Here is a 53,584-nt window from a genome sequence, read left to right on the forward strand (position 1 = left end):
TGGTCCAGGCGCCCATGGTGACCGCTGCCGCGATCCAGACCAGCAGGTCGACGGCGAACTGGGTGGTGTGTAGCACGAGAAGGCCTCCGGGAAGTCCCCGGCCGGCTGTCGGTGGGGATGTGGCCAACGATATGGCCTGTGCGGCGAGGGCCCAAGGAAGTGCCGTCGTGCACACCCCCACGGTGGACAACTGTGGACAAGTGGGCTCCTGGGGATGTGATGTGAATCACGTCGATTACCATCACCGCTTGTCAGATGGCGATTGGCGGGGTTGGGGCGGAGTTGTCCACAGCTTTGTCCACCGCTGGGGATAATTACACGGGCGAAATTCCAGCCGCGAAAGCCCGCTTGGACCGCCTGCAGTCCTAGTCAGTGGCCGGTCGGGAATCTGGTCGTCGGTCCATTTCCGGGGCCGTGGACAGCCCTGCGCCGGTCCGCGTCCCCAAGCTGCCCCCAATTGTCCACAGCATCCACAGGGGGTTGTGGGAAAGCCTGTGGGGGGCGCTCGTGGCGGGCCGTGCATGGACGTCGTGGCCCGACCCCGAAAGGAGTGGGCCTTCCCGGAAGCCAGTGGCCCGACCCGGCAGTTGGTACGTCCGGGAGCACCCACTGACTTCAGGGTCGGGTGCCTGCCTTCAGGGTCGTTCGATGGCCCCTCCCGCCGCACCCACAGGAGTGTTGTCCGAGTGTTGCCCGTGCGCACCCACCCCCTTCCGTTCCCCGGCGCGATGCTCCGACGATGGGCATGTGCGAACACGGATCATGGGCGACATCAGGAGCACCAGCAGTCTTCGGGCCGACGGCGTAGACGCCAAGGTCCTGCGCAAGGCGGTGTCTGCGGGAGAAGTGGACAGGCTTCGACGCGGCGTCTACCGAGCGCCCGGCGAACTCTCGCACACCGAGCAGCACCGCCTCATGGTGCTGGGCACGATGCCCGGGCTCTGTGACGAAGCCGTGGTGAGTCATGCGTCGGCCGGGGTGCTCCACGGCTTGCTGGTGAGGACGGCCAGCCTGGGGCGGGTTCACGTCACCCGTCAGGCGAAGGGGTGGCGCACGGCGCTGGTCCACGTCCACACCGCGGCCCTGCCCGACGACGAGGTCTGCCTCGTGCAAGGACTCCGCACCACCACGATCCGCCGGACCCTGTCGGACCTCGGCCGTTGCGAGGACCTGGGCTGGGCGGTGGTCGCGCTGGACGACGCGCTGCGGCGCAATCTCGTGGAATGCAAGGATCTGGACGCGCTCACGCTCGCGGCCAAGGGGCTTCCCGGCGCGCCGGGTCTTCGGGCCGCCGTGCAGCTGGCCGACGGCGAATCGCAGAGTGCGGGTGAGTCCCTGTGCCGGGTGGCCTTCCACCAGGCGGGCCTTCCGATCCCGGTGCTGCAGTACGAGGTGCGGGATGCCAAGGGACTGGTGGGCCGGGTGGACCTGTGCTGGCCGGAACAGAAGGTGATCGTCGAGTTCGACGGAAAGGTGAAGTATGGCGCCCTGCTCCGTCCCGGGGAGCGCCCGTCCGATGCACTCTGGCGCGAGAAGCAACGCGAGGATCGCCTGCGCGCGTGTGGCTACCGCGTCATCCGGGTGACCTGGGACGAGATCCTGCGGGAGCCTGAAGAGGTCTGCCGGCGGGTGGCGTCGGCGCTCTGGAAGTGAACGACCCAGAAGCGGTTGGAGCGGGTGTGGCCCTGGGGACGTTGTGGCTCCTGACCCAGATTGGGTGTGGTTTGAGCCGGACGAGTGTATTAGGGCGTGTCGGTGTGGTCAGAAGGCCAGCAGGTGCCCCGGTGCCGTTCTTCCGGACTCGTGCCGTCAGGCACCCCGTCGTCCCGATGGACACACCGTGTGGCTGGTTTGCCTGTGGTCAAAGGATCCTGCCTATGGACTGGGCGCGGGGCGACGAGTCTGCGCGTTCCCCGGAGGGCCAGGTCGGCGCTGGCTTTGGCGACTGGAAGTGGGGCGGACCCTGAAGGTGGTGGCATGGCCCTGAAGCAAGGGGTGCGGCCCGGGAGTTCCTACGTCGGGGTCGGGCTGCTCGGTTCAGGGTGGCGGGCCCCGGTTCAGGGTGGGGGTATTCGGTTCAGGGTGCGCTGCCCCACGCCGAGCCCCGTCTGGTCCGGCCCCTACACCTCAAGGGAGAGCTCCTACGGACTGGTGCCGCCCAGGTCGGGCAGTCTCAGCGGCCGGCCGTCGAAGTCGGACAGGCCCCCGACGACCACGGTGGTCGCGCCGCTGCCGCGTCCAGCCCGGACGCCGGCAGGGGAGTCCTCCAGCACGATGCACTCGACGATGTCGACACCCAGCCGCTCGGCGGCCAACAGGTAGGGCTGCGGGTCGGGCTTGCCGCGGGTGATGTCCTCGCTGAAGACGCAGGTGCTGGGCATCGGCACCCCGGCCAACTACATCCGTCGGGTGGCCAGGGCCCGGTCGGCCGAGGTGACCAGGGCCCAGTCATCGCCCAGGGCCGCGACAAGGTCCGCTGCGCCCGGCACCATGCCGACTCCCTCGCTGACCTCCAGCTCGCCGGCCTGGATGCGCAGCGCCTCCTGCCCGGCCAGTGCCCGATCGTCGAGGAAGTGGCTGGTGGTGGCCAGCGTCGGGCGGCGATGGGCGAAGGCCAGCACCTGCGCCAGGTCGAGGCGGTGCAGCCCACAGAAGGCACGCCAGGCATTCTCGACGGCCACCGTGGAGTCCACCAGGGTGCCGTCCATGTCGATGAGGAAGGGGCGGGGCGCTCGGGTCATGGCCCCATCCTCGCCGATGGGCCGCTCAGGACGTGGTGCTTCCGAGTGCGAAGCGCAGGAAGTCCTGGATCTTGGCGTCCCAGTAGCCCCACTCGTGATCGCCCGGCGCCCAGTCCACCACCACCGGCACACCGGCATGTCCGGCGGCCTCCGCGAAGGTGTGGTTGTGCGGTGCCAGCCGGTCCTCGGTGCCGCAGGTCAGCCACAACCGGGGAAGACCCGCTGGATCGGCCTGGCCCACCAGGTGCACCAGGTCGTCGCCGGTGCCGCGGATCGGCTGCTCACCCCAGATTGGCGAGGGTTCGGTCGTGAACTCCGGCGAGCGCGGCGAGCTGGCCATGTCGAGGCAGCCACTGAGCGAACCGGCCGCCGCGAAACGACCCGGCTGGCGCAGGGCCAGCTTGAAGGCGCCGAAACCACCCATCGACAGCCCGGCGACGAAGGTGTCCTCGCGCGCCGTCGAGACCTGGAAGGTCTCGGCCACCAGGCGCGGCAGCTCCTGGCTGACCCAGTCCCAGTAACGCTCGCCGTGCACCTCATTGCAGTAGAAGGAGCGCCCCGCATCGGGCATCACGACGGCCAGGCCGTACTCGGAGGCGTGCCGCTCGATCGAGGTGCGACGCAGCCAGATGGTGTCGTCGTCGGACAGCCCGTGCAGCAGGTAGAGCACCGGCGTGGCCGTACGCACCATCCCCGACAGACCGATCTGGCCACCAGTGGCCTGCGGCAGCAGGACGGTCACCGAGGTGCAGTGCCCCAGCGACTCGGAGAAGACATTGGCGCGGAACTGGATCATGCCCACACGCTAGACCCGGCGGTCCCAGTCCGCGTGTGCTCAGACCCCGCCCAGCCGGGTCATCGTCGACGGCAGCGCATCGGCCACCTCGGTGGCCAGGTAGCCCACCCGGCCGTGCGTCGAGTAGAGCGACTCGCCGGCCTCGGCATGAAGGTGGATTCCCCACAGCAGCGACTGCACGGGCGTGGCGCCGCGGGTCAGCAGGCCCGTGACCGCCCCAGCCGAGACGTCACCGCTGCCGGAGGTGCCCAACCCCGAGTCACCGCTGGTCATCCGCCACAGCGCCCCCTGCCAGGCCACCCAGCCGGAACAGGCGACGGCGGCGCGGTAGCGAGCAGCACACTCCAGGGTGGAGGCGGGCAGCTGGTCGTCGTCCAGCGCCTCCACGTCGAGCAGCCGCGCCAGTTCCCCCGTGTTGGGGGTGAGTACCAGGCGCCCGGCCAGCCGCGCCACCAGCGTGCGGTCCAGGTCGGGCAGCACCGTCGCACCAAAGGCGTCCAGCAGCACCGGAACGTCCTCGGGAGCCTGCTCGACGACGGCCCGCACCAGGCGCTGCGCCCCCTCGGGATGGTCCAGGCCCGGGCCGACCAGCACCGCCTGGCAGCGGCCCAGCTCACGCTCCAACGCCTGCGCGGCGCCCTGACCGGTGATCGAGCCCCGCTCGTCACAGTCCAGTGAGATGACTCCGCTCTCGGGCAGGGCGACGGCCACGTGCGGCGCCACCTGCGCCGAGACGGCCAGGCTCAACCGGCCCGCCCCGACGCGCAGCGCCGCCCGCCCGGCCAGCATCGCGGCGCCCGGTGTCGCCGCAGCACCGCCCACCACCAGCACCTGACCGCGGGAGTACTTCGACCCCTGCGGGGTGGGCAGCGGCCACCGCCGCAGCAGTTCGGTGGTCACCAGCCGCGGGTCGTCCACCCGACCCCCGGCCACCTCTTGGGGAACGCTGCCGTCCAGCTGCTCACTCATCGCCGTCGGCCTCGCGCTCCCCGTGCAGACGGTCGGTGCCGTCGGTGCCCGCGGCGGCGGGGGCGCCCACCTCGTCCGAGGCGCCCGGCTGGTCGGTGACGGTGATGCCGGCCTCGCGCAGGTGGCTGTCGATGTTGTAGTCGGTCACGGTCCAGCCGGTGCGGGAGTCCTCTTCGCGCACCAGGCGGCAGATCGCGGCATTGCGCAACCCATTGGTCTGGCTGCGTTCCAGCACCTGGTGCTCGTCCATGCCCTCGGCCACATAGCAGAAGAGCAGGTTGACCACGTCATGGGCGCTGACCAGGACGCACTCGCCCTCGTTCTGGGCGGCAATGTCACCCATCACGGCACGCACCCGGCCGGCGACGTCGGCCCACGACTCACCGCCCGGCGGACGGTAGTAGAACTTGCCCAGCCAGGCCCGCCGCTCGGCCTCCTCCGGGTACTTCTTGCGGATCCCGTCGGCGGTGAGCATGTCGGTGATGCCCATGTCGCGGTCGCGCAGCCGCTCGTCGATGCGCGGATCCAGCAGGTCGGCGTCGGCAGAGTCCTTCAGCCCAGACCCCTCGACGGCGATGCGGGCGGTCTGGCGGGCACGACGGAAGGGGCTGGTCCACACCCTGGTGGGGCGCTCGGACTCGTCGAGCTCGTGCAGCCACTGCCCCACGGCAGCGGCCTGACGCCGGCCCAGCTCGGACAGCTCCACGTCGGCATCGCGGGCGGGGGCGTCGATGCGCTCCAGGTGCTGGCTGGCGGCAAGTTCGGCAGCCACATTGCCCTCGGACTGCCCGTGGCGGACCAAAATGATCTGCGTTGTCGTCATTGCTCCACGGTAGGCGCCGGCAGGCAGCCTGCGGGCGCCGATCGGCTCCAGGCGAACGGTTTCGCGGCGGTGACGGCCCGCCGTCACTCAGCCCTGCCTGCGGCGTGCTGCCCGCAACCGGGTGGCATAGGCCTTGGAGGCCTCGGCGCAGACACTGCGCAGGGCGACGGCCTGGGTGCGGGGGTCGTAGCTGGTGGTGGGCCCCGAGACGCTCAGCGCTGCAACCGGGTTGCCGGTGGGCGACAGGATCGGGGAGGCGACGCAGTTGAGCCCGAGCCGGATCTCCTCGCAGTCGAAGGCGACGCCGTGGGTACGGATGCGCTCCAGCTGCGAGCGCAGCCGGGCGGGGTCGGTGATGGTGTGCGAGGTCCAGGCGGTGAGCGTGTGGGAGAAGACCTGCTCGGCGGCCACCGGGTCATAGGCGAGCATCGCCTTGCCGACGGCAGTGCAGTAGGCCGGCACGCGCCCGCCGATCCGCGACGGAGCCGGCAGGTGCTGCAGGCCGTGCAGCTTGTTCAGGTAGACCACGGTGGGTCCGTCGAGCACGGCCAGGTGGACTGTGCGGCGGGTGCGCTCGTACAGGTGGGCCAGGAAGGGGGTGAAGGTGTCGCGGATCAGCTCGGTCTCGGGGACCCGCACCGGGGTGGTCAGCTCCTGCAGCATCGAGCCGAGGCGGTAGTTGGTGCCGGCACGCTCGACGGCACCATTGCGCTCCAGGGTTCCCAGCAGGCGGAAGGCCGTGGACTTGCTCAGCTCGGCCCGGCGCGCCAGTTCACTGACACCCACCCCGGTGGAGGCATCGGCACCGAAGGCACGCAACAGGGACATGGCCTTGTCCACGGCAGTCCTGGTCGGTGTCGTCTCGCTGGTCATCGCCAATTCCTTCCCGGACGGCCTCGTCCTTCGTGGCGCAGTCCCCGCCCGGCATCGGAACCCACCGCCCGGCGGTGTCTGCGCCGTCGGGATCCGTCCCAGTCTATCCGCGCAGGAAAGGGGCCGATCCTTCCTGCCACGGTCGTGGACAGCAAGGATCGGCCCTGTGGGGTGGGTCAGCGGACGACCAGGTCGTCGACGTAGAAGCGCGTCGGCAGCAGGAAGTCCTCGTTGGAGCTGATCTTCAGCGTCACGGTGCGTCCGGCGAAGGCGCTGATGTCGCCCGACTGCTGCAGCCAACGGTCCTTGGCAGTGACATTCGAGGCACTGGCGACCTCCCGACCGTCGATCGAGATGCTCAGGCGGTCGACAGCATTGCGGATGACCTCATTGCTCCTGACCTGCAGGGCCAAGTCGAGCCGGGTGGCATTGCGCGACAGGGTGAACGTCTGGCTGATGGCACGCTCGCCGCGGCGGCCGACGCCACCAAGGCTTGCCACGCCGGAGCCACTGCGGGCAGGGCCCTGGGTGGTGATGAGGCCGTACGGATCATTCCAGCCGACGCGCGACTCGAAGTCACCGTTGACCAACGGACTGGCGACGCCATCGTCGGGGGTGGGTTGAGGAGTCGGCTTCGGGGTGGGGTCGCCGGAGGCGTTGGCGTGGGAGCATTGCCGGCGACGGCTCGCACCGCCGCGGTGGCATCCACCAGGCCGGCGCCACAACCCTTGAAGCAGCCCTCGGGCAGCGGACGTGCCGAGTCCTTGAGGGTCTGCTCGATCTGGGCCGGGGTCAGCGAGGGCTTGGCTGCCCTTCATCAGTGCCACGACTCCTGCGACGTGCGGGGTGGCCATGCTGGTGCCCTGCATCGGCATACATCTTGCGGTCCACCTCGACCCGGGCGACGCCGTCGGCCTCGCCGAGCCGGGTCAGGAAATCGCCCACCTCGGAGCTGGGCAGCGGCTCGTCGAGGCGCACGACGGTGTTGCCGTCGCTCATGGTGCGCAGCCCGCTCACGGTGCGCGAGTGGGACACGAGCACGCCGTCGACGGTCTCGGTGCGGGTCTCGGTGCTGGCGGGGCTCAGCGAGGACTCGAAGGTGACGATGAACTGCGTCGGTGCGGTGTCCGGGACGTTGGTTCCGCCCAGGTATTCCGCTCCTGCAGGTGTTGCGGTGGCGAGGCTGCCGAACAGCAGGGCCCCGCCTGCGGCCAGGGCCGCTGTGGTGCGCGTACGGGACGCGTAGGTGCCTTTCGATCCACGGGGGAGTGGAGCCAAGGATGGGGCCTTGCCACCCTAGCTGAAGATCAGCTGGGAACGGCCCGCCGATCGGCCCCTGTCTGGCCGCGCAATTTCAACAGCCGATCACCTTCGCTGCCGCCTCTTCCTTCCCTGCTTGCCAGGGCGGGGATTGCGACAGACCGTGGAATGTCAAGTCACGCGACTCGGTCACTCACCCGAGGGCTCCTCGTCCAAGGACTGGTCCATGTCGAGCGCCGGCAGCGCCGAGCGCGGGTAGCTCACCGGCTTGGCCGGCACCCCCGCCACCGTGGTGTGCGGCGGCACGTCGTGCAGCACCACCGAACCGGAGCCGACCTTGGCACCCTCGCCCACGCGGATGTTGCCCAGCACCTTCGCGCCGGCACCGATCATCACGCCCCGGCCGATCTTGGGATGGCGGTCGCCGCCCTCCTTGCCGGTGCCGCCCAGCGTCACCTCGTGCAGCATCGAGAAGTCGTCCTCCACCACGGCCGTCTCACCGATCACGACGCTGGTGGCGTGGTCGAACATCAGGCCTTTGCCCAGGCGCGCGCCGGGGTGGATGTCGACGGCCAGCACCTCGGAGATGCGGCTCTGCAGGAACAGCGCCAAGGCGAAGCGCTCGCGCTCCCAGTAGAAGTGCGCCACCCGGTGGGCCTGGATGGCGTGGAAGCCCTTGAAGTGCAGCAGCGGGGTGGAGTAGCCGCGGCAGGCCGGGTCGCGCTGCATGATGGCCTGCAGGTCGGCCAGCACCGCCCCCGGGATGGACTCGTCCTCGGTGAAGGCGTGCTGGATCAGGTCGCGCAGGGTCAGCGCCGTCATCACCGGGCTCTCCAGCTTGCTGGCCAGCAGGTAGCTCAGCGAGTCGCACAGCGTCTCGTGGCCCAGCACCACCGTGTTCAGGAAGCCCGCCAGTGCCGGCTCCTCGACGGCGTCGACGGCCGCCTCCTCGCGGATGCGCTCCCAGATCTGGTCATTGGCCACCGCGGTGCGGTAGTGGGGCGCCGTGTCGGCCGGACTCGGGGATGCGGTGCGGATCATGGCTGCCTCTCGCCGGGGTGGCACCGGCACGTCGGATGGGCCGGTGGTCCTTGCTGGTGGACGGGTTCACGCTACGAGGTCAACCACTGCCTGGCCGCAGGAATTCCATCCCTCGGGCGAATGGCATGCTGGCGGCCATGAGCGACGAACTCGCCAACCTCTACGACGACCAGGGCCGGGTCTGCGGCACCGCCCTGCGATCGCGGATCCGTCGGGAAAACCTGCGCCACGGCGGCACCGGCATCCTGGTGACCAATTCGCGCGGCGAGGTCTACGTGCACCGGCGCACCGACACCAAGGACGTCTACCCCGGCTGGTACGACCTGGCGGCCGGTGGCATGGTCGCCGCTGGCGAGGAGCCCGAGGAGGCGGCGCGCCGCGAACTGGCCGAGGAACTCGGCATCGAGGCGCCACTGGTCTTCGTCAAGCAGGCCGACTACCGCGACGAGCAGCTGAACCTGCACGCCTGGCTCTACCGGGTGGTCTGGGACGGCCCGGTCCACCGCCAGGCCAGCGAGGTGGCCTGGGGTGGGTGGATGACCCCTGCCCAGGTGCAGGAGCTCGTCGACGACCCCGACCGCCCGGTGATGCCCGATGCCGTCGAGCTGTGGCGCGACGTGCTGGGCGCGCCGGGGGCCTGAACCGGCCGGCTCAGCTCAGCGGACCCTGGAAGCGCCCGTCGCTGGCCCCGGTCTCGGGCGAGGCCAGCGCCAGGGCCAGCCGCATCATCGCCTGGGAGAGCAGGGGATCGGCGTCCTGGCCGGATCCCTCGGGCAGCAGCAGGCGCACCACCAGCTCGGTGTCCAGCGCGCTGGAGCCGTGGCGGGCCATCGACCGCTGCCCGGCCACCTGCCAGCTGCTGCCCGCCGTCAGCTCGTCGGTGGGCTCGTCGACGACGAAGGCCAGCAGCTCGTCGACGGTGAAGTCGGCGCTGGCCAGGCGCGGGTCCTCGGTGGCCGGCACCGGCCGCGACAGGGTGGTGCGGCCGGTGCCGTCGAGGGTGCGGGCGGTGAAGACGATCGTCATGGGTCCAGTCTCACAGACGCACGGCGGGCCGGCGGGGCAGCACCCCACCGGTCGCAAGGCCTGCTGATGATCGCCGACTGGGCACCCATCCCCCGGCCGGCCGGGGGTTGAATGGGGACCATGGGTTCACATCTGGTGGCAGTCATGGGGCAGGGCGTCGTCGGGCCGGACCAGCCCGTCATCCATCCCGACGACCTCGGTTTCGCCCGGGGCGACGGATGCTTCGACTCGGCGCGCGTGGTCTGTGACGACACGGGTGCCCGCGTGGTCAACCTCGACGAGCACCTGGACCGGCTGGAGCGCTCCGCCGGCCAGCTGGACATCGACGGCCCCGCCCGCTCGCAGTGGCAGGAACTCGTCGACGAGGCCCTGCAGGCCTGGACCACCCCCGGCGAGGCGACCATCAAGTTCGTCCTCACCCGCGGTCGAGAGTGGGACCGCGAGGCCGGTCCGCTGGCCCTGCTCACCATCAGCGAGAAGCCCGCCGCCACCGTGCGCACCAGCAGCACCGGCGGCCAGATCACCCGCGGCCTGCACGCCATCACCCTGTCCACCGGGCGGCCCTCCGACGCCTTCCGCGACGCCCCCTGGCTGCTCGGCGGCGTCAAGACCCTCAGCTATGTCATCAATGTCGCCGCCGCCCGCGAGGCCAGGAAGCGCGCAGCCGACGACGCCGTCTTCGTCACCACCGACGGCTACGCCCTCGACGGACCCACCTCCGGCCTGGTGGTGGTGACCAATGGCGTGCTGCGCACGGCCCCCGCCGGCGACACCGGAATCCTCGCCAGCGTGACCGTCGACGAGGTGATGGCCGCCGCCGAGTGCGACCAGATGCCCACCCGCGTCGAACTGGTGCCCGTCGAGGACCTGTTCACCGCCGACGGGGTCTGGCTGGTCAGCTCCAGCCGTGGCCCGTCCCCGATCGTCGAGCTCGACGGCCGTCCCCTGTCGGTCGACCCGGAACTGACCGCCCAGATCGCCCGCTACGCCGGATTCTGAGGCGCCCTCCGGCCCGGGCTCAGCGGTAGCCGGGCCAGGGCGAGTCGGGGTCGGCCACCAGCGGCAGCACGTCGACCACCCGCACCGTCGTCTCGTCGATGGTGAAGCGCACGTCCATCCCCGCGAAGGGAAGCCCGAAGACCCGCTCGGGATCGTGCAGGTGACGGGGGCGCGGGTCCTGCGTCAGCACCCCGAGCAGCGCCTCACGGCGCCCTTCGGGCACCCGCGCCAGCAGCTCGTCGGAGACCTCCACCCGGTAGCCGTCCTCGGGATGGGCGCCGACGAAACCCGCGCGCGCCCCCGGATGGGAGTCCAGCGGGATGTAGGGCTTCACGTCCAGGATCGGGGTGCCGTCCACCAGGTCCGCACCGCCCACCACCAGCACCGGGGCCTCGGGGCCATCCAGCTCCACCGCCTCCAGGCTCACCGAGCTCAGACCGATCGGGTTGGGGCGGAAGGGTGAGCGCGTCGCAAAGACCCCCAGTCGCTGGGTGCCGCCCAGCCGGGGCGGGCGCACCGTGGGCGACCAGGCCCGTCCCGAGACCGACTTGTCGAACTCCCACACCAGCCACAGGTGGCTGAAGCCCTCGATGCCACGCACCGCGTCGAGGCTGCGGAAGGCCGGTTCGAAGACCACCCTGGCCAGCAGTTGCGGCACCATCCCCGACTGGCGGGGAACCCCGAACTTCGACGGGAAGTCGGTGCGGATGCGCGCGATGGTGCGGTAGGGATCGCGCTCCCAGGCCTTGGGCTCGGTGTTCACCCAAGGCAGGCTAGGGCACCTGGCCGTCGGGCTGCCGGCGGTGCTCGCATCGGTGGCATGTCGGCCACCGTGCCGATCCGTGACCAAGTGTCGTGCAGGACGCTCGCGCCTTCCTTGCCCGCAAGGATTCCTCACTCTGTTCAATGTCATGGCTGACCTGCTGGTGACGCTGATCAACCCTGACCGTGAGGAGGCCTTCGTGCCGGCCCGGCACTGGGACGTCGCCCTGCTGAAGGCGGCCTTCATGCTGTCCGCGGGAGCGTGCATCAGTGCCGCCACCGGGGGACGGGTGCTGGGCGGCGGAGTGGTCGTCGGAATCACCATCGGTGACGTCCTGGCTTCCTCCTGGCGCGAGACAGTCATGCGCAACTGGTCGCGCGAGTGACCACGTCGGGCCCCGATCGGCAGACCTAGTTCCGCGGGTCGTCACAGGGCAGGCGTCCCGCCTTGACGGCCCTGGTCAGCACCTCGTGGTCCTGTTCCGTCTGGTCGGCATAGGCCCTGGCCCAGGTGGCGAAGGCCTCCTCGACCGGCCGCTTCTTGCCCAGATAGCCCGAGATCACCGAGGCGCCCGAGGTGCGGGCATGGCCCTTGGCCAACAGGTGGCCGGTGATGCCGGCATAGTCCACCAGCGCCCCCGGAGTCATCGTCTCCAGCGGCACCCCGCCCTTCATGTTGCGGTACTGGCGCACGTAGTACTGGTGTTCGCCGGCACTCGCCCAGCCCAGCAGCGGATCGCTGACCGTCTGCAACTGCTGCTGGTACTCCACGACGCGCTGGCCCTGGTGGCGGTGCCAGGCGGTCTCGCCGTGCACATAGGGGGCCAGCACCGAACGCTGCGCCTGCTTCAGCTGCAGGAAGAGCACGTCGTCGTCACGGGAACCCACCAGCAGCGCCACCCAGGAACGCATGCCCACCGAGCCGACACCCACCACCTTGTGTGCGATGTCGACCAGCGAATAGCCGCCGACGATGCGTCGCCACTGCGGGGTGAGGGTCTGAAGGTAGTCGTCGAGTGCCTGCTCCAGCTCGTGGCGGGTCTGGCCGTCGGGGTGGGTGGTCACCGGCGGGTCCTCGAGGATCTTGGAGGCGCTGCGGGCCCCGCCGGCGAGCTTGGGCAGCATCCGGTCGTCGGTGCGCTTGCGGGCCGCCGCGGCGGCGCGCTTGATCTCTCCCCGCAGCTCCTCGTCGGTGGAACTCTCGTGCAGGGCATCCAGGTCCAGGTGGTTGAAGGCGCGCCACAGCAACGGCTGCTTGGACAGGAAGCTGACCTCATCGCGGTAGGAGCGCACACAGTTCTGGATGGCTTCGGCGCACTGCTCCTCGGTGGCGCTGCGGTCGCGCCCCAGCACCCAGATCGAGGCGGTGAGACGTCGCAGGTCCCACTCCCACGCGCCGGTGTGCGCCTCGTCGAAGTCGTTGAGGTCGATCACCTGGTTGCCCTCGGGGGAACGGTAGAAGCCGATGTTGCCGATGTGGGCATCCCCGCAGGCCGTGGTGTGGATGCCGGTGGAGGGCAGGTTCGCCACGTCGTGGGCCATCATCGGGGCACTGCCACGCAGCAGGCCGAAGGGCGAGGCGGCCATCCTGCCCACGCGCAGGCCGAAGAGCCACGGCAGGCGCCCCTCGTGGGTCTGCTCGATCAGCTCGACGACGCCCGGACGGTCACTGGTGGGGCACCAGAAACCGAGGCTGTGGTGCGGGGTGTGCAGGCGCAGGCGCTTGCCCTGGGCCACCCGGTCGGCGCGGTTGGTGGCGGGAATGCGGAAGGAGCTGAAGGCGTCGCCCGCCTTGTCGCGTCCGTCGACGATGGGGGCCATGCAGTTCTCCTTCGAGGGGCGGTCGGCTCGATGCTAGCCGTCTTGCGGGCAGAGCTCGGGTGGGACGGTGCAGTTGGGTCTCGCGGTGGGCAGGTCCGGGCCCGACAGGCGTGCAGTCCACGGGCGTGGAGCCCTGTCCGGACGGCCCGGGACGGCACTAGGGTCGGAACATGGCACAGCTCCTGTTGACCCTGATCGGTGAAGATCGCGAAGGCCTCGTCTCCGCCCTGAGTTCCGTGGTGGCCGAGCACGACGGCAACTGGCTCGAGAGCCAGATGGCACGCCTGGGCGGCATGTTCGCCGGCGTCGCCCTAGTGGATGTTCCCGACGAGGAGGTGGAGCCGCTCGCCGCAGCCGTCGGGCAGCTCGGCGAGCTGCGGGTGGAGGTGACCGAGGCCGGCGCAGCCCCCGAGGTGGTGGGCACCCCCATCGTGCTGCACGTGGTGGGCAATGACCGTCCGGGCATCGTCAGCGAGGTTTCGCGGGCCCTGGCCGCCAAGGGCGTGGGCATCGACGAGATGCACAGCTCCACTCGTCCAGCCCCGATGGCTGACACCACCTTGTTCGAGGCCACCGCCCAGGTGCGCCTGCCCGAGGGCGTCGAGACGGCCGAGGTGCGCGAGGCGCTGGAGGCGATCGCCACCGAGCTGATGGTGGACCTGGACTTCGACGAGAGCCTGGAGGACTGAATGAACGTCTTCGTCATCGACTACGCCTACACCACCCCCGTCGAGAAGGCCGACGAGCTGGTGGAGGCGCACCGCGACTGGCTCGACGGCGGCTATGCGGCGGGCGTCTTCCTGGCCTCGGGGCCCGAGCGCCCCCGCACCGGCGGTGTGATGCTGGCCGTGGGCAATTCCCGCAGCGAGGTGGAGAAGGTGCTGCGCAGCGACCCCTTCGCCAAGTCCGGCATCGCCGAGTACAAGGTGGTCGAGTTCGAGGCCACCAAGACCTCGACCGAGCTGGAGAAGGTCCGCAAGCAGGACTGAGTCGCCGTAGCCGAGCCCGGCCGGGATGGGCTGTCGGGGCGGACCGGGAGCCCATCATGCCTGCCGCCCAGGTCAGGGCAGGAGGCGCTGCCGGGCAGGATGGATCGAGTAGTCGGCCATGAAGTCGAAGACGCCCCGCAGCTCCACCCGGGCCGGATCGCGGTAGTAGCCACGCTGGGCCGCAGGGAATTCCTCCCATTCCCCGTCGAAGTCGAAGGCTCAGGAGAACATGTCCTTGGGCTCGTCACGCACTGCCGACCGGGCTCAGCGGCGCCGGTTGCGTCGCGCCGCCAGCACGGCCAGCGAGTTCATGCCGGAACGCTCGGCCATCGCATCGTGCAGGTCGACCACCTCGCGCTCCACGCGACGGGTGAAGGCGGCCACGCCCTCGCCGGGGCGGGGGTGCAGCGGCTGGCCCACCACCACCTCCACCGTGCGACGAGGCCAGCGCGGCAGTCGGTTGCCGGCAGGCCAGGCGGCCGAGCAGCCCACCAACGCCACCGGCACGCACGGCACCTTGCGGCTGACGCACAGCCGTCCGGCGCCGGGGGTGAAGGTGGCCATCGCACCGGTGCGTGAACGAGTGCCCTCGGGGAAGATCAACAGCGGCACACCCGCCTTCAGCAGCGCCGAGGACAGGCCCTTGTGGTTGCCCTTGTGCGGGCGGCCGGGGCGGTCGATCGGGTAGGCATTGAACATCAGCACCGGCGCCAGCGCCGTGTACCAGTGCATGAAGAAGTGGTCGGCCGCAGCGCCTGCCGCCAAATTCCTGGTGAGGTGGTCGGGCAGCGCGGCAAAGATCAGCGCAGTGTCCAGGTGCGAGGAGTGGTTGGCGACCACGACGAAGGGCCCACTCAGCCCGGCCACGTTCTCGCTGCCGTGCAGCTCCACCTTCGCCCCGACGTTCACCGCCCCGGCCAGAACGGTTGTGCGGACGACCCGCCGCACCGCCGCCAGACGGCGGCTGAGGTAGCGGTGGGGAACGACGGCAATGGACTCGCGCGAACCGGGCACCGTCCGATCCTGCCAGAAGAGGGGCGGTGACTTCTCCCCGGGAGGTGGATCAGTCCTGCTCGGCTTCGGCACCATCCACCCCCCTGACCGTCGGACGCGAATCGTCCTGCGGGGTCGGGCTCAGCCTCGGGTGCAGCGCCCCGTCGCGACGGGGCGCTGCAGTGTCGCCGCGGCGTCGAGCAGCTGGTCGGCGGCCTCGTCGGTGAGGGCATAGGCGGTGTCGGAGTCCACCAGGGAACGGGCGAAGACCGTCCCGGCCACCCGGCCCCGGGTGTCGAGCAGCGGCCCGCCGGAATTGCCCGGCACCACCGCCCCGGCCAGGGCGTAGACCTCGCGCACCACGCCCTTGTCGCCATAGATGTCGTCGCCGCGGGCCGACACCGTGTCGCGCACCCGGGCGGCTCGCAGCGTGTAGTCGCCGCCGCGCGGGAAGCCTGCCACCACCGCGTCGGCGCGCTGTCCCAGCTGCTGCCCGACGCGGGGCAGCGGACGTGAACGCAGGTCGTCGACAGCCAACACCGCCAGGTCCAGATCGGGGTCGAAGGCCACCACGCGGGCCGGGAAGTGCAGGCCCTGGCCGGCGGCCTGCACCAGCACCTTCTGTGCCCCAGCCACGACGTGGGCATTGGTCACCACCCGCTGGGGCGCGACCACCCAGCCGGAGCCGGCCTGGGCGCGGCCACAGGAGGGTGCCTGGGTGGTGATCTTCATCACGCTGGAGCCGGCCAGGCGCACCTCGTCAGTGCGGGCAGCATCCCCGTCGGGGGCGGGAACCGGCAGCACCGGTTCGCGCGAGAGACCGCTGAAGACACGCGGGAAGCCCGCCTCGGTGAGCCGGTCGGTGAACTGTGCCGACAGTCGCGCAGCCTCAGGCGGTGTGAGCTGGTCCATTGCCGCGACCACGCGCGAGCGGTTCATCGTCGCGGCCCATGCGGTGGGCAGCGTCGGGCGCACCGAGCCACCCAACAGCGTCACGACGATGCTCGTCACCAGCATCGAGGCCAGTGCGCCGAAGGTGCCGTCCAGGCGCCACAGCAGCGGCGAGTGGGTGCGGCTGCGCAGGCTCCTGCCCCAACCGCCCAGGATGGTCTCGCCGGTGAGGGCGACGAACAGGGTGCCGCTGAAGACCAGTACCGCCGGCATCGGCTCGGCGAGGCCCGGCAACCAGCGGTCCACCGCCAGCGGGGTCAGCCACAGCCCGAGCAGGGCTCCCGCGGCCAGGCCGGCCAGCTGGAAGAGGGTCGCCACCGCCCCCAGCTCCCAGCCGCGCACGGCGCGCACGGCCAGTACCAGTACCAGGGCCAGGTCGAGCAACAGCTCGGGACTCATCGCACTCCTCCTTCCGGGGGGCCCATCATGCCTCGCCTTCCTGTGGGTCGCGCCGGTGTCGGTTCAGGCCTCCGGCCGGGTGCGCAATGCCTTGACCTGGCCTCGTCGCTTCTTCGCGTCCAGGCGCCGGCGCACCGATCCTCGGGTGGGGCGGGTGGCGCGGCGTTGCGGTGGTGGCGGGGCCAGCGCCTCGCGCAACAGGGCGGCCATCCGTTCCCGTGCGGCCGTGCGATTGCGTCGCTGCTGGCGGTGCTCGGAGGCGACGACGGTGAGCACGGTGCCGTCCAGGCGGGTGGCCAGGCGCTCGGTCAGGCGTTCGCGCTGCGTGTCGGTGAAGCTGGTGCAGGTGGCCAGGTCCAGGCTCAGCTGCACCCGTGAGTCGCTGGTGTTGACGCCCTGGCCGCCGGGTCCCGAGGCGCGGGTGAAGTCCTCCTCAAGCTCGGCCGCGGGCACGACGAGCCCCTTGCCGATGCCCGGTCCGGGCGGTACCACCAGGTCCATCGCCCCTCCTCCTCGGGATCTCACAGCCCTGGAAATCGGTGGGTCAATTGCCCCACTGGCCGCATAGGATCGTCCCATGATGACATCCCCTGCGGTGGGCGACGAGGGTCGGCTCGTCGCCAAGGAGCCGGGGGAGCGCTCCCAGGCATGGATGGCCGCCCTGGGCACCGGCCTGTTGTTGGGCGGCCTGGTGGTGGGGATCGCCGTGCTCTCGCTGCGCGGTCATGCCTCCGGTGTGTTGCTGGTCGATGCCCGGCGGCTGCTGCGGATCGTGATGGCCACGGCGGTGATGAGCGTGGCCACGCTGCTGCTGCACGAGTTCCTGCACGGGCTGGGGATGCTGGCCCTGGGGGCCCGGCCCCGATTCGGTGCCGGTGTCATGTCGCCCGGGCTGCCCTACGTCTACACCACCAACGAGGGCCACCTGTTCACCCGATGGCAGTACATCGTCATCGCCGCCCTGCCCAACGTGCTCGTCAACGTCACGCTGCTCCTGCTGATGGTCATGGGGCCCGCCCCGTCGTGGTGGGTGATCCCCTTCGCCCTGCACCTGTCGGGCGGCGTGGGCGACATGTGGCTGTGCTGGGCCGCCCTCGCCGAGGCACCCGGGACGCTGGTGGAGGACCAGCGAGGCGGCATCCGGGTGCTGCGTCCCGACGCCTCCTGAGTCGGCCAGGACGCGACCTTGCGGGCGCGCCCCACACCTGCCGCCCAGCCCGGCCGCACCGAGATCCGCGAGGAGATCCTGGCCGCAGCCCGGCACCTGCTCGCAGCGCGCGGTTACGACAAGACCTCGATCCGTGCCATCGGCCGTGCCGCCGAGGTGGACCCGGCCCTGGTGCATCACTGCTTCGGCACCAAGGAGGAGCTCTTCCAGGCCGGCCCCGCACTCCCGTCCCCCAGTGCGGGAGTCGGGCAAATGGCAGGACCCCGCGCCCATCACGGGTGCGGGGTCCTGTGGCGTTCGGGCCGGGCGGGATCAGCCGCCGATGGCCTTGAGGTTCTCGTCCATCTTCTCGGAGGTCAGGGCACCGACGTGACTGGCGCGCAGGATCCCGTCGGCGTCGATGAAGAAGTGGGACGGGATGCCGATCGAGCGGTAGCGCGAGGCGATCAGGGTGTCCGGATCACTGACCATCGGGACGGTCAGCCCCAGTCGCTGCTGGTAGCCGCGCACGGTGGCCTGGTCCTCGTTGATGAAGATCGAGACGATCATGGTGCCCTTGGGCTTGCTGCGCTTCCAGGCCTGTTCGATGTCGGGGGCCTCCGCGCGACAGGCGGTGCACCAGGTGGCTCCGAAGTTGATCCACACCGGGTGGCCCTTCAACTCCGACAGCGAGATCTTCTGCCCGTCCAGCGTCGTGGCGGTGAAGCGCGGTGCCGGCTGCCCGATCTCGGGCGCCGAGCCGGACTGGTCACCCTCCAGCGTCACCGCGGTGGCGCCATTGGCCAGTCCGGCCTCCCCACCACCCTCGGCCGGGGCGTCCGGGCGGTTGATCGCCCAGGCACCCACCATCACCAGGGCCAGCGTGACCAGCAGGACGGCCATGCTGCCGACGCGGCTGGAGCGCAGGCCCTCGCGCCAGTCCTTCGACGGCGCCTCGCTCTGTTGCCCGGGACGTCCCGGCTCGGGGCTGGCGGTGCTCATGTCATTCACCTCGGGTGTCGACGACGGATCAGGCGTAGGAGTGCAGGCCACCGAAGAAGTGGTTGCCCAGGAAGGTGAACACGATCGAGGCGAAGCCCAGGATCAGCAGCCAGGCCGAACGGTTGCCCTGCCAGCCGCGGGTCACCCGCGCGTGCAGGTAGGCGCCGTAGACCAGCCAGGTCACCAGGGCCGCGGTCTCCTTCGGGTCCCAGCTCCAGTAGCGGCCCCAGGCGGTGTTGGCCCAGATGGCGCCCTGGATGTTCATCATGGTCAGCAGCGGGAAGCTGAAGACGACGGCGCGGTAGCCCAGCTCGTCGAGGCGCTCCCGGCTGGGCAGGGCGCTCCAGCGCACCTTCGGCTTGAGCAGGTAGAGGATGGCGGCGGCCGAGGCGACGCCGCCGGCACCGTAGCCGAGCACGGCCAGGAAGACGTGCACGGTCAGCATGAAGGGGTTCTGCAGGGCCGGCATCAGCGGGCGGGTGATGTCGTCGCGGGTGGCGGCGTAGACGAGCACGGCCAGTGCCATCGGCAGCAGGGCGATGCCCAGGGCGCGGGCGTGGTGGCGACGTTCGAAGTAGACGTAGAACAGCAGCATCCCCCAGCCGAAGGCACAGGCGAACTCGTACTGGTTGGCGAAGGGGGCGTGCTTGGTGACCATGGCCCGGGTGATCAGCGAGATCGTCATCAGGATCATCGCCACCAGGGTCAGCTGGCTGGCATACCAGGCAACGCCATGGGTGGTGGAGGTGGCGGGCGCGGCGTCGACGGTGCCGCCCCCGGCCGCCGCGAGGGCGGGGCTGCGACGGCTGGTGGTCAGGCCGGCGACGAAGGCGATCGAGGCGAGCGCCACCAGGATGGTGGCTGCCACGAGGCAGTACTTGGAGATCTCAAGCATGGGTGCTCCCGGAGGTGGTCAGGGTCTGCTCGGAACCGGGGGCCGGCTCGGAACTCTGGCGGTTGGCGGGTTCGCCGAGGGATTCGACGAAGGTCTTCATGGTGCGTTCGAAGATGGTGTCGTGCTTGTCGGGCGAGGCCATGCGCACCTGGCTTCCCGAGGCGGTGGGGTGGATCCTCAGCCAGACGCGCTGGTGCTTGAAGAACATCGTGCAGATGGTGCCGAGCACCAGCAGCAGCGAGCCGGTCCACACCAATGGCGCGCCATGGTCCTGCGAGACCATCAGGCCGGTGAACTGGCGTTCGCGCTCGAAGGTGACCTTGAGCCCCCCCACCTCGGCGGGCTGGCCCTGGCTCACCACCTGCTGCGCGACGGGCTCGTTGGAGTCGGCCTTGTAGACCTCCACCTGCACCTGACCGGGGCCGATGCGGGCGTCGACCTGGCCGGAGGCGGGGGCGATCACGTAGACCTGCAGGCCCTGGGCGGGCAACTCGACGCGGCCGTAGTTCTGCGTCTCGTCGGCATTGGAGTACTGCAGCGGGACGGCGTCGTGGACGATCGCCTTGCCCTGGGCGTCGGCGATGTCCACCTCGGCGGCGAAACCGAAGTAGGCCTGGTTGAACTTGATGCCGTCGTACTTCATGGGGGAGTTGACGCGGGCCGTGTGCTCGAGCACCTGCTTGCCGTCCTTGAACAGCACCAGCTCGGCGGCATAGTCCATCGGGCTGCCGTCGTTATGGTAGGAGTCGGTGAAGCTCTTGGCCTGCACGCTCAGTCCGGTGTCATGGCCCACCTGCTTGGGGCCCATGCCCACCGGGACGGTGAACTCGTCGTCGCGGAAGCCGGTGTTGTTGGTGACCAGCACACCCAGCAGGATCAGCACGAAGGCGGCATGGGCCAGGGCGGTGCCCAGCGGCATCCAGCGGTTGCGGTCGGCATACAGGTTGAGCCCGTCACCGCGGTCGTCGGTCAGGACGCGGAAGCGGCGCTTGACCAGTCCGGCACGGGCCGCTTCGAGGGCCTGTTGCGGGTCGGTGGACAGCTCGACGCTGTGGCGCGTGCGTGCGTGGTCGAAGAAGCCCTCTCGCACGTGGGTGTGCGGGGCGGTGGCATTGCGCCACAGCAACGGCAGCCGGTGCGTGGTGCAGCCGATGATGCTGAGCACCAGGGCGATGGTCACCAGCCTGAAGGGCCAGGAGCTGAACATGTGGAAGACGCCCATGAAGCTCAGCGGTGTGGTCCAGCCGCGGTACTTGCCGCGCACGGAGTCCAGGAAGCTGTCGTAGACCTCCTTGTCGGCGAACTGCTCGGCGGTCACCTGGGTGAACAGCACGCCGATCAGGGAGAGCGCCGTCATCGCGAAGATGAGGAAGAGGCCGATCTTCTTGTTGTAGAAGATGGCGTAGATGCGTCGCAGCATCTGGCCGAGGCTCATGTCGCCCCCGGGGTCGGCGCCTGTCGTGCGGCGGGTGGACTGCAGTGCGGTGCTCATCTGTTCCTCATACTCCGAAGCCGGACAGCTTGCTGAACTGGTTGGTGACCACCAGGAATCCGGTCAGCACCAGCAGTGCTCCGGAGACCAGTTGGACGATGGTGGCGTGGCGGACGAACCAGGCGAGGCGGTCCCCCACCCAGGAGGCGCCCAGCGCCACCGCGACGAAGGGGATGCCCAGGCCCAGGCAGTAGGTGAGCAGCAGGGCGGCGCCGTGCCAGACGCTGCTGGTCTGGGTGGCCAGGGCGATGATGCCCCCCAGGACGGGGCCGATGCAGGGCGTCCAGCCGGCGCCGAAGGCCAGCCCGAGCAGCAGCGACCGTCCCAGGCTGACCTGGCCGGGGCCACGGCCGGAGCGGGGGCCACCCATGGCGCGTGACAGCACGGGGATCTCCACCAGCCCGGCGACGTGCAGGCCCATCACCACCAGCACCAGGCCGCCGGCCCAGCGCAGCAGGTCCTGGTGCTCGCCCAGCACCATGCCGACCAGGCCGATGGAGGCCCAGAAGGCGGTGAAGACCAGCGTGAAGCCCAGGACGAAGGCCAGCGACTGCACCAGGGCTGCGCGGCGGGTGCGCTGCGACGGGTCGGACCCCACGAGGTAGCCGACGTAGATGGGCACGATCGGCAGGAAGCACGGCGAGGCGAAGCTGATGATGCCCGCCAGCAACGCGATCGGAAGCGTGAGGTTGTCCATGGTGGTGCCCGATGGGTGTCAGCGCGAGGGCGTGGCCGCGGCGGCTGGTGTGGCCGAGGCGGACGGCTTCGTCGAGGCGGACGGCTTCGTCGAGGCGGAGGGCTTGGTCGAGGCGCTGGACAGGTGGGACTTGACGGTCTTGGCCAGTTCCGACTCGGGGGCGATGTCGACGACCTTCTGCCAGGCCTGGTTGGCCTTGGTCATGTCGCCCTGCGACATGTGCAGGAAGCCGAGGTTGTAGTAGATCTCGGCACGCTTGGGGGCCAGGGCGGCAGCCTTGTTCCAGCTGACCGCGGCCTCGTCGAGCTTGGCGGCGTTGAACTGGGCCACGCCCAGGGCGAGCCAGGCGTCGACGTCCTTCGGATCGACCTGGGTGATCCGCTGCTGCCACTGGGCGGCCTTGTCGTACTCGCCGGAGCCGTCGTAGATCTGGCCCAGGGCGCGCATGGAGAGCACGTCCTTGGGGTTCTCCGCGATCTTCTTCTCCAGGGTCGCGACCATCTTCGGGTCGGCGGGCTTGGGGGTGGAGGCGGGCTGGGCGGACGAGGCAGCGGCCTGCGGCTGGGCCTCCTGTGGCTTGTCGCCCATCAGGTAGACGCCCATCACGATCGCGGCGGCCAGGGCTGCCAGCGAGAGGTAGTTGAACAGCGAGCGGTTCCTCGACGGCTTCTGCACTGCGGGTGCCGCCACGGCCGCGGGGGCGGGGGCCACGGCGTCGTCGTCGAGGCCCAGCTCGCGCAGGTCCTCGGCCAGTGCGGACTGCTCCGGGCTTCCGGTGTCGGTCAGGGCCGCCTGGGCGGAGCGTTCGGCCAGCGCCTTCTGCCGCTGGGCCCAGGGCTGCAGCTCGGCGGGGGCCTGGTCCAGCAGGGCGACGATCCGGTCGCGGGTGGCGCGGACCTGGTCGGCGGTCGCGCCGGCGGGCAGGCCCAGGTGGTCCAGCCCGGTGGGTCGATGCTCGGGGTTGGTCATTCGGGACTCCGTCGTTCGCGCGCTGCCTGGGAAGTTGTCACGGAAAGAACCGTGGTTGTTGCGTTGGCGCTCACTGTACAAAGGGCGGGGAGGGACGCGAAGAGCGGGGGTGGGCTTTGGGCCCACCCCCGCTCTGCGGGTCATTCAGGAAGCTGTGCCGATCAGCGCTTCGGCGTGGCCCCCGGGGTCGGGGACTCGTTGGCACCGGGCAGCAGGCTGCTGTTCGGCTTGCCGGAGTCCTTGCCCTTGGCGGCGGCCTTGGCGCGGTTCTCGGCCTCCTTCTTCTTGCCCTCGGGGCCCAGCTCGATCGGCGCCGGGGTGGTCTTGACACCCTGCAGCGCGAGCTGGCCCTGGCGGGCGGCGTTGATCGCGTCGGCGAGGATCTTCTGGCTGTACGCCGGGGCGTGGAAGCCGTTGGAGTTCTCGCTCTCCGAGTAGTCCAGGTAGAAGCCGGCCTTGCGCTGATACATCCGCGCTGCCTCGATGCGGTCCTTGGCGACGCCGCTCTTCTGGGCCTTCTCGATGTCGGTGATCAGTGCGTCGACGGCGTTGTAGGTCTCGTCAAGGGTGCTCAGGAACTCGTTCTGGATCTTGCTCACGCGATCCTTCATCTCCTTCTCGCTGGCCTTGTGGCAGGTCTGGCAGGAGGAGTTGACGTCGAGCATCGGGCTGCGCACCTGGTGGTCGCTGACCTTGGCCGCACCGGCACGCTTGTAGGGCATGTGGCAGTCGGCGCAGGAGACACCGGCCTTGGCGTGGATGCCCTGGCTCCAGGTCTCGAAGTCCGGGTGCTGGGCCTTCAGCATCGAGCCGCCGGTGGTGGCGTGGGTCCAGTCGATGTGGTTGGTGCTGTCGGCGTACTCCTGGTCAATGGTCAGGCCCTTGCTCCACGGGAAGTGCAGCGTCTTGTCCTTGCCCTTGAAGTAGTACTCCACGTGGCACTGGCCGCAGACGAAGGAGCGCATCTCGTTCGGGGTGGCGTCGGAGTTGACGTCGTAGTCCTTGATGCCCTCGCTGGCCTTGAGTGCCTTGATGCCGGTGATGAAGGCCGGCTTGGTGATGCGCAGCTCCATCGTCTTCGGGTCGTGGCAGTCGATGCAGGTGATCGGGTGCTCGAACTTCTTGGTGGCTTCCTTGTAGTCCATGTGGTTGACCATGTCGAAGCCCTTGAACTGGTCACCCTTGCCCAGCTCGTTGAAGACCGTGTAGGTCGAGGCGTGGCAGTTGATGCAGGTGCCGGGCTGGTCGAACTCGGTCACGCGGCGGGTCAGGCGCTGGTCCTCGAGCATGTACTCGTGGCCGCGGGCCTCGCGGTAGTCGGTGGCGAAGGCGTATCCGGCCCACAGCTTCACCAGGCGGGGCTCACGCTCCAGTTCCTGGGCGGAGACCACCGTGCGGGGGTCGTCGGCGGTGGGGGTGCGCTTGGTGGGATTGGAGCCGCCGTGCTCGGTGGGCTCCATCTCCGCGGTCTTCTTGTACATCTCGTACTGGATGGGGAAGTTCTTCCCCCAGACGGCGGGGTCCACCGTGGTGTCGGTGAGCTCGACAGCCTTGAAGTAGGTGTCTTGCGCCTCCGTCTGCCTCTTGGCGACGTTCGCCAGCAGTGCGGCGATCACCAGGGTGATCAGCAGGCTGGCGATGACCAGCACACCGAGGACAACCTTTGTCAGGCGCCTCGGCTGCTGCGGGGATACTGAATTGTTCCCAGCGGTACTCATGGCAGTTTCACTTCCTGTGACCAACTTCGCTGTGGCACTTGATGCAGGACACCTGGGTGTCGTGGGTGCGCGTCATCTGGATGTCCGAGGTGAGGTCCTGGTGGCAATACAGGCACGCGCTCTCGGCGACCTTCTTGTTGACGTCGCGGATCTGGATGTTCTCGGGATACCAACCGGTCGAGAACTTGAGGCCGTGCAGGAAACCGTCCTCGGCCTTCACCCAGTACTTGTGCACGACATTGTCGTGCGGCAGGTGGCAGTCATTGCAGGTGGCCACCGCATGGTGGCTACCCGCCTGCCAGGCGTTGTACTGCTCGTTCATCACGTGGCAGTTCGCGCAGCTCTTGGGGTCGGTGCCGAAGTAGGAGAAGCCCTTGGCGAAGACGAAGGTGAACACCCCCAGGCCGATCACGGCCCCGATGGCGATCGCCAGCACCGACAGGACGATCGTCTTCATGTCGACGTACTTCTTGATCGTGTCGACCACGCCACCTCCTGCCATCGCGTACCTCCTGCTCCGGCTGTCGGCCCTCCCCGCGGTCGGGAAGGTGCCGGGACAGCACCCAGTGATGTCATTCTCCTGTGTGAGTAGGCTCCCAGACCATCCCTCGTTGGATAGATCCGGGGTACATCTTTGGCCCGAAAGGCATGGTCAAAGCCATGTCGGGTCTGGTTTCCACGGCATTTTCACCGGACCAGCACGGCTGCGTCAGGGGCCCGGGACAACTCAGCGCAGGGGGTCCGGCGTCCCCAGCCCCTGCCGGACGATGTAGGCCGCGGCCTGGATCCGGTTGTCCATGTGCAGCTTGCGCAGCGCATTGTGGACGTGGTTCTTCACGGTCCCCTCGGTGATGCTCAACCGCTGGCCGATCTCGCGGTTGCTCAGCCCACCTGCCACCAGGCGCAGGATCTCCAGCTCGCGCTGGCTCAGTTCGGGCCGGTCTTCGCCCTGACCGCTGGACGGGCCGGTGCTGGGCCGCGCGTCGCGCAGTTCAGCCATCAGGCGCCCCACCAGCGCGGGTGCCACCGGGTTCTCGCCCCGCACCACGGCGCGGAAGGCCTCGAAGAGCCCGTCGGGGTCCATGTCCTTGAGCAGGTAGCCGTGCACGCCCTGACGGATCGCCGGCAGCAGGTGGGTGTCCTCGGTGCTGACCGTCAGCATCACCACCTTGGTGCCGGGAAGGTCCTCCAGGATGCGCCCGGCGGCCTCCACCCCGCCCATCACGGGCATCTCGACATCCATCAGCACCACATCGGGCCGTAGCTGGCGGGCCAGTTCGATGCCCTCCAGGCCATTGTTGCCCTGGCCCACCACCTCGAGGTCGTCCTGGGCGTCGGCCAGGCTCGCAATCGCGCGGCGGAAGAGGGCCTGGTCGTCGACCAGCAGCAGCCGGATCGGGGACGGGTGCTCGGGGGTCGGCGCACTGCCCGAAAGGTCGAGGGGTGTCATCGGCTCATCTCGTGAAGGGGCGGAGTCGTGGCATGACGTGGTCCCGGGCCGCTGGGACGGCTGGGGTGGGGGCCGGCAGGAAGGCCTGCACCCGGGTCCCCCTTCCGGGGGCAGAGTCCAGGTGGAAGTGGCCCCCCACCTGTTCGACGCGCTCGCGCATCGTGGCCAGCCCGTAGTGGCCGGGCGGGGTGGCCTCGGACGACGAGGGATGGAAGCCGGATCCGTCGTCGGTGATACTCACCCGCAGGCCGTCGGGGCCCGGGCAGAGCCGGACGGTCGCCCGGCTGGCCCCGGCATGCTTGCGCACATTGGTCAGCGCCTCCTGCACCACCCGGCTGAGCTGCAGCTCGTGGGCGGGGCTGAGCTCCAGCGCCTCCGGCGCATCGACGAGCAGCTCGGCCTGCACCCCGCTGCCGCGCGACCAGGTCGCCAGGTAGTGCTGCAACCCGGGGACGAAGCCCTGCTCGTCGCGGCTGGCGCTGCGCAGTCCCAGGATCGACTCGCGCACGTCGCGCACCGACTCCTGGCACAGGTCGGCCAGGTCATCGACCTCGGACAGGGCATGGGTGGCGCCGCGGAGCTCGGGTGAGGAGTGCAGCGCACGCAGCCGCAGGTTGATGACGGCCAGCACCTGGGCCAGGGAGTCGTGCATCTCGCGGGCCAGCCGGTCACGCTCCTCCAGGACGGCACTGTGCCGTTCGGCGGCCAGGGCCCGGTCCTGCAGGGCATAGATCCTGCGGTGTACCCGCTCGATGGACCAGAACATGGCCTGGCCGAAGGCCACGACGGCCAGCGCCCCGATGATGGCGGCGGCGGTGTGCAGGCGGCTGGGCCAGATCAGCGGGAAGGCGCCGATGAAGGCCAGCGGCAGCAACAGTGCCACCAGTCGCAGACGGGCCAGGCGCCGCACGACGTCCACGTCGGTGGGTGCGGGGACGATGCGCTCCTCGGCTCCAGCCGTGGATGTCTGCGTGGTCATCGTCCCCTCCCGTCACTGTGCCGGCCATGGTCTGGCCCCCAACAGTATTTGACCGACTTTCATCGGGGTTATTCGGGGTGGGCGTACCGGTCGGTAGAGGGTCTGTGCCCCCTGGCGGGTCAGTCCCGGTCGGGGCGTCGGTAGGCCCGGTCGTCACTGCGGCGGGCACGACGGTGAGGTGTCTCCTGTTCAGCCTGGACACCACGCGAGGGGCGCACCGGCTCCTCCACCACCGCGGTCGGAACCGTCGGCCGCGGTGCCGGGCCTCCCCGGCCAGCGGCGACGGCGGCCACCCCGATGGCGGTGGTCAACGGCACGGCCAGCACCAGCCCGATGGAGCCAACCAGGGTGCGCACCAGCTCACCGGCGAACATCTCGCTGGTGAGCACCTCACCGAGCGGGCGGCTGTAGATGGTCAGCAGCAGCAGCGTCGGCAGGATCGCGCCGGCCGTCGCGAAGGCGGTGGTGTAGACCGTCGAGGCGATGTGGTCGCGTCCGATCCGCATGGCGCCGGTGAACAGCTCGCGGCGGCCGCGCTTGCCGTCGGCCAGCTCCCAAACCGCAGAAGCCTGCGTGATGGTCACGTCGTTCAGCACACCCAGGCCCGCGATGATGACGCCGCACATCACCATCGCCTGCAGGTTCAGGTCGGGCGCGGCCGCGGCCAACAGGAAGTCGTCCTCGGAGGAGACGCCGGTCAGGTGCGCCCACTTCGTCGCCCAGTAACCCAGCGAGGCACTGATCGCCAGGCCCGCCAGGGTGCCCACCAGGGCGGTGGTGGTGCGCGTCGAGAAGCCGTGGGCGGCATAGAGAACCACGAACATGATCGCCGAACTCGCCACCAGCCCCACCACCGACGGGTTGTGACCCACCACCAGCGCGGGGAAGAGGAACTCGACCATCAGCCAGGAGGCGAAGACCAGACCCAGCAGCGAGACCAGGCCACGCACCCGCGCCACGGCCACCACCAGCAGGGCGAACAGGATGGCGAAGAAGGCCAGCGGGAAGCCCCGGTCGAAGTTGGCGAACTGGTAGTTCACGTCACCGTCCTGCGGCGAGGGGGTGCGGTAGAGCTTCACGTGGTCACCCTCCTCAACCCCTGAGGAGTAGACCGCGGAGGTGAGCGGCACAGTCTTGGTCTGGCCCTCTTCCGGCCCCTCGGTGAGGCTCACCTGGATCTGCGCACAGGCACGGGTGTCATTGGCCACCGAGCCGGTCAGGCCCTCGCAGCTGATCTCGTTGACCTGCGTCACCACGCCCCTGGGCAGGGTGACGCCCTCGGCCATCACGGTGGCGGTGTCGCTGCGCACATGGGTGGCCATGTCGTGCGGCCACAGCACCGCCAGCCCCACGAGGGTGGCCAGTCCCAGGGGGATCAGGATCGAGACCATCCACAGCAGGGCACGACGCTGCAAGCCCCGCATCTGTGGGCTGTCGGGCAGTGCGTGGGAGTGTGAGTGGGCCATCAGGAGCTAACCTCGGGTCAATGTGTACGGATGGCGCGCAGCACCCCGAGGTGCCCTGGCCGTGAGCGAGCGTCCGGCCCCCCGACCGCGCATCGAGGTGCGTGCTGACCCCTCGACCCTATCCAATGGAAGCTCCAAATCCCGGCTGGTGCACGGCGCGGCAGGCCGTCTGGACCACTGCATCGGGCGATTGTGGCGCGGCAGCACCGATCCGACGGTGCGACGCTCGGGCGGCCACTGGTGGCGCACCTCCCGGACCCCGGCCGGCGGGGTGCTGGTGCACCTGGTCGACATCGGGGCCGACGTGCGCGTCGAGGCCTGGGGGCCGGGAGCCGACTGGGCCCTGGATCAGGCGCCGCGGCTGCTGGGTTGTCATGACGAGGCCGACTTCCACCCCGAGCACCCGGTGCTGCGCCGTCTGGTGCACCGCTTCCCTCGGATTCGGGTGGGGGCCACCGACCTGGTCTGCCAGAGCCTGCTGCCCACCATCGTCGAGCAAAAGGTGACCGCGGCCGAGGCCTTCGCCTCGATCAACGGGCTCACCCGGCGCCTGGGTGATCCCGCCCCCGGCCCGGACTTCGGCGTGGGGCACCCGGCGCAGCGGATGCGGCTGCCGCTGAGTGCGGAGCAGTGGGCCCGCATCCCCAGCTGGGACTTCCTGCGCGCCGGCGTGGAGCAGAAGCGGTCGGCGGCGCTGGTGGGGGCGGCCCGTCGCGGCAGGGCCCTGGAGCGGACCCTGGCCGGCGAGGACGCCGATGCGGCCCTGCGCAGCCTGCCCGGCATCGGGGCGTGGACATCGGCCCGTACCCGTCAGCAGGCCCACGGCGATGCGGACGCGTGGAGCACCGGCGACTATCACCTGCCGGGCATCATCAGCCTGGCGCTGTGCGGCGAAGTACTCGACGACGACGGCTGCCGCGAGCTGCTGGAACCCTTCGTCGGGCACCGATACCGGGTGGAGCTCCTCGCGCTGGCCTCGGGGGTCCGCCCCGATCGTCGCGGGCCCAAGCGCACCCTGCCCAGCCACCTGCCCGGGCGGCGTGGCTAAAGGGTGAAGGGGCACGCGGGCACGCGGTCCCGGCTCCGGGCACACAGCGGGGGCACGGGACACACGCTCGAACGTGTGCCTCGTGCCCCCGACGTGTGCCTCGTGCGCGCCACCTGTGCGTCGTGCACCCAACGCGTGCCTGACGGGGCGGGCCGACGGCCAATCAGTCGCGCTCCACCGAACGCGCCCCCACTTGGTCCGGCTCGATCGGCCGGGCAGCGACCTTCGCCTCCTCGGCGGTCTCGGGCGACTCCTCGGCGGTCTCGGGCGCCTGCTCCTCGTCGTCATCCTGGTCGTCCTCGTGGCCGGTGGGGCTCTCGGAACCCAGCTGGGGGTAGCGGTCGTCGTCGTTGAGGTAGCGCAGCCAGGCCATCACGAAGGCCATCGCCGGCACCGCCAGCAGCGCGCCGGCCAGGCCCCACAGGTAACCAGCCAGGCTGACGCCCACGATCACGGCATAGGGGGGCAGCGAGACGGTCTTGCCCATCAGCAGCGGCTGCAGCACATTGCCCTCCAGCTGCTGCACGGCCAGCACCACGAGCAGCATCAACAGCGCAGTCGTGGGGCCGTGCGCGAACAGGGCCAGTGCGACGGCCACGGCGCCGGAGGCCATGGCGCCGATGAAGGGGATGAAGGCGCTGACGAAGACCAGGATGGCCACCGGAATGGGGAAGGGCACCTTGAGCAGCCAGGCGCCCAGGCCGATGAAGATCGCGTCGATGGCGGCCACCACGACGGCGGTGCGGGCATAGAGCTCCAGGCTGCGCCAGCCGCGACGCGAACCGTCGTACTGGCGACGGCGCGAGGACGGCGGCACCAGCCACAGCACGGCCCGCCACATCGCCGGCCCGTCACCCAGGAAGAAGAAGGCGCTGACGAGCACGAGCAGGGTCATGGCGCTGATCTCGCTCAACGAGCTGCCGAAGGTCATGGCGCTCTGCACCAAGGATCCGCTGTGGCCGCTGAGCCACTCCTGGGCCTGGTCGGTGGCCTGTTGCAGCTGGGCCGAGTCCATCTTCAGCGGCCCCTCGCGCAGCCAGGCGGCGCCGTCATTGATCAGACGCTTGCCCGTCTCGGTGATGCTGCCCATCTGCTGGACCATCACGCGGGTGGCGGCCCAGACCAGGGTGAAGACGCTGCCCAGCAGGGCGAACAGCAGCAGGGCGCCACTGAGGTAGCGGTTGAGCGGGGTCTTCTGGTCGAGCCAGCGCACGGCCGGGGTCAGCAGGGCCGTCACCAGCAGCGAGATCGCCATCGGCACCAGGGCGAAACTGGTGCGCCCGATCACCCAGACGGCGACCCAGGTGCAGGCGACCGCGACGAGTGCGGGCACGCCGAAGCGCAGGGCATAGTCGAGCCCACTGGGGACGCGGTGGTGGATGGCTGGCTTCTCGGCGCTGTACACGCGCCAAGCCTGTCGGGCAGGACAATGGTCAGGCCACTTTCCCACCCCTTCGGGTGGGCAAAATTCGCAGCGGGCGAAACCTGTCGGCAGCCCTACCGAGGAGCGCGGATGTCAGCGGGTGGTGACCGTGCGGCTGCGGCGAGCTGCGAAGGCCGCGAAGAGGGCGCCCACCGCCAGCAACGGCAGGCCGAGGCGCCAGGTGTCGCCCTCGACGCGGGTGGCCAGCAGCAGGCAGCTGAGCAGCCCCAGCAGCGGCAGCACCCGCGGCACCCGGAAGTGCTCGTGCTCCACGGGCTCGCGGCGCAGCACCAGCACTGCCACGTTCACACTGGAGAAGACCACCAGCAACAGCAGCACCAGCGTCGAGGCCAGGGTGTCGATCTCGCCGGTCAGCGCCAACAGCAGCGAGAGGCCAGTGGTGGCCAGGATCGCGACCCACGGGGTGCGCCGCCCCGGCAGCACCCGGCCCAGCACCGAGGGGAGCAGGCCGTCGCGGGCCATGCCGTAGGCCAGCCGGGAGCCCATGATGCCGGTCAGCAGGGCACCGTTGGCGACGGCCACCAGCGCGATGAGGCTGAAGACGACCACGGGCACGCCGCCGGCGGCACGCACCACCTCCAGCAGCGGACCTGAACTTGCCGCCAGCTGGTCGGTGGGAACAATGGCGCTCGCCGCGACGCCGACCCCGACGTAGACAATGCCGGCGGTCACCAGGGCCGCGAACAGGGCCCGCGGGTAGGAGCGAGCCGGGTTGCGCGCCTCCTCGGCGACATTCACCGAGGTCTCGAAGCCCACATAGGAGTAGAAGGCCAGCACCGAGGCGGCGAGCACCGCACTGACCGGGCCGTGACCCGGCGTCCCCAGCTGCGTCAGGCGCGACAGGTCGGCGTCTCCCCGCCCGATCACCAGCAGGCCGAGCACCAGCACCAGCACCAGGCCCGAGACCTCGATGACGGTGGCCACTGCATTGGCGCCCATCGACTCCTTGATCCCGCGCATGTTCAGGCCGGCCAGCAGCGCCAGGAAGAGCGTCACCGTCAGCGGCACCGGCAGTTCGACGAAGGCGGCCAAGTAGTCGCCGGCGAAACCGAGCGCCAGCGCACCGACCGAGACGATGCCCGCCGCCAACATGCAGAAGCCCACCAGGAAGGCCCAGAAGGGGCCGAAGGCGCGCTGCGCATAGTGCGAGGAACCACCGGCCCGCGGGTACTTGGTGGCCAGTTCGGCATAGGAGCCGGCCGTCAGCAGCGCCAGCAGCAGGGCCACCAGCAGGGGCACCCAGACCGCTCCGCCCGCGATCCCCGCCACCTCGCCGACCAGCACGTAGACGCCCGCCCCGAGCACGTCGCCCAGAATGAACAGGTAGAGCCCCCAGGTACCGATGCTGCGACGCAGTGGACTGCCGTCCTCCAGCGTGGGGGAGCCGGGGGCGCCGACGACCGGGCCATGGGATGGGGTGCTGCCGTGGGGGTTGGGCATGGGGACGAGACTAGCCACGGCAGGGGTCCGTCGACCCCACCCCGCGGGGTCAAGATGCGCTGGGTGGTGGGACGCCCAGGCGGTGCCCAGTCCAAGCGGTGCCCAGCTCAGGCGGTGCCCGGCTCAGGCAGTGCCCCGTCCGGCGCTCTCCGGCAGCTCGGCGACCGGCACCACCTGCAGGTCGTCCAGTTTCCAGTCCAGGCCAGCGGCCTCTTCCCCGGCGCGGGCCAGCACGTCAAGGTCCACCCGGTGCGGATCGGTGGGCACCACGAAGACCTCGGTGTGGAAGACGTGGCCCATGTCGCGCATCCGCACCCACACCCGCTCCACCCACGGCAGCCCGAGGAAATAGCGTTCCACCTGGTCGATCGCCGGGTGCGGGCCGGAGTCGTCGAAAGTGCGGGCCTGCACGTCGGTGAGTCCGTCGAGGGCATTGCGCAGGTTCGTCCAGCCGTCGCGCACGATCGAGACCGCGATGAAGCCCGCCACCACCGAGTCGACCCACCACCAGCCGATCCCGATCCCCAGGACGCCCAGCATCGCCCCGGCGGCCGTCGACCAGTCCGCCTTGTTCATGTCGGCATCGGCATAGAGCACCTTGTCGTGCAGGTCCTCGGCCAGCCGCATCTTCATTCGGCCCAGCACCACCGGCGGCACCGCAGTCCAGGCCATCGCCGCGATCATCAACCAGCCCAGCCAGATGGTGTGTCCGAACAGCTGCACCGTCCCGATCGTCGGGTGCTCCTGCGTGACCAGCGTCATCGCCGACTCGACGAGCAGGAATGAGCCCATTGCCAGCAGGGCCACCGAGGCCGCCAGGTGCGCGGCGCCCACGGCGCGGTGATGGCCGAAACGGTGCTCGTCGTCGGACCGCCTGTGCACCCGACGCAGCGCCACCAGGAAGGCGATCGGGGGCAGGAAGCTCAGGCAGTCCTCGATCCAGGCCGCCTTCATTGCCTGCGAGCTGCCCATCACCGCGGCCACCACCGCCACCGAGATGGCCAGGAAGACGATGCTCACCCACTCCAGGCGGCGGGCCCTGGCCAGGGCGCGCTGCTGCTCGCGCGGCAGCCGGGTGTCGCCGAAGTTCGCGCTCATCGCGAGGCCTCCGGCATCCCCCGGTCGAACCACCGCTCCAACTCGGTCACCAGCGCGTTCTCACCCAAGGGGGCGGCCACCACGTACTTCACCCGGTCGCCGTGCTCGTCGACCTGTTCGGAATGGGCCCGGGTCAGGCCCACCTTCTTCGACAGCTCGCTCTTGCTGGTCAGGCCACCGACCATCAGGTCGATCTGGCCGTCCTCGAGCCGCTTCACCAGTTCCTCCTGGCTGGCCACCTGCCAGGTGACCGTCGCCCCGCGGGTGGCGGCAAAACCCTCCACCAGCTCGGCCTCCGGCCCCTCGACCCGCCCGCCGTCGACCACCAGCAGCGGCGGCGCCGGTGCCGCCCCGGCGACCAGCTCGTGCTCCTGGTCGATCCGGTCCAGCGTGTGGTCGGGATCGCGGGGGATCGAGCATCCCGTCATCATCAGGATTCCGGCGGCCACCACCGGGGCCACGAGTCGTCGAAGCTGCGATCTCATTGCCTGCTCCTGTTCCGGCCCGGAATCGGATCCGCGACCAGCACACTATCCAGACCTTCGGCCATCGGGGCAGGCCCGATGGGTGGGCAGCCGAGCAGCCGGTCAGTCGGTGACGGCCGGTTGCGTTCCGGTGTCGTCGTCCTCCTGCTCCACCGTGCGACCGGGCAGGGTCACGACGAACTCTGCGCCACCCTCCGCCGAGCGGCGCGCCTCGACGGTGCCGCCGTGGGAGCTGATGGTGTGCGCCACGATCGACAGCCCCAGGCCCGTTCCGGGGGTGTTGCGCGCCCGGTCGGAGCGGAAGAAGCGGTCGAAGACGTGCGGCAGGTCCTCGTCCGCGATGCCCGGACCCTGGTCGGCGATGCGCAGCTGGTCACCCTGCAGGTGCACGTGGATCGTGCCGCCCGGCGGGGAGAACTTCACCGCATTGTCCAGCAGGTTCGTCACAGCCCGCTCCAAGGTGTCCGGCTCGCCCACCAGGAAGAGCGGGTTGAGCTCCACGTCGAAGGTGAGCCCCGGCCCGCGGCGCTTCGCCCGCAGGATCGCCGCCTCGACCACGTCACGAAAGTCCAGGTGCTCCGGGTTCGTCGTCACCCGGTCCTCGCGGGAGAGCTGCACCAGGTCACCCACCAGCGAGGTCAGCTCGCCCAGCTGGGCGGCGATGTCGTGCAGGATCTCGCCGCGGGCCCCGTCGGGCAGCATGCCGGTCTTGTCGTCGGCCACCAGCAGCTCGATATTGGTGCGCATGCTGGTCAGCGGTGTGCGCAGCTCGTGGCCGGCATCGGCGATCAGGCGCTTCTGCCGCTCACGAGAGGACCCCAGCGAGTTCAGCATGGTGTTGAAGGAACGGGTGAGCTCGCCCAGGTCGTCGTCGGAGTGGATCTCGATGGGGGTGAGCTCGTCTGTCTCGGTGACGTGCGTCACCGCCGCCGACAGATTGCGCAGCGGCAGCAGCGCCTGGCGAGAGCTCCACGCCCCCAGCCCGACGGCCAGCAGCACGCCCACACCGCCGGTGATGATCATGGTCAGCCACAGGGCCTCAAGGGTCTGCCGGGTCGGGGCCATCGGGCGGGCCAGCACCAGCGCATAACGCTTGTCCTCGATGGTCTGGGGCACGGCCACCATTCGGTAGGTGGTGCCGTCGACGTCGGTCAGGGTACGGGCGCTCGTGCCGGTCTGGGTTCGGGCGATCGCGATCTCCTGCGGGCCAGGCTGCAAGGTCACGGTGGTGCCCGGAACCTGCTTGGATCGACCGTCGCTGCCCAGCAGCATCAGCGAGACATTGGCGGCACGCAGCGCACCGGCATTGAGCCCGCCCATGCCCTCCAGGTCGGAGGCGATCGGGCCGGCGGTGTAGGAGGCGACGTCGGTCAGTTCGTTGTCCAGTTGGTCGTACAGGCTGATCCGGGCCATCAGGTAGGCGGCGATGGCCACCAGCAGCACCGCGATGCTCACCGACAGCGCCGAGAGCCACACCAGGCGTCGGCTCAGGGAGGCGCGACGACGCCGCCAGTCTCCCCTCACCAGGGATCGGACGGTGCGTTGCAGCTGGTTCACGGGGTGTCTGGCCTGTCGGTTCTTCGTCGGGGGAGGGTGGTGACCACCTGTCAGGGAGCCGTCTCGCGCAGCACGTAGCCGATGCCGCGCACGGTGTGGATGAGGCGGGCCTCACCCTCGGCCTCGGTCTTGCGACGCAGGTAGCCGATGTAGACCTCGAGCGAGTTGGCCGTGGTGGGGAAGTCGAAGCCCCACACCTCGTTGAGCAGCCAGCCGCGCTCCAGCACCCGGCGCGGGTGCTCCATGAAGACGTGCAGCAGCGCGAACTCGGTGCGCGTGAGGCTGATCCGGCGGCCGCCCCGCGAGACCTCGCGGGTCTGGGCGTCCAGGATCAGGTCCTCGAAGACCAGCGTCTCGCTGGCCGCCTCGCGCTCGGGGCGCACCCTGCGGGTCAGTGCCCGCATCCGGGCGAGCAGCTCGTCCAGGGCGAAGGGCTTGACCATGTAGTCATCGGCGCCGGCATCCAGGCCGTCCACCCGGTCGCCCACGGCATCGCGGGCGGTGAGGATCAGGATCGGTACGTCATTGCCGGTCTGGCGCAGCATCCGGGTGGTCTCCAGCCCGTCCAGGCGCGGCATCATCACGTCCATGATGACGGCGTCGGCGTCGATGGCCGAGAGCTTGGCCAGGGCCTCCAGGCCGTCGGTGGCGGTGCTCACCTCGTAGCCGCTGTACTGCATCGAGCGGGCGAGGGAGTCGCGGACGGCCTGGTCGTCGTCAACCACGAGGATGTGCATGGGGCAAGGATGCCACTTGTGGCCCCCGGCTCTCGACCCGGGCATGCCCTGCGGGGCCGGTGCCCGGGGGTGCGTCCAGAAACCACCTCCATGGCGGGCGGTGGTGCAGATGATGCACCGAGGACCGCTCTCGATGTGGTTTCTGGACGGCCCCTGGCCCGGCGGGGCATGTTCCATGCCACGGAACGACCCGTTGAACCGGGCGTCTCTGGAGTGGACGCTCAAGTGGTGACCACAACCACCGATGCTTCCGTCACTCCCACTCCCGAGTCCCTCGACGAGGCGGCCCGGCGACTGGTCGAGGCAGCCCGCAGCGGCACACCCTGTGCCCCGGTCCGCGACCTGATCGACGCCACTGACGTCGAGTCCGCCTATGCCGTCCAGACCCGCGTCACCGAACAGCGCCTCGCCGCCGGCGCGACGATCGTCGGCCGCAAGATCGGGCTCACCTCCACCGCCGTCCAGGCCCAGCTCGGGGTCGACCAGCCCGACTTCGGTGTCCTCTTCGACGACATGGCCTTCCCCGCCGGTGCGACGATCCCCGCCGGCACCTTCCTGCAGCCCCGCGTCGAGGCCGAGGTCGCCTTCGTCCTCGGCGCCGACCTGGCCGACGGCGAGCTCGACATGGACCAGGTGCGCGCCGCCGTCGCCGAGGTGCGGGCCGCCCTCGAGATCTGCGACTCGCGCATCGCCGGCTGGGACATCACCTTCAGCGACACCGTCGCCGACAATGCCTCCGCCGGCGCCTACGTGCTGGGCGACACCAGCCTCACCCTCGACGAGGTGGAGCCGCGCGAGGTCGAGATGACCATGACCACCACCGGCCAGGAGGACTCGACGGGCACCGGCCAGGCCTGCCTCGGCGATCCGCTGCTGGCCCTGCAATGGTTGGCCCTGACCAGCCGTGCCCTGGGCAATCCCCTGTGCGCCGGCCAGGTGGTGCTCTCGGGCGCACTCGGACCGATGCGCCCGGTCACCGACGGCAGCCACGTGAAGACCACCATCAGCAAGCTCGGCGACGTGTCGGTGAGCTTCGGCGAGAGCACGGAGAAGTGATGAACGAGAAGCACAACAATCCTGACCCGCACGGCCGCGGCGACGGCCCCCGCGTCAAGGTGGCCATCATCGGCTCGGGCAACATCGGCACCGACCTGATGATCAAGGTGCTGCGCACCTCCCAGTACCTCGAGATGGGCGCCATGGTCGGCATCGACCCCGACTCCGACGGCTTGGCCCGCGCCCAGCGGATGGGCGTGCCCACCACCGCCGAGGGCGTCGAGGGGCTGGTGCGCATGGACGGCTTCGAGGACATCAAGATCGTCTTCGACGCCACCAGCGCCAAGGCCCACGTCCACAACTCTGGCGTGCTGGAGCCCCACGGCGTGCACCAGATCGACCTCACCCGCGCGGCGCTCGGCCCCTACGTCGTGCCCGCGGTGAACCTGGACGAGAACCTCGACGCCATGGACGTCAACATGGTCACCTGCGGCGGCCAGGCCACCATCCCGGTGGTGCACGCCATCAGCTCGGTGACACCGGTCCACTACGGCGAGATCGTCGCCTCCATGTCGAGCCGCTCGGCCGGTCCCGGCACCCGCGCCAACATCGACGAGTTCACCGAGACCACCTCGGCGGCCATCGAGCAGGTCGGCGGCGCCAGGAAGGGCAAGGCCATCATCATCCTCAACCCGGCCGAACCCCCGATGATGATGCGTGACACCGTGCTGTGCCTGGTCAAGGCCCCCGACCAGTCCACCCAGGAGGCCATCGTCGCGGCCGTGGAGAAGCGCGTTGCCGGGGTGGCCCAGTACGTTCCCGGCTACCGCCTCAAGCAGCAGGTGCAGATCAGCGAGATCGAGCCCGACGCCCCCGTCCACACCCTCACCGGCCAGGAGGCCGGCGGCGATGACGACCGCCCCACCCACCAGGTGAGCGTCTTCATCGAGGTGGAGGGCGCGGCCCACTACCTGCCGGCCTATGCCGGCAACCTCGACATCATGACCTCGGCTGCGCTGCGCGTCGCCGACCGCATGGCAGCCCGAAAGGTGGTTCCCGCATGAGCAGGATCTTCGTCCAGGACGTCACGCTGCGCGACGGCATGCACGCCGTGCGGCACCGCATCTCCACCAAGGATGTCCATCGCATCGTGAAGGCCCTCGACCAGGCCGACGTCGACGCCATCGAGGTGGCCCACGGCGACGGGCTGGCCGGCGGCTCCCTCAACTACGGCCCCGGCTCGCACACCGACTGGGAGTGGATCGAGGCCGCCGCCGACGTGCTGCAGAGGGCCCGTCTGACCACCCTGCTGCTGCCCGGCGTCGGCACCATCCCGGAGCTGCAGAAGGCCTATGAACTGGGGGTCCGCTCGGTGCGGGTGGCCACCCACTGCACCGAGGCCGACATCTCGGCGCAGCACATCGCCGCCGCCCGCGAGATCGGCATGGACGTCTCGGGTTTCCTGATGCTCAGCCGCATGGTCGAGCCCACCGAGCTGGCCCAGCAGGCCAAGCTGATGGAGTCCTACGGTGCCCACTGTGTCTACGTCACCGACTCTGGCGGCCGCATGACGATGGACGACGTCACCGCCCGCATCAAGGCCTACCGCGAGGTGCTCGACGACAAGACCGAGATCGGCATCCACGCCCACGAGAACCTCTCGCTCTCGGTGGCCAATTCCGTGGCGGCGGTGCAGAGCGGCGCCTACCGCGTCGACGCCTCACTGGCCGGCCAGGGCGCCGGGGCCGGCAACTGCCCCATCGAGCCCTTCATCGCGGTGGCCAACCTCTACGGCTTCGAGCACGGCTGCGACCTGTTCACGCTGCAGGATGCCGCCGACGACATCGTGCGCCCGCTGCAGGACCGCCCGGTGCGCGTCGACCGCGAGACCCTCTCGCTCGGCTATGCCGGCGTCTACTCCAGCTTCCTACGCCATGCTGAGGTCGCCTCGAAGCGGTATGGCGTCGACGTGCGCGAGATCCTCATCGAGTGCGGCCAGCGTCGCCTGGTCGGCGGGCAGGAGGACATGATCGTCGACGTCGCGCTCGACCTGGCGGCCGCAAAGTCCGGCCGGAAGGAGTCCTGAGATGCCGGCAGCACTGGTGGCGATGAGCCATTCGCCCCTGCTCGACTTCGTCGAGGTGCCCGCCGACGTCGCCTCCGACGTCAACGGTGCCTTCGAGGCTGCCCGGGCCTTCGTCAAGGACTTCGACCCGCAGCTGGTGGTCACCTTCGCACCCGACCACTACAACGGCTTCTTCTACGACACCATGCCGCCCTTCTGCGTCGGCCTGCGCGGCTTCGGCCTGGGTGACTACGACACCGCCACCGGCGACCTGGACGTGCCCACCGAGCGCGTCGAGGAGCTGGTGCGCTTCGTGCAGGAGGCCGACATCGACATGACCATGAGCCGCTACATGGGGCTCGACCACGGGCCGTGCAGCCGCTGGAGATCCTCTTCGGCGGGATCGACACCGTCCCGACCATTCCGGTCTTCGTCAACGGCGTGGCCGGCCCCTTCGTGCCGATGCGCCGCATCCGTCAGATGGGCGAGGCCATCGGCCGCTGGGTGGCCACCTGCGACGAGCGGGTGCTGCTGATCGCCTCGGGCGGGCTCTCGCACGACCCGCCCGTGCCGCAGTGGGCCACTGCCAGCGAGGACGTGCGCAAGTTCCTGCTCGACGGCCGCAATCCCACGCCGGAGGCCCGCCAGGCCCGCCAGCAGCGCGTGATCGACTCGGCGAAGGACTTCGTCGAGGGACGGGCCACCATCCGCGACCTCAACTCCGAATGGGACAAGGAGTTCATGCGGATGTGCGCCGAGCACGACGTGGCCGGCCTGGACGCGCTGACCGCCGAGCAGATGGTGCGCGATGCCGGCAACTCCTCGCACGAGGTGCGCACCTGGGTGAGCGCCTTCAGCGCCTTCGGGCGATCGGCGACTACCGCGTCGAGACCTCCTTCTACCGTGACATCAAGCACTACATCGCCGGCTTCGGCGTGATGACTGCCAGCCAGTCGGCCTGAGCCGAACCCCGCGAAAGGACACACCATGGACATCACCTACGACTCCACCTCGAAGTTCGTCCAGACCAGCAAGCACCGGATCCACATCAACGAGGCCGGCTCGGGCAGCGAGGTCGTCTTCATGCTGCACGGCTCGGGCCCCGGCGCCACCGGCTGGAGCAACTTCAGCCAGAACATCCCCGTGCTGGCCGAGCACTTCCGCGTGATCGCGGTCGACATGCCCGGCTGGGGCGAGTCCGACCCGGTCACCTATTCCGGGCGCGACCACTGCACCGACCTGGCCGACCTGATGGACGAGCTGGGCGTCGACAAGGCCGCCGCCGTGATCGGCAACTCGATGGGTGGCGGCACCACGGTGCGCTTCGGCTACGAGCACCCCGAGCGCGTCGAGAAGCTCATCACGATGGGTTCCAGCTCGGGCAGCGCCTCGCTCTTCGGCGCCGCCGGCTTCACCGAGGGCCTGAAGGTGCTGCAGAAGGGCTACCGCAACCCGACCCCTGAGGTGATGCGCGAACTGGTGGAGGTGATGACCTTCGACAGCTCCTTCGCCACCGACGAGCTGGTGCAGGCCCGCGCCGAGATGGTGGCGGCGCATCCCGAGCACAACAAGAACTTCATCGACGGCACCGGCAAGCGCGCCGTCGTGGAGCTCGACTTCGCCAAGGTGCGCACCATCACCGCCCCGACGCTTCTCTTCCACGGCCGCGACGACCGGGTGGTGCCCTTCGAGCACTCGCTGCGCCTGACCTCGCTGATCCCCGACTCGCAGCTGCTGTTGATCAACCGCTGCGGCCACTGGCTGCAGATCGAGCACGCCGAGGAGTTCAACCGGCAGGTGCTGCACTTCCTGGGCAAGTGATCCCAGGGGTCCGTCCACAAACAACACCGAGGGCGGCCGTCACTGCATCATCTGCAGTGACGGCCGCCCTGACGGTGGTTTGTGGACGAGGCCCCTACCGGGCGAGCCCCTGCCGAGGGGCCAGGGCCGTCACCAGGACGGCCAGGACCACCATCGCGCCGGTGAGCACGGTGACCCCAGGCCAGGCCCAGCCGCTCCACGCCCACCCGGCGGCCGTCCCCGCCACGGAGCTGCCCACGTAGTACGCGAACAGGTACAGCGAGGCGGCCTGGCCGGTGCCCAGCCCCTGCGACGAGGCATGGGCCGCCACCCAGCCGGAGGCGACGCCGTGGGCGGCGAAGAAGCCGATCGACATCAGCGCCAGGCCGGTCACCACCAGCCACAGCGGACGCATCGCCACCGCCGCGATCCCCAGCAGCTGCAGGGCCAGGCCCCCGAGCACCACCAGGCGGGGGCCGTGCTGCTCGGTGGCGCGGCCGGCGCGGGCCGAGCTCCACGAGCCGAAGGCGTAGACGACGAAGACCAGCCCGGCCACGCCCACCGAGAGGGAATAGGGCGGCGCCTCGAGCCGGAAGCCCATCACATTGAAGCAGGCGACGAAGGCCCCCATGGCCAGGAAGGCCAGCGCCATCAGGGCCAGCTGCAGCGGGTCGCGCAGCAGCCGCAGCGTCTTGGCCGTCAGCCGTGCCGGGGCCAGCGGCTGGGCGACGAAGTGGCGCGAGGCGGGCAGCAGCAGCCACACCGCCACGGCACAGGCCAAGGCCAGCAAGCCGATCCCGGAGATGGACCAGCGCCAGCCGAACTGGTCGGCCAGCACGCCCGAGACGAGCCGCCCCGACATGCCGCCCAGGGCAGTGCCACCGATGTAGAGGCCGGTGGCGCGCCCGGCCGCCGAGGGGTGCATCTCCTCGCGCAGGTAGGCGACGGCCACCGCGGGGAGCCCCGCGCCGCACACGCCGAGCACGGCCCGCAGCAGCAGGAGAACGGCCCACTGGTCGACCGCGGCGCTGGCCAGGGTGACCAAGGCTGAGGCGAACAGGCTTGCCAGCATCACAGTGGTGCGCCCGATGGCGTCGGAGACGGGCCCCAGGAAGAGCAGGGCGATGCCCAGCGTGATGGTGGTGGCCGAGACGGTCAGGGTCGTCTTGGCGGGGGTGACGCCGAAGTGGGCGCCGATCAGCGGCAGCAGCGGCTGCGTGCAGTAGATCGTCGCGAAGGTGACCAGCCCGGCCAGGAAGAGCGCCACGGTGGTGCGACGGTAGCCGCTCTCACCGGGACGATGGCCGGGGCTGGTCGGGCTCACGCCTCGGGAATGTCCTCGTCGGGTGTCGGGTCACCGTCGGTGCCGATCCCGTTGGCGAAGGCCGCCTCAGGGGTGGTGGCCTCGACGGGGCCGGAGGGCAGGCCGCCGAAGGTGCCGATCAGGCCCTCCTGCTCGGGCTGGGCATCCGAGGAGTCCTCGCGCCGGTACTCCTCCACGGGGACGGCCTGCGCCGTGCCCGGCTCCTGCGCCGGCTCGTCGACCGGGCGGCCGGAGTCGAGCTGGTCGAGCTGCTGCTCGGTCTGCTCCACCTCCTGTGGCGCCGGCTCGGCGCTGGGGGTGGCGGCGTGCGTGGGGTCCAGCTGCGGTTCGTTCATGCTCTCCTCCTGAGGGTGGGGTGCTGCAGGCTCTCCTGTGGTGAAGCTCTCCATGGGCACGACGCGTGGCCTCGTGTCCGGCTCGTCAGTGGCGGGCTCCGCGGCGGGTGCTGCCGGGATGACGGGCGACGGCTCGCCGGGCAGCACGGGCTGGGTGTGCATGATCACCGGCGGCTCCCCGGCATCCTGCTGGGACTCTTCGGGGACTTCGGTTGCCTCGACGGGTTCGGGCGCCTCGGGCGTGGGTTCCTCGACCGGCTCGGGCTCGGGTAGCTGCGTCTCGACGGCCTGGGGTGCCTCGTCCAGTGCGGGTTCGGCCTGGGGTGCCTGTTCGGGCGTCTCCACCGGCGCGGCCCCTGCCTGCTCTGCCGCCGCAGCCGCCTGCTCGGCCGCCTTCCGTTCCTGGGCGGCGCGTCGCTGCTCGCGCGCCCGCTCGCGCTCGAGTCGTCGCTGCTCGGCGGCTTCGACCGCCTGGCGGTCCTGCTCGGCCTTCTCGGCAGCGACCCGCTCCCGTTCGGCGGCCTCGGCGGCATCACGCTCTGCCTGGCGCTCGGCCAGCCGCGCCTGCTCGGCCTCCACCTGCTGCGCCTGCTCGGCCCTGATCCGTTCCATCTCGGCGGCCTTGGCGGCGCGGCGGGCCTCGCGGGCCTCGGCCTCGGCACGCTCCCGCTCGGCCTTCTCGGCGGCGGCCTTCTGCGCGGCCTCGCGCCGGGCCTGTTCCTCCGCCTCGGCGGCGGCCTTCTCGGCCTCCAGGTAGCCGGCATGGCGCTCCACCTCGGCGGCACTCGACTCGTGGCGCACCGCGGTGACGCCCTGCTCGCGGCTGAGCCAGTGGATGCGCTGGCTGCCCTCCACCGTGGTGCGGCCGCTGACCGGATCGACCACCAGGCAGGTGCCCTCGTCGATGGCCACCAGACTGGTCAGCTCACCCTTCTCCAGCGCGGCCAGGCCACGCTCCAGGCCACAGACGTCACCGTGCACGTCGATGCCCAGCCCCACCAGGCCCAGGCCGTCGCGCAGCTGCAGCTCCTCGGCGCCCTCGCTCCACACCTCGGGAGCCACTTGGCGGCCGCGGAAGCGCCAGCCGCCCACCACGGCGCGCTTGGCGACGATCGCGGCCCCGGCCGAGAAGCCCAGGTAGGGGACCCCCTGGCGCACCAGCTTCGCGATCAGCTCGCGCTGCGGCAGCAGGGCGTCGAGATAACCGGGGGTCAGTCCGCCGCCAACCACGATCCCGGCGAGCTCCAGCGGCGCCTCGGGCCAGCGGGTCTGGTTGCTCGACGGCTCCGGCTCGTCGTCCAGCCAGACGGGCTCGATCTGGGCCTCGGGCCAGCGCTGCCGGATCGGCTCGGCGAGGTCGGCCAGGTGGTGCCCGGCCTCCTGCTCGGTGCCCAGCAGCGCGACGGCGATGCGCGTGCCGCGCTTCTTCGCCTGGGCGACGAACTGGTCGTGGACGCTGGCAAGGGAATCGGCGGGGCCGCCACCCACGAGGTACAAGGTCATGGACCCAGACTAGTCAGCCTCGCCGGTCGGCGCTCCCTGTCGCGACGAAGCTCCCGTGAGGGGCTCGTCGGGGCAGGGCTTTGGCAGGTCGGGTCAGCGACGGGCCTCCGGGCGTCCGGTGCGCAGGGCCCCGGCCAGCTCGCGGGCCTGCCCGACCACGGCCGGGTCGTCGGCGTCGACACTGCCACTGGCCACCCGGTCGACCAGGGGAAGCGCCTCGGCGCTGACCAGCGGCTCCCAGTGGCGCGACAGGCTGGCGTTCATCTGCAGGCGGGTGGCGGCGGCGCGCAGCCGGCTGGCAATCTCGGTGGCCTCCGCCTCCTGGGCCGCCGAGGAACGCGCCACCCACAGCACCATCAGCGTGATGAACACGTCGCCGGCACCGGTCATGATGACGAAGGAGTGCCACCAGGGCTCCAGCCAGTCACCGAAGTGCACGGCCAGCGAGACCACTTGGATGACGGCCCACAGCAGGGTCAGCACGGCGCCGGTGCGCAGTCGGCCGGACAGCACCACCAGGTGGACCAGCGCCGAGGCGGTCCAGGCCATCCACAGCGGATAGTCGATCTCCGGGGAGGTGGGCACCAGCGACAAATTGACGAACCAGGCGACGACGGCCACCACGAAGATCAAGCCCAGCGCCCACGGCCGCAGGGCGCGGCGGCGCAGCACGACGGCTGCCACCACGCCGATCGCCAGGGTGGCCAGGCCCACGGCCAGGCCGAGGCCAGGACGCTCCACCTGGCCGGCGGCCAGCAGGGTCATGAAGAAGCTGGTGGCCAGCATCGGCCAGGCCGTGCGGGTCAGGCGGCTGCGCACCAGCTGGTCGGGGGCCTCGCGCCAGGCGGTGCCGCGGCTGGTGCTTTCCTGGCGGGGCCAGCGCAGCAGCACCTCGCCCTCGACCCCGGGGGTGACGAGGACTTCGCCGCCGATGCCGTCCATCAGCTCGAAGACGCGACGGTCACGGCCCAGACGGTCCAGGGGACGGTTGCCACGCCTGGGGTCGACGATGTGCACCTCGCGCTGGTCGTCGTCCTCCTCGACGCGGATGCGGGCCTTCGACCCACCGCGGGCGAGCTCGTCGGCGAGCAGTTCTCGGGTGGCCTCCCCCATGGCCAGGGCCATGGCCATCGGTGCGGGGGCGGTGGCGCCGTCGACGACCACCCCCGCCCGGACGAGTGCGGGGATGGTGGCCAGCAGGTCCTCCACGCGGGTGGTGCGGCGCCGACCGGTGGCGTCCTGGACGGCGCTGCGGGCATCGCGGCAGATGTCGACGGTGCGTCGGGTCGAACCGCCGGCGGCCACCTGCTCCAGTGCGGGCAGCACCTGCTCGTCCAGCAGGCGGCGGGCCTCGACGCGTCCCTGCTCCTGGTCCTCGGCCTCCGACTTGGCGGCGCGGGCGGTCAGGCTGCGGGCAACGGCATCCTCGCGGGCTTCGTCGATGGCGATGATGGCATTGCCGAAGAGCAGCACCAGGGCGATGGGTTGCAGGATCCACAGGTGGTCGGCGAGGTCCTCCCAAGTGGAGGTGCCGACATGGGCGTGCTGCACCAGCATCATGGCGACGGCAGCCACGCCGGCGAAGACGAGGTGGTCGCGGTGCCGGGCCGACCGCATCGCCAGGGCGACGATCGGGAAGGCCCAGTAGCCGGGCAGCAGGTAGTCGGCGAGGTCGAAGGTGCCGGCCTGGCGCGCCATGAGCGCGATGCCGCCCAGCAGGAGGGCCAGCATCGCCCAGGCGCTGGCCAGGTGGTGGCGTGGAAGGAAGAGCGCGACGGCGGTGTAGAGCTGGGAGGCCAGCAGCAGGGCCGTGCCCAGCGCGGCGCCGGGGCTGGCGGCCAGGAATTCCAGCACCAGCGGGATGGTCTCGGTACTCAGGCTGAGCGCCAGGGAGCCCAGGCCCAGCACCTGGAGGGCGCGGGCGGTGGAGCTGCCCTGTACCTGGCCGGTGCTGCGGCGCGGCGCGGCGTCGCCGGTGTCGGCGGTGTCAGCGGCCCGGCGGGCCGGACTGTGGACAGAATCTGCGGTTGACACGTCTTTCCCCCGATGGATTGTGCGGTGCCACGAACAGTCGGGCACGAACAGTCATCATCGGGCATGAGGGCGCCCACCGTCGCATCCGGGGCTCCTGGAAGAGCACAGTGCCAGGAGACTCTTGGTGGGCAAGGCCTCGTGTGGTGACCTGTGTCCTGCTGGCCGGGACAAGCCTCAGCGGCGCCCGGTCAGCTCGTCGAGGATGCCCGGGACGCTGCGCTCGATCGCCGCCAGCGTCTGGTGGAAACCGTCCATGCCGCCGTACCACGGGTCGGGCAGGCCCTCGCCATCGGCCGCCTCAGGGTCGTAGTCGCTGAACAGCCGCAGATTCGTCGCCCCCGGGACCAGGCGCAGCATGCGGTCGACGTGGTGCTGCTCTGCCGCCACCACCAGGTCGGCCTCGCGGATCTCCTCGGCGGTGACCTGGTGCGCCCGGTGGCCATCGGTCCGGTAGCCAGCCTCGGCGAGCACCTCGACGGCGCGCGGGTCGATCGGGTTGCCCTGCTCCTCGTCGCTCACACCGGCCGAGGTGATGCGCACGTCCAGGCCCTGCTCCTCGGCCAGGCGGCGGGCGACCCGCTCGGCGATCGGGGAGCGGCAGATGTTGCCGAGGCAGACCATGACGACGTGTGGGGTGTGTTCCATGAAATCAAGACTGCCATGCGGGTGGCGTCGGGGCTGAAAGGATGGTGTCTCGCCGCACTGGAGGAGACGACCGATGGATCTCAAGGGCAGAAGCTTCATCAAGGAGGCCGACTTCACGCCGCAGGAGTGGCTGGGGCTGCTCGAGCTGGCCGCCGAGCTGAAGACCGAGAAGCGCGAGGGGCGCGAGCGAAAGCGCCTGGCCGGACGCAACATCGCACTCATCTTCGAGAAGACCTCCACCCGTACCCGTTGCGCCTTCGAGGTGGCCGCCTTCGACCAGGGCGCGCACACCACCTTCCTGGACCCGGTGGGCTCGCAGATCGGGCACAAGGAGTCGATGGCCGACACCGCCCGGGTGCTGGGCCAGATGTTCGACGGCATCCAGTACCGCGGCCACGCAACCCACGGCGTCGAGTTGCTGGCCAAGTACGCAGGGGTGCCGGTGTGGAACGGGCTGACTAATGAGTGGCACCCCACCCAGATGCTCGCTGACCAGCTCACGATGCTGGAGCACGGCTCGAAGCCGCTGGACCAGGTGACCCATGCCTACCTGGGTGATGCCCGCTACAACACCGGCAACTCGATCCTGGTCTCCGGCGCGCTGGTGGGGATGGACGTGCGCATCGTTGCCCCGGTGGAGTACCAGCCGGAGCGGTGGGTGGTCGACATCGCCCAGGGCATCGCCCGACAGACCGGCGCCCGGATCACCGTCACCGAGGACGTCGCCGCCGGCGTGCAGGGATGCGACTTCATCTCCACCGACGTGTGGGTCTCGATGGGGGAGTCCAAGGAGGTCTGGAACCAGCGCATCGAGGCGCTCAGGGACTACCAGGTCAATGACGCGGTGCTGGAGGCAGCCGGCAATCCCGAGGTGAAGTTCATGCACTGCCTGCCGGCCTTCCATGACCGCTTCACCACGGTGGGGGAGGAGATCTTCCAGGCCACTGGGATGGACGCGCTGGAGGTCACCGACGAGGTCTTCGAGGGGCCGGCCTCGGTGGTCTTCGACCAGGCCGGCAACCGGATGCACACCATCAAGGCGGTGATGGTGGCGACGCTGGCCGGGTGAGCGGCTCAGCTGTCACCCACGCTTGCCGAGCTTGTCGAGGGCCACACAGAAGATCTCGGAAGATCTGGTCCGCTGGGGGGACCAGATCTTCCGAGATCACGTCGTGAGGGCCTGGGGCGTCAGTCGAACAGGCCGCCGAGCGCACTGCCGGCACCGCCGCCACCGCCATTGGGCGTGGCGACGACGTTCTCGCACGGCTGCACGACGACGTGGCCCTGGCCGCGGAAGGCCATCTGCAGCATCTCGCCGGTGCCGCCGCGCAGCATCGACTTCACACCGCCGGTGTCCACCTTGATGTCCATCTGCACGCCGCCGGTCCACAGCACCACGGCCTGCGCATCGGCGAAGGTGGGTGCCTGGGCGACGTCGAGGGCCACCGGCTCGCCCTTGGTGGTGATGGCGACGAAGCCGGTGCCACGCAGCTCCACGTTGTAGAGCCCGCCGGTCATCGCTGCGCCGCGGGCCTGGATGCGGCGCACGTCCCACTGGATCGACTGGCTGAAGGCCAGCACATTACCTCCGTTGACGCTGATGACGTCGTTGTCCAGGTAGAGCAACTGGATGTCGGCGGCCTCGTCGGCCAGAAAGAGTTCGCCCGAACCGCTGGCCTCCATCAGCTGGACGCCCTCACCGGTGGCGGCCTGCTTGAGGAACTTCCCGATGCCGCCGGAGCCGCGGTTGGTGAAGGAGATCTGGCCCTGGTAGGCCACCATCGAGCCGGTGCGGGCCCAGACAGGGCCCTGCGCCATGTTCACCTTGAGCAGCTTCTTGTTCTGCAGGCTGAACTGGTGGTCGGAGTTCTTCTCGGCGTAGTCGTCGAACAGCGGTCCGTACAGGGGCATTGCTCCACCTCTTCGTCGTGGCGCAGGGGTGCGCCGGTCTGGTGTCTCGACAGTAGGGGCTGGCGGGTCCTCGCGAGGGCCGGCTCAGGGGAAAGTCCGGTGCGGGCCCGGCCTCAGTCGTCGCCCAGCCCGCGGGCCACCAGGGCGTCCCCGGTGCGCTGGGCATAGGCGACGGCCCCGACGACGCCCGGGGTGACCATGGCGAACCAGTTGCGCTCCAGGCCGCGGGCCCGGGCGGAATTGCGCACCTCGTCGAACAGCCCCACCAGGTAGGGCAGGGAGCGCAGCATCAGGGCGACGGCCAGGCCGAAGCGTTCCGAGGGGAAGCCCAGGCGTCCCAGCGGCCGGGTGGCGCCCACCAGGGCGTCGACCAGCACCGGCGCGGGGGTGGTGAAGGTGAGCATCCGGCTGAGGTAGATGCAGCCCACCAGGTTGGCCGAGATCATCACGCCGGTGGCCAGTCCCTCGCCGAACAGGACGTGGTAGCCCACCAGGAAGGCGACCAGGACCAGCAGCCCGGTGCCCAGCCGCAAGGTGAGGCGGACCGGCAGCCGGGTGGCGAGCAGCAGCACCACCGCAACGGCCACCAGGGCCGCGGCCAGCCACCACTCGCGCAGCAGCAGCGAGGGCAGGGTGCCGGCGAAGAGCAACGCATACTTCAGCCCCACCGGCAGGCGGTGGATCACGGAGCGGCCGGGCAGGTATTGCCCGAAGAGCTGGTCCTGGGGCCTCATGCGTCCATCAGCTGCCGGTAGTAGTCGACGGCACCGGCGGCCGGTCCGTCGTGCACGATCCGTCCGGCCTCGACGACGATGGCGCGGTCGGCGCGGGCGGCCAGTTCCAGGTCGTGGGTGGCGACGACCAGCTGCTGGTCCAGGCCCATCAGGGCGCGGGTCACCTGCATCCGGTTGCGCAGGTCGAGCAGGGTGGTGGGTTCGTCGGCCACGACGACGGTGGGCTCGACCGCCAGCACGGTGGCCATGCTGACCAGCTGGCGCTCACCGCCCGACAGGTCGTAGATGGACTGGTCAACCACCTGGCCCAGGCCGCGCGACTCGAGGATCTCGACGGCGCGGGCGCGGCGTGCCCTGCGGTCCTTGATGGTCTTGCGCAGGCTCAGTTCGAGGTCGTCGGCGGGCGTGCTCATCACGAGCTGGCTGAGTGGGTCGGTGAAGACGAAGCCGACGTGCTGGCGCACCTGTTTGGCCTCGCGGGCCGGGTCGAGACCGTCGACCAGGACTCGCCCCGAGGTGGCCTCGACGAGCCCGTTGAGCAGGCGCAGCAGGGTCGACTTGCCCGAGCCGTTGGCGCCCAGCACGGCGATGCGCCGTTCGGGCAGCTCCAGGCTGATGTCGTCGAGCAGCCGCTTGTGCTGCTGGCCGCCCTCGCCCCAGACCGGGACCTCGACGACGACGTGCTCGAACTGGATCATCGGGCGGTGGCACCGCCGGTGGTCTCGGTGCGGGTGGCGTCGTGCGTGGCCTGGCCGAGGGCCAGCATCGGGAAGGCCTTGTGCACGGCGACGGCGATGACGGCGGCCAGGATGGTCTTGAGCACGTCGCCGGGCCAGTAGGCCATGTCGAAGGTGAAGGCCCTGCCCAGCGGGATGTCGCCGTTGTAGGACATGCCGAGGATGCCCAGCGGGTGGGTGATCAGGGCACTGCACAGCAGGCCGCACAGCACCAGGCCGACGGTGGCACCGGCCAGGCCCTTGCCACGGCCCATGCCCCGGCGCAGGACCGCGTAGGAGAGCAGGCCGCAGACGAAGGCGTAGATCGGGAAGGCGATGATGAAGCCGGCCGAGGGCCGGGCGAGCACGCCGAGGCCGGCCGAGCCGCCGGCGAAGACCGGGATGCCGGCCAGGCCGACCACGACGTAGAGCAGGGTGGCCAGCGCGGCGCGCCACGGGCCGAGCACCATGGCTGCCAGGCCGATGGCCAGCGTCTGCAGGGTGATCGGCACGGAGCTGCCCGCGACGCTGATGCCGGGCATCCACACGGTCACGGCCGCGATGAGGGCGGCGAAGACGGCGATGAGCGCCAGGTCGGTCATGGGATTGCTGCGCTTCACGGGGAGACTCCTGTTGAACGGTGTTCAATGACGGGCTCACAATAGCGCCTGCCCGACGGCACCGGCCCACGAGGCCCGTGGCGTGGCAGGCTCGGGGCATGCGACCCACCCGCGAGCAGCTCGAGTCCTTCCGCAACCACGAGGTCCCGGACCTGTTGCCCGAACCCCTGCGGCTGCTGGTGGTGGGCATCAACCCGTCGCCGTGGACGGCCGCCACCGGCGCCCACTTCGCCCGTCCGGGCAACCGTTACTACCCGGCGCTGGCCCGCGCCGGGATCATCAGCCACCCCTTCGACGCCTCCGAGGGCTATCGCGACGAGGACCTGGCCGAACTGCACCGGCTGGGCATCGGCAACACCAACCTGGTGGCGCGCGCCACCGTGCGCGCCGACGAGCTGACCCGCCAGGAACTCCGCCAGGGTGCCCGCCGTCTGGAGCGCGTGGTCGCCGAGTGCGGCCCGGCCGTGGTGGCGGTACTCGGCGTCACCGCCTACCGCCAGGCCTTCTCCCGCCCGAAGGCGGTGCTGGGGGAGCAGCCCGAGCAACTGGCCGGCGCCCGGCTGTTCGTGCTGCCCAACCCGTCGGGGCTCAATGCGCACGAGACGATTGACTCGCTGGCCCGCGCCTATGCCGAGGCGGCCACGGCGGCGGGGATACCAACGACCAACTGAGGAACGCCCCAGGTCTGGTCGCACGGGGCCCAGGTGGACCCCCCAGCGGGGAGACTGTGACCATGCCGCAACTGCAGCCTGGGGCGCCAGGTGGGGCGGGCGACGGGCCCGTCGTCGCCGTTCGAGCAGTCATGGCCAGGCAAGCATTCACGACGAGGTGCAACGAAAGGCACCCGAGGCGCGTGGTGAGGGCATGACGGCCACCCTCCAGGCGCTGCCCGAGACCGGGCTGGGCTTCGACGAATGGCTCGGCCTGCGCGGACCGGCGCTGCTGTCCTTCGCGTGGATGGTGACTCGTCGCAGGGAGGACGCCAAGGACGCCCTCCAGGATGCGCTGGTGGGGCTCTACCCCCGCTGGTCGCGGTTCGAGGACGCCGATGCGGCTGAGGCCTATCTCGGGCGCATCATCGTCAATGTCTGGGTGAGCAACGGGCGCAAGTCGGGCCGTCGCCTGGTGCCCGTCGAGGATCCCGGGGCCATGCAACCGCCGGTGCCCGACTTCACCGCGGCGCACGACGAGGCCGACATGGCCTGGCAGCTGTGTGAGAACCTGTCGCCGCAGCAACGTGCCGCGGTGGTCCTGCGCTTCAAGGAGGACTGCTCTTCTCCGACATCGCCCGCATCCTGGAGATCCCGGAGTTGACGGCGCATTCCCATGTCCACAGAGCCCTGGCTCGACTACGCACGATGATCGAGGCCACACGGTCGCAGGAGGCAGGATGAATCGCCACGACGACCAGCTCGACGCCGACTTCGCCGTCGAGGAGGCACTGTTCCGTGAGGCCTTCGCCCGCTACGGCGACGAGATGGCCGACGAGCCCGTCGCCTAGGAGGGCCCCAGGAGCCGCACCGAACGCGCTGTGGGTTCGGTGCCGCCACGCACCCGATGGCTGGCGGCCGCCGCGGCCGTGGTGCTGATCGGCGGCTCGCGTTACCTGTGGCTGGACCGCACCAGCGATGCCGTCCCCGACCCGGCCGGCCCGACGGCGGTGCCGTCCAGCACGACCCCCAGCGCCACCCCGTCGCGGGCGGCCACCGCCAGTCCGAGCGCCTCCCCCAGCACCATCGAGCGTCCCCGCCCGACGGCCACCGCACGGCCCAGCACCACCGCGCCCACCCCGACGGGCGCCGGCGTCGCCTCGACCCGTCCGACGGCCGGGACCACAGGCGCCGCCCCGGACCGGCCTGGGACCGGGGCCTCAGGCACGGGTGCTCCCGGAACCGGCAGTGCCCCCGGCACCTGGAGCGCCAGTAGCGTCCAGCGCCCCGGGTTGATGAGCGGACTGCCCGCCGCGCCCGCCGCCTGGCACTGGATCAGCATCGGACCCCTGGCTGCCCAGGTGCCCGACGAGTGGGGGACGGCCGACAGCCCCTGCCTCGACGACGCCAACGAGTCGTCCAGTGGCCCCTATGTGTACTCCAACACCATCGGCGGCATCGACAAGGGCCTGAAGGACTGCGCTCCCGGCACCCGCCGCACCACTCCCGTGCCAGTGCTCTACCTGCGGCCCTCCCACGACGGCTCGATCCAGGGGGAGCCGGTGCCGAGCAATGCGGTGCAGCGCACCATCGGCTCCCACACGGCCTTCGTCCGGATGAGCGACGGCTCGGTGCTCCCGGCAGCCGAGCGCAGCCTGGCCCAGCAGATCCTCGCGACGGTTCGCACCTACGGCACCGACCACAACGGGTGCGAGGCCCATTCACCGCTCCCGCCGATGCAGCAGCCCCGCCCCAAGGCCTGGGACGTCGCCGCCGGCGGGCAGGTGGAGGAGATGTCGGTCTGCCAGTACGAGCTGATCGGTTCGGCCGGGATGGGTCCCAATCCCGGGGTCACCCTGCTCGAACGGCTCGCTCGCACCCCGAAGGGCACCCAGAAGGGCGCCGAGAGCTGTGAACTCAACGTCGGACGCCGCACCGTGGTGAAGGTGCGGATGTCCGACGGCACGGTGCGAGAGTTGTACGTCTACAACGAGGACTGCACCAACTACGTCGACGACGGGACCACCCGGCGCACCATCGCCGACTGGTGCCGTGGCATCGACGACGCCGACCCGTTGGACCGCACCCACTACCAGGGCGTCGGCCGGATCTGCACGGGCGGCTGAGCGCCCCGTTGGGGACGCCCAGCCGTGGCGGGGGTTGCTCAGCGTTGCGCGAGTGCCT

Annotated in this window: 59 protein-coding genes and 1 pseudogene (2 of these 60 cut by a window edge); 19 read left to right on the forward strand and 41 right to left on the reverse strand. The window is 70.3% G+C overall.

Features of this window, described 5'->3' with window-relative positions:
• Window positions 1-76: the 5' end (the start) of a cytochrome c oxidase assembly protein gene (locus tag ACYVKA_RS12595; RefSeq protein WP_460705876.1), read on the reverse strand. It extends 1,667 nt beyond the left edge of the window; the window shows 76 of its 1,743 coding nt (coding positions 1-76); it begins with the start codon at window positions 74-76; the stop codon falls past the left edge of the window.
• Between the two features lie 839 nt (window positions 77-915).
• On the opposite strand from ACYVKA_RS12595, the gene ACYVKA_RS12600 reads away from it, so the two are divergent.
• Complete coding sequence (locus ACYVKA_RS12600; protein ID WP_394276188.1) at window positions 916-1,653, forward strand: endonuclease domain-containing protein; 738 nt, start codon at window positions 916-918, stop codon at window positions 1,651-1,653.
• A 488-nt stretch (window positions 1,654-2,141) separates the two neighbouring features.
• Here ACYVKA_RS12600 and ACYVKA_RS12605 read toward each other — a convergent pair whose 3' ends face one another.
• The 9 genes from ACYVKA_RS12605 to cysE form a co-directional block, all read right to left on the reverse strand.
• A complete protein-coding gene (locus ACYVKA_RS12605) occupies window positions 2,142-2,381 on the reverse strand; it encodes an HAD family hydrolase (RefSeq protein ID WP_460705878.1) in 240 nt (79 codons plus the stop codon).
• Between the two features lie 15 nt (window positions 2,382-2,396).
• The gene (locus ACYVKA_RS12610) at window positions 2,397-2,741 is read right to left on the reverse strand and encodes an HAD family hydrolase (RefSeq protein ID WP_460705880.1); all 345 of its coding nucleotides are present in this window, start codon (window positions 2,739-2,741) and stop codon (window positions 2,397-2,399) included.
• A gap of 25 nt (window positions 2,742-2,766) precedes the next feature.
• Window positions 2,767-3,537 carry an alpha/beta hydrolase gene (locus tag ACYVKA_RS12615; protein ID WP_460705882.1) on the reverse strand — a complete coding sequence of 257 codons (771 nt, stop codon included), beginning with the start codon at window positions 3,535-3,537 and terminating at the stop codon, window positions 2,767-2,769.
• Between the two features lie 39 nt (window positions 3,538-3,576).
• The gene (locus ACYVKA_RS12620; RefSeq protein WP_394276191.1) at window positions 3,577-4,506 is read right to left on the reverse strand and encodes an NAD(P)H-hydrate dehydratase; all 930 of its coding nucleotides are present in this window, start codon (window positions 4,504-4,506) and stop codon (window positions 3,577-3,579) included.
• On the reverse strand, window positions 4,499-5,329 hold the full coding sequence (locus tag ACYVKA_RS12625) for a histidine phosphatase family protein (RefSeq protein ID WP_460705884.1): 831 nt from the start codon (window positions 5,327-5,329) through the stop codon (window positions 4,499-4,501). The genes ACYVKA_RS12620 and ACYVKA_RS12625 overlap by 8 nt, the downstream gene beginning before the upstream one ends.
• Window positions 5,330-5,416: 87 nt before the next feature.
• Window positions 5,417-6,202, reverse strand: a complete 786-nt coding sequence (locus ACYVKA_RS12630) for an IclR family transcriptional regulator (protein WP_394276193.1) — start codon at window positions 6,200-6,202, stop codon at window positions 5,417-5,419.
• A gap of 176 nt (window positions 6,203-6,378) precedes the next feature.
• Window positions 6,379-7,077 carry a S8 family serine peptidase gene (locus ACYVKA_RS12635; RefSeq protein ID WP_394276194.1) on the reverse strand — a complete coding sequence of 233 codons (699 nt, stop codon included), beginning with the start codon at window positions 7,075-7,077 and terminating at the stop codon, window positions 6,379-6,381.
• Window positions 6,995-7,480, reverse strand: coding sequence for a hypothetical protein (locus ACYVKA_RS12640; protein ID WP_460705886.1), 486 nt, complete (start codon window positions 7,478-7,480; stop codon window positions 6,995-6,997). The genes ACYVKA_RS12635 and ACYVKA_RS12640 overlap by 83 nt, the downstream gene beginning before the upstream one ends.
• Window positions 7,481-7,651: 171 nt before the next feature.
• Window positions 7,652-8,503: a serine O-acetyltransferase gene (gene cysE, locus ACYVKA_RS12645; protein WP_460705888.1), complete on the reverse strand. Its 852-nt coding sequence runs from the start codon at window positions 8,501-8,503 to the stop codon at window positions 7,652-7,654.
• A 137-nt stretch (window positions 8,504-8,640) separates the two neighbouring features.
• Here cysE and ACYVKA_RS12650 point away from each other — a divergent pair, with 137 nt between their 5' ends.
• Window positions 8,641-9,144, forward strand: coding sequence for an NUDIX domain-containing protein (locus ACYVKA_RS12650; protein ID WP_460705890.1), 504 nt, complete (start codon window positions 8,641-8,643; stop codon window positions 9,142-9,144).
• A gap of 10 nt (window positions 9,145-9,154) precedes the next feature.
• On the opposite strand, the gene ACYVKA_RS12655 is transcribed toward ACYVKA_RS12650, so the two are convergent.
• A complete protein-coding gene (locus ACYVKA_RS12655; RefSeq protein WP_460705892.1) occupies window positions 9,155-9,529 on the reverse strand; it encodes a hypothetical protein in 375 nt (124 codons plus the stop codon).
• Window positions 9,530-9,649: 120 nt separating this feature from the next.
• Here ACYVKA_RS12655 and ACYVKA_RS12660 point away from each other — a divergent pair, with 120 nt between their 5' ends.
• Window positions 9,650-10,528 carry an aminodeoxychorismate lyase gene (locus ACYVKA_RS12660; RefSeq protein WP_460705894.1) on the forward strand — a complete coding sequence of 293 codons (879 nt, stop codon included), beginning with the start codon at window positions 9,650-9,652 and terminating at the stop codon, window positions 10,526-10,528.
• Window positions 10,529-10,547: 19 nt separating this feature from the next.
• Here the strand turns inward: ACYVKA_RS12660 and tsaA are convergent, their stop codons facing one another.
• Window positions 10,548-11,291, reverse strand: a complete 744-nt coding sequence (gene tsaA / locus ACYVKA_RS12665) for a tRNA (N6-threonylcarbamoyladenosine(37)-N6)-methyltransferase TrmO (protein ID WP_460705896.1) — start codon at window positions 11,289-11,291, stop codon at window positions 10,548-10,550.
• 148 nt (window positions 11,292-11,439) lie between these two features.
• Here tsaA and ACYVKA_RS12670 point away from each other — a divergent pair, with 148 nt between their 5' ends.
• The gene (locus tag ACYVKA_RS12670; protein WP_460705898.1) at window positions 11,440-11,676 is read left to right on the forward strand and encodes a hypothetical protein; all 237 of its coding nucleotides are present in this window, start codon (window positions 11,440-11,442) and stop codon (window positions 11,674-11,676) included.
• 25 nt (window positions 11,677-11,701) lie between these two features.
• Here ACYVKA_RS12670 and ACYVKA_RS12675 read toward each other — a convergent pair whose 3' ends face one another.
• Window positions 11,702-13,111, reverse strand: a complete 1,410-nt coding sequence (locus tag ACYVKA_RS12675) for a DUF2252 domain-containing protein (RefSeq protein WP_460705900.1) — start codon at window positions 13,109-13,111, stop codon at window positions 11,702-11,704.
• A 170-nt stretch (window positions 13,112-13,281) separates the two neighbouring features.
• Between ACYVKA_RS12675 and ACYVKA_RS12680 the strand changes: the two genes are divergently transcribed.
• Both ACYVKA_RS12680 and ACYVKA_RS12685 read left to right on the forward strand, forming a co-directional pair.
• Window positions 13,282-13,800 carry a glycine cleavage system transcriptional repressor gene (locus tag ACYVKA_RS12680; RefSeq protein ID WP_460705902.1) on the forward strand — a complete coding sequence of 173 codons (519 nt, stop codon included), beginning with the start codon at window positions 13,282-13,284 and terminating at the stop codon, window positions 13,798-13,800.
• Window positions 13,801-14,100, forward strand: coding sequence for a YciI family protein (locus tag ACYVKA_RS12685; RefSeq protein WP_460705904.1), 300 nt, complete (start codon window positions 13,801-13,803; stop codon window positions 14,098-14,100).
• A gap of 264 nt (window positions 14,101-14,364) precedes the next feature.
• Here ACYVKA_RS12685 and ACYVKA_RS12690 read toward each other — a convergent pair whose 3' ends face one another.
• The 3 genes from ACYVKA_RS12690 to arfB all read right to left on the reverse strand — a co-directional run bounded on the left by ACYVKA_RS12690 (window position 14,365) and on the right by arfB (window position 16,944).
• The gene (locus ACYVKA_RS12690) at window positions 14,365-15,114 is read right to left on the reverse strand and encodes a lysophospholipid acyltransferase family protein (RefSeq protein ID WP_460705906.1); all 750 of its coding nucleotides are present in this window, start codon (window positions 15,112-15,114) and stop codon (window positions 14,365-14,367) included.
• A gap of 120 nt (window positions 15,115-15,234) precedes the next feature.
• The gene (locus ACYVKA_RS12695; protein WP_460705908.1) at window positions 15,235-16,443 is read right to left on the reverse strand and encodes a MarP family serine protease; all 1,209 of its coding nucleotides are present in this window, start codon (window positions 16,441-16,443) and stop codon (window positions 15,235-15,237) included.
• A gap of 63 nt (window positions 16,444-16,506) precedes the next feature.
• Window positions 16,507-16,944, reverse strand: coding sequence for an alternative ribosome rescue aminoacyl-tRNA hydrolase ArfB (gene arfB / locus ACYVKA_RS12700; protein WP_460705910.1), 438 nt, complete (start codon window positions 16,942-16,944; stop codon window positions 16,507-16,509).
• Between the two features lie 76 nt (window positions 16,945-17,020).
• Between arfB and ACYVKA_RS12705 the strand changes: the two genes are divergently transcribed.
• Window positions 17,021-17,611 (forward strand): DUF3267 domain-containing protein, encoded by a 591-nt coding sequence (locus ACYVKA_RS12705; RefSeq protein WP_460705912.1) that lies wholly within the window; start codon window positions 17,021-17,023, stop codon window positions 17,609-17,611.
• An 18-nt stretch (window positions 17,612-17,629) separates the two neighbouring features.
• Window positions 17,630-17,812: pseudogene (locus tag ACYVKA_RS12710) on the forward strand (TetR family transcriptional regulator); the annotation flags it as partial.
• A 111-nt stretch (window positions 17,813-17,923) separates the two neighbouring features.
• Here ACYVKA_RS12710 and ACYVKA_RS12715 read toward each other — a convergent pair.
• The 10 genes from ACYVKA_RS12715 to ACYVKA_RS12760 all read right to left on the reverse strand — a co-directional run bounded on the left by ACYVKA_RS12715 (window position 17,924) and on the right by ACYVKA_RS12760 (window position 28,258).
• Entirely contained in the window at window positions 17,924-18,592 is a 669-nt protein-coding gene (locus tag ACYVKA_RS12715; RefSeq protein ID WP_460705914.1) for a TlpA family protein disulfide reductase, read from the reverse strand.
• A gap of 28 nt (window positions 18,593-18,620) precedes the next feature.
• Window positions 18,621-19,487, reverse strand: coding sequence for a c-type cytochrome biogenesis protein CcsB (gene ccsB / locus ACYVKA_RS12720; RefSeq protein ID WP_394276737.1), 867 nt, complete (start codon window positions 19,485-19,487; stop codon window positions 18,621-18,623).
• Window positions 19,480-20,979 carry a cytochrome c biogenesis protein ResB gene (locus tag ACYVKA_RS12725; protein ID WP_460705916.1) on the reverse strand — a complete coding sequence of 500 codons (1,500 nt, stop codon included), beginning with the start codon at window positions 20,977-20,979 and terminating at the stop codon, window positions 19,480-19,482. Before ACYVKA_RS12725 ends, ccsB begins: the two co-directional genes overlap by 8 nt.
• Window positions 20,980-20,986: 7 nt before the next feature.
• Window positions 20,987-21,676 (reverse strand): cytochrome c biogenesis CcdA family protein, encoded by a 690-nt coding sequence (locus tag ACYVKA_RS12730; protein ID WP_460705918.1) that lies wholly within the window; start codon window positions 21,674-21,676, stop codon window positions 20,987-20,989.
• An 18-nt stretch (window positions 21,677-21,694) separates the two neighbouring features.
• Complete coding sequence (locus tag ACYVKA_RS12735; RefSeq protein WP_460705920.1) at window positions 21,695-22,645, reverse strand: tetratricopeptide repeat protein; 951 nt, start codon at window positions 22,643-22,645, stop codon at window positions 21,695-21,697.
• Between the two features lie 161 nt (window positions 22,646-22,806).
• Entirely contained in the window at window positions 22,807-24,363 is a 1,557-nt protein-coding gene (locus tag ACYVKA_RS12740; protein WP_460705922.1) for an ammonia-forming cytochrome c nitrite reductase subunit c552, read from the reverse strand.
• A gap of 7 nt (window positions 24,364-24,370) precedes the next feature.
• A complete protein-coding gene (gene nrfH / locus ACYVKA_RS12745; RefSeq protein WP_460705924.1) occupies window positions 24,371-24,865 on the reverse strand; it encodes a cytochrome c nitrite reductase small subunit in 495 nt (164 codons plus the stop codon).
• Between the two features lie 225 nt (window positions 24,866-25,090).
• On the reverse strand, window positions 25,091-25,813 hold the full coding sequence (locus ACYVKA_RS12750; RefSeq protein ID WP_460705926.1) for a response regulator: 723 nt from the start codon (window positions 25,811-25,813) through the stop codon (window positions 25,091-25,093).
• A 4-nt stretch (window positions 25,814-25,817) separates the two neighbouring features.
• The gene (locus ACYVKA_RS12755; RefSeq protein WP_460705928.1) at window positions 25,818-26,792 is read right to left on the reverse strand and encodes a sensor histidine kinase; all 975 of its coding nucleotides are present in this window, start codon (window positions 26,790-26,792) and stop codon (window positions 25,818-25,820) included.
• A 119-nt stretch (window positions 26,793-26,911) separates the two neighbouring features.
• Entirely contained in the window at window positions 26,912-28,258 is a 1,347-nt protein-coding gene (locus ACYVKA_RS12760; protein ID WP_460705930.1) for a YibE/F family protein, read from the reverse strand.
• Window positions 28,259-28,319: 61 nt separating this feature from the next.
• On the opposite strand from ACYVKA_RS12760, the gene ACYVKA_RS12765 reads away from it, so the two are divergent.
• Window positions 28,320-29,306, forward strand: coding sequence for a DNA-3-methyladenine glycosylase family protein (locus ACYVKA_RS12765; protein ID WP_460705932.1), 987 nt, complete (start codon window positions 28,320-28,322; stop codon window positions 29,304-29,306).
• Window positions 29,307-29,469: 163 nt separating this feature from the next.
• Here ACYVKA_RS12765 and ACYVKA_RS12770 read toward each other — a convergent pair whose 3' ends face one another.
• The 6 genes from ACYVKA_RS12770 to ACYVKA_RS12795 all read right to left on the reverse strand — a co-directional run bounded on the left by ACYVKA_RS12770 (window position 29,470) and on the right by ACYVKA_RS12795 (window position 36,067).
• Complete coding sequence (locus tag ACYVKA_RS12770; protein ID WP_460705934.1) at window positions 29,470-30,711, reverse strand: AI-2E family transporter; 1,242 nt, start codon at window positions 30,709-30,711, stop codon at window positions 29,470-29,472.
• 111 nt (window positions 30,712-30,822) lie between these two features.
• A complete protein-coding gene (locus ACYVKA_RS12775) occupies window positions 30,823-32,190 on the reverse strand; it encodes an APC family permease (protein ID WP_460705936.1) in 1,368 nt (455 codons plus the stop codon).
• A gap of 123 nt (window positions 32,191-32,313) precedes the next feature.
• Window positions 32,314-33,288 carry a cation diffusion facilitator family transporter gene (locus ACYVKA_RS12780; RefSeq protein ID WP_460705938.1) on the reverse strand — a complete coding sequence of 325 codons (975 nt, stop codon included), beginning with the start codon at window positions 33,286-33,288 and terminating at the stop codon, window positions 32,314-32,316.
• On the reverse strand, window positions 33,285-33,773 hold the full coding sequence (locus tag ACYVKA_RS12785) for a transporter substrate-binding domain-containing protein (protein WP_394275531.1): 489 nt from the start codon (window positions 33,771-33,773) through the stop codon (window positions 33,285-33,287). The genes ACYVKA_RS12780 and ACYVKA_RS12785 overlap by 4 nt, the downstream gene beginning before the upstream one ends.
• Before the next feature lie 102 nt (window positions 33,774-33,875).
• Window positions 33,876-35,321: a sensor histidine kinase gene (locus ACYVKA_RS12790; protein WP_394275535.1), complete on the reverse strand. Its 1,446-nt coding sequence runs from the start codon at window positions 35,319-35,321 to the stop codon at window positions 33,876-33,878.
• A 59-nt stretch (window positions 35,322-35,380) separates the two neighbouring features.
• The gene (locus ACYVKA_RS12795; RefSeq protein WP_394275530.1) at window positions 35,381-36,067 is read right to left on the reverse strand and encodes a response regulator transcription factor; all 687 of its coding nucleotides are present in this window, start codon (window positions 36,065-36,067) and stop codon (window positions 35,381-35,383) included.
• A gap of 228 nt (window positions 36,068-36,295) precedes the next feature.
• On the opposite strand from ACYVKA_RS12795, the gene ACYVKA_RS12800 reads away from it, so the two are divergent.
• From ACYVKA_RS12800 to ACYVKA_RS12825, 6 genes are read left to right on the forward strand one after another with little or no spacing between them, the layout of a single operon-like run.
• Window positions 36,296-37,123: a 2-keto-4-pentenoate hydratase gene (locus ACYVKA_RS12800; protein ID WP_460705940.1), complete on the forward strand. Its 828-nt coding sequence runs from the start codon at window positions 36,296-36,298 to the stop codon at window positions 37,121-37,123.
• A complete protein-coding gene (locus ACYVKA_RS12805) occupies window positions 37,123-38,127 on the forward strand; it encodes an acetaldehyde dehydrogenase (acetylating) (RefSeq protein ID WP_460705942.1) in 1,005 nt (334 codons plus the stop codon). The genes ACYVKA_RS12800 and ACYVKA_RS12805 overlap by 1 nt, the downstream gene beginning before the upstream one ends.
• Window positions 38,124-39,149: a 4-hydroxy-2-oxovalerate aldolase gene (dmpG, locus tag ACYVKA_RS12810; RefSeq protein WP_460705944.1), complete on the forward strand. Its 1,026-nt coding sequence runs from the start codon at window positions 38,124-38,126 to the stop codon at window positions 39,147-39,149. Before ACYVKA_RS12805 ends, dmpG begins: the two co-directional genes overlap by 4 nt.
• 1 nt (window position 39,150) lies before the next feature.
• Window positions 39,151-39,663, forward strand: a complete 513-nt coding sequence (locus tag ACYVKA_RS12815) for a DODA-type extradiol aromatic ring-opening family dioxygenase (protein WP_460705946.1) — start codon at window positions 39,151-39,153, stop codon at window positions 39,661-39,663.
• The gene (locus tag ACYVKA_RS12820) at window positions 39,549-40,067 is read left to right on the forward strand and encodes a DODA-type extradiol aromatic ring-opening family dioxygenase (RefSeq protein ID WP_460706182.1); all 519 of its coding nucleotides are present in this window, start codon (window positions 39,549-39,551) and stop codon (window positions 40,065-40,067) included. Before ACYVKA_RS12815 ends, ACYVKA_RS12820 begins: the two co-directional genes overlap by 115 nt.
• 48 nt (window positions 40,068-40,115) lie before the next feature.
• A complete protein-coding gene (locus ACYVKA_RS12825) occupies window positions 40,116-40,949 on the forward strand; it encodes an alpha/beta fold hydrolase (RefSeq protein ID WP_460705948.1) in 834 nt (277 codons plus the stop codon).
• Window positions 40,950-41,043: 94 nt separating this feature from the next.
• Here the strand turns inward: ACYVKA_RS12825 and ACYVKA_RS12830 are convergent, their stop codons facing one another.
• The 4 genes from ACYVKA_RS12830 to ACYVKA_RS12845 form a co-directional block, all read right to left on the reverse strand.
• Window positions 41,044-42,252 carry an MFS transporter gene (locus ACYVKA_RS12830; protein WP_460705950.1) on the reverse strand — a complete coding sequence of 403 codons (1,209 nt, stop codon included), beginning with the start codon at window positions 42,250-42,252 and terminating at the stop codon, window positions 41,044-41,046.
• The gene (locus ACYVKA_RS12835; RefSeq protein ID WP_460705952.1) at window positions 42,249-44,090 is read right to left on the reverse strand and encodes a type 1 glutamine amidotransferase family protein; all 1,842 of its coding nucleotides are present in this window, start codon (window positions 44,088-44,090) and stop codon (window positions 42,249-42,251) included. Before ACYVKA_RS12835 ends, ACYVKA_RS12830 begins: the two co-directional genes overlap by 4 nt.
• 93 nt (window positions 44,091-44,183) lie before the next feature.
• Entirely contained in the window at window positions 44,184-46,124 is a 1,941-nt protein-coding gene (locus ACYVKA_RS12840; protein WP_460705954.1) for a hypothetical protein, read from the reverse strand.
• A gap of 174 nt (window positions 46,125-46,298) precedes the next feature.
• Window positions 46,299-46,769: a low molecular weight protein-tyrosine-phosphatase gene (locus tag ACYVKA_RS12845; RefSeq protein WP_394274991.1), complete on the reverse strand. Its 471-nt coding sequence runs from the start codon at window positions 46,767-46,769 to the stop codon at window positions 46,299-46,301.
• Between the two features lie 73 nt (window positions 46,770-46,842).
• On the opposite strand from ACYVKA_RS12845, the gene argF reads away from it, so the two are divergent.
• Window positions 46,843-47,838 carry an ornithine carbamoyltransferase gene (argF, locus tag ACYVKA_RS12850; protein ID WP_460705956.1) on the forward strand — a complete coding sequence of 332 codons (996 nt, stop codon included), beginning with the start codon at window positions 46,843-46,845 and terminating at the stop codon, window positions 47,836-47,838.
• Between the two features lie 119 nt (window positions 47,839-47,957).
• On the opposite strand, the gene ACYVKA_RS12855 is transcribed toward argF, so the two are convergent.
• The 4 genes from ACYVKA_RS12855 to ACYVKA_RS12870 form a co-directional block, all read right to left on the reverse strand.
• Window positions 47,958-48,680, reverse strand: coding sequence for an AIM24 family protein (locus ACYVKA_RS12855; protein WP_394274993.1), 723 nt, complete (start codon window positions 48,678-48,680; stop codon window positions 47,958-47,960).
• Window positions 48,681-48,793: 113 nt separating this feature from the next.
• Window positions 48,794-49,414 (reverse strand): energy-coupling factor transporter transmembrane component T family protein, encoded by a 621-nt coding sequence (locus ACYVKA_RS12860; protein WP_460705958.1) that lies wholly within the window; start codon window positions 49,412-49,414, stop codon window positions 48,794-48,796.
• The gene (locus tag ACYVKA_RS12865) at window positions 49,411-50,112 is read right to left on the reverse strand and encodes an energy-coupling factor ABC transporter ATP-binding protein (protein ID WP_460705960.1); all 702 of its coding nucleotides are present in this window, start codon (window positions 50,110-50,112) and stop codon (window positions 49,411-49,413) included. The genes ACYVKA_RS12860 and ACYVKA_RS12865 overlap by 4 nt, the downstream gene beginning before the upstream one ends.
• Window positions 50,109-50,750 carry a biotin transporter BioY gene (locus tag ACYVKA_RS12870; RefSeq protein WP_394274996.1) on the reverse strand — a complete coding sequence of 214 codons (642 nt, stop codon included), beginning with the start codon at window positions 50,748-50,750 and terminating at the stop codon, window positions 50,109-50,111. The genes ACYVKA_RS12865 and ACYVKA_RS12870 overlap by 4 nt, the downstream gene beginning before the upstream one ends.
• A 98-nt stretch (window positions 50,751-50,848) precedes the next feature.
• Between ACYVKA_RS12870 and ACYVKA_RS12875 the strand changes: the two genes are divergently transcribed.
• The 3 genes from ACYVKA_RS12875 (at window position 50,849) to ACYVKA_RS12885 (ending at window position 53,526) form a co-directional block, all read left to right on the forward strand.
• Window positions 50,849-51,421, forward strand: a complete 573-nt coding sequence (locus ACYVKA_RS12875; RefSeq protein ID WP_394274997.1) for a mismatch-specific DNA-glycosylase — start codon at window positions 50,849-50,851, stop codon at window positions 51,419-51,421.
• Window positions 51,422-51,614: 193 nt separating this feature from the next.
• Window positions 51,615-52,064, forward strand: a complete 450-nt coding sequence (locus ACYVKA_RS12880; RefSeq protein WP_460705962.1) for a sigma factor — start codon at window positions 51,615-51,617, stop codon at window positions 52,062-52,064.
• Between the two features lie 226 nt (window positions 52,065-52,290).
• Entirely contained in the window at window positions 52,291-53,526 is a 1,236-nt protein-coding gene (locus ACYVKA_RS12885; protein WP_460705964.1) for a hypothetical protein, read from the forward strand.
• Window positions 53,527-53,564: 38 nt separating this feature from the next.
• Here the strand turns inward: ACYVKA_RS12885 and ACYVKA_RS12890 are convergent, their stop codons facing one another.
• Window positions 53,565-53,584: the 3' end of a MalY/PatB family protein gene (locus ACYVKA_RS12890; RefSeq protein WP_460705966.1), read on the reverse strand. 1,156 nt of this gene lie beyond the right edge of the window; the window shows 20 of its 1,176 coding nt (coding positions 1,157-1,176); its start codon lies beyond the right edge, outside the window — the gene reads right to left on this strand; it ends in the stop codon at window positions 53,565-53,567.

The sequence above is a fragment of the Luteococcus sediminum genome, from assembly GCF_054783495.1.

What these genes read in the sequence shown, in the direction of transcription:
- ACYVKA_RS12600 (WP_394276188.1), top strand. Translation starts at nt 916, where the DNA reads ATGGTGCTGGGCACGATGCCCGGGCTCTGTGACGAAGCCGTGGTGAGT.
- ACYVKA_RS12605 (WP_460705878.1), bottom strand. Translation starts at nt 2,381, where the DNA reads ATGCCCAGCACCTGCGTCTTCAGCGAGGACATCACCCGCGGCAAGCCC.
- ACYVKA_RS12610 (WP_460705880.1), bottom strand. Translation starts at nt 2,741, where the DNA reads ATGACCCGAGCGCCCCGCCCCTTCCTCATCGACATGGACGGCACCCTG.
- ACYVKA_RS12615 (WP_460705882.1), bottom strand. Translation starts at nt 3,537, where the DNA reads ATGATCCAGTTCCGCGCCAATGTCTTCTCCGAGTCGCTGGGGCACTGC.
- ACYVKA_RS12620 (WP_394276191.1), bottom strand. Translation starts at nt 4,506, where the DNA reads ATGAGTGAGCAGCTGGACGGCAGCGTTCCCCAAGAGGTGGCCGGGGGT.
- ACYVKA_RS12625 (WP_460705884.1), bottom strand. Translation starts at nt 5,329, where the DNA reads ATGACGACAACGCAGATCATTTTGGTCCGCCACGGGCAGTCCGAGGGC.
- ACYVKA_RS12630 (WP_394276193.1), bottom strand. Translation starts at nt 6,202, where the DNA reads ATGACCAGCGAGACGACACCGACCAGGACTGCCGTGGACAAGGCCATG.
- ACYVKA_RS12635 (WP_394276194.1), bottom strand. Translation starts at nt 7,077, where the DNA reads ATGCCGATGCAGGGCACCAGCATGGCCACCCCGCACGTCGCAGGAGTC.
- cysE (WP_460705888.1), bottom strand. Translation starts at nt 8,503, where the DNA reads ATGATCCGCACCGCATCCCCGAGTCCGGCCGACACGGCGCCCCACTAC.
- ACYVKA_RS12650 (WP_460705890.1), top strand. Translation starts at nt 8,641, where the DNA reads ATGAGCGACGAACTCGCCAACCTCTACGACGACCAGGGCCGGGTCTGC.
- ACYVKA_RS12655 (WP_460705892.1), bottom strand. Translation starts at nt 9,529, where the DNA reads ATGACGATCGTCTTCACCGCCCGCACCCTCGACGGCACCGGCCGCACC.
- ACYVKA_RS12660 (WP_460705894.1), top strand. Translation starts at nt 9,650, where the DNA reads ATGGGTTCACATCTGGTGGCAGTCATGGGGCAGGGCGTCGTCGGGCCG.
- ACYVKA_RS12670 (WP_460705898.1), top strand. Translation starts at nt 11,440, where the DNA reads ATGGCTGACCTGCTGGTGACGCTGATCAACCCTGACCGTGAGGAGGCC.
- ACYVKA_RS12675 (WP_460705900.1), bottom strand. Translation starts at nt 13,111, where the DNA reads ATGGCCCCCATCGTCGACGGACGCGACAAGGCGGGCGACGCCTTCAGC.
- ACYVKA_RS12680 (WP_460705902.1), top strand. Translation starts at nt 13,282, where the DNA reads ATGGCACAGCTCCTGTTGACCCTGATCGGTGAAGATCGCGAAGGCCTC.
- ACYVKA_RS12685 (WP_460705904.1), top strand. Translation starts at nt 13,801, where the DNA reads ATGAACGTCTTCGTCATCGACTACGCCTACACCACCCCCGTCGAGAAG.
- ACYVKA_RS12695 (WP_460705908.1), bottom strand. Translation starts at nt 16,443, where the DNA reads ATGAGTCCCGAGCTGTTGCTCGACCTGGCCCTGGTACTGGTACTGGCC.
- arfB (WP_460705910.1), bottom strand. Translation starts at nt 16,944, where the DNA reads ATGGACCTGGTGGTACCGCCCGGACCGGGCATCGGCAAGGGGCTCGTC.
- ACYVKA_RS12705 (WP_460705912.1), top strand. Translation starts at nt 17,021, where the DNA reads ATGATGACATCCCCTGCGGTGGGCGACGAGGGTCGGCTCGTCGCCAAG.
- ACYVKA_RS12715 (WP_460705914.1), bottom strand. Translation starts at nt 18,592, where the DNA reads ATGAGCACCGCCAGCCCCGAGCCGGGACGTCCCGGGCAACAGAGCGAG.
- ccsB (WP_394276737.1), bottom strand. Translation starts at nt 19,487, where the DNA reads ATGCTTGAGATCTCCAAGTACTGCCTCGTGGCAGCCACCATCCTGGTG.
- ACYVKA_RS12725 (WP_460705916.1), bottom strand. Translation starts at nt 20,979, where the DNA reads ATGAGCACCGCACTGCAGTCCACCCGCCGCACGACAGGCGCCGACCCC.
- ACYVKA_RS12730 (WP_460705918.1), bottom strand. Translation starts at nt 21,676, where the DNA reads ATGGACAACCTCACGCTTCCGATCGCGTTGCTGGCGGGCATCATCAGC.
- ACYVKA_RS12735 (WP_460705920.1), bottom strand. Translation starts at nt 22,645, where the DNA reads ATGACCAACCCCGAGCATCGACCCACCGGGCTGGACCACCTGGGCCTG.
- ACYVKA_RS12740 (WP_460705922.1), bottom strand. Translation starts at nt 24,363, where the DNA reads ATGAGTACCGCTGGGAACAATTCAGTATCCCCGCAGCAGCCGAGGCGC.
- nrfH (WP_460705924.1), bottom strand. Translation starts at nt 24,865, where the DNA reads ATGGCAGGAGGTGGCGTGGTCGACACGATCAAGAAGTACGTCGACATG.
- ACYVKA_RS12750 (WP_460705926.1), bottom strand. Translation starts at nt 25,813, where the DNA reads ATGACACCCCTCGACCTTTCGGGCAGTGCGCCGACCCCCGAGCACCCG.
- ACYVKA_RS12755 (WP_460705928.1), bottom strand. Translation starts at nt 26,792, where the DNA reads ATGACCACGCAGACATCCACGGCTGGAGCCGAGGAGCGCATCGTCCCC.
- ACYVKA_RS12760 (WP_460705930.1), bottom strand. Translation starts at nt 28,258, where the DNA reads ATGGCCCACTCACACTCCCACGCACTGCCCGACAGCCCACAGATGCGG.
- ACYVKA_RS12775 (WP_460705936.1), bottom strand. Translation starts at nt 32,190, where the DNA reads ATGCCCAACCCCCACGGCAGCACCCCATCCCATGGCCCGGTCGTCGGC.
- ACYVKA_RS12780 (WP_460705938.1), bottom strand. Translation starts at nt 33,288, where the DNA reads ATGAGCGCGAACTTCGGCGACACCCGGCTGCCGCGCGAGCAGCAGCGC.
- ACYVKA_RS12785 (WP_394275531.1), bottom strand. Translation starts at nt 33,773, where the DNA reads ATGAGATCGCAGCTTCGACGACTCGTGGCCCCGGTGGTGGCCGCCGGA.
- ACYVKA_RS12795 (WP_394275530.1), bottom strand. Translation starts at nt 36,067, where the DNA reads ATGCACATCCTCGTGGTTGACGACGACCAGGCCGTCCGCGACTCCCTC.
- ACYVKA_RS12805 (WP_460705942.1), top strand. Translation starts at nt 37,123, where the DNA reads ATGAACGAGAAGCACAACAATCCTGACCCGCACGGCCGCGGCGACGGC.
- dmpG (WP_460705944.1), top strand. Translation starts at nt 38,124, where the DNA reads ATGAGCAGGATCTTCGTCCAGGACGTCACGCTGCGCGACGGCATGCAC.
- ACYVKA_RS12815 (WP_460705946.1), top strand. Translation starts at nt 39,151, where the DNA reads ATGCCGGCAGCACTGGTGGCGATGAGCCATTCGCCCCTGCTCGACTTC.
- ACYVKA_RS12825 (WP_460705948.1), top strand. Translation starts at nt 40,116, where the DNA reads ATGGACATCACCTACGACTCCACCTCGAAGTTCGTCCAGACCAGCAAG.
- ACYVKA_RS12835 (WP_460705952.1), bottom strand. Translation starts at nt 44,090, where the DNA reads ATGACCTTGTACCTCGTGGGTGGCGGCCCCGCCGATTCCCTTGCCAGC.
- ACYVKA_RS12845 (WP_394274991.1), bottom strand. Translation starts at nt 46,769, where the DNA reads ATGGAACACACCCCACACGTCGTCATGGTCTGCCTCGGCAACATCTGC.
- argF (WP_460705956.1), top strand. Translation starts at nt 46,843, where the DNA reads ATGGATCTCAAGGGCAGAAGCTTCATCAAGGAGGCCGACTTCACGCCG.
- ACYVKA_RS12855 (WP_394274993.1), bottom strand. Translation starts at nt 48,680, where the DNA reads ATGCCCCTGTACGGACCGCTGTTCGACGACTACGCCGAGAAGAACTCC.
- ACYVKA_RS12860 (WP_460705958.1), bottom strand. Translation starts at nt 49,414, where the DNA reads ATGAGGCCCCAGGACCAGCTCTTCGGGCAATACCTGCCCGGCCGCTCC.
- ACYVKA_RS12865 (WP_460705960.1), bottom strand. Translation starts at nt 50,112, where the DNA reads ATGATCCAGTTCGAGCACGTCGTCGTCGAGGTCCCGGTCTGGGGCGAG.
- ACYVKA_RS12875 (WP_394274997.1), top strand. Translation starts at nt 50,849, where the DNA reads ATGCGACCCACCCGCGAGCAGCTCGAGTCCTTCCGCAACCACGAGGTC.
- ACYVKA_RS12880 (WP_460705962.1), top strand. Translation starts at nt 51,615, where the DNA reads ATGACGGCCACCCTCCAGGCGCTGCCCGAGACCGGGCTGGGCTTCGAC.